Here is a 49,710-nt window from a genome sequence, read left to right as displayed (position 1 = left end):
CAACCTTATCAGGTTAAAGAAAAAAGCAAAGCGCCTACTACTCAGCGAAAAAGGAATTACCCATCGTAAGCGAAGGTGCTGGGATGTAGAGGCCGTTTTTGGGAATATTAAGCAAAATATGGGCTTCAAAAGGTTTATGCTTCGGGGAATGGATAAAATAACTACCGAAATGGGGCTTATAGCAATGGCCCATAACCTAAAGAAGTTTAGTATAGCCTAAGAGAAAAGATACTACTTCTATTTTTCATTCTTAAAAAAATAGGAAAAACTGACCAGAGCCTACAGATCAAATAACACAAAAGAAAAAAACCGCCCAAAAATTACTTTTTAGACGGCCTCTTTTGTTTTGAATATTATTGTTAAATCTACCTGCTATAGTTAGGAGATTCTTTAGTAATGGTCACATTATGAGGATGACTTTCGTGAATTCCTGAAGAAGTGATCTTTACAAACTTACCTTTTTCCTTGAGACTCTCGATATCTTTAGCGCCGCAATAGCCCATTCCGGCACGCAAGCCTCCAACGAATTGGTGAATGCTCTCTTCAAGGTCTCCCTTATAAGGTACTCTTCCTACAATCCCTTCTGGCACAAGTTTTTTAATATCATCTTCCACATCCTGGAAATACCTGTCTTTAGAGCCTTTGTTCATGGCCTCTACAGAGCCCATTCCGCGGTAAGATTTAAATTTTCTACCTTCAAAGATTATGGTCTCACCCGGAGATTCCTTTGTGCCCGCAAGCAATGAGCCAAGCATCACGCAATCGGCTCCGGCCGCAAGGGCTTTTGGGATATCACCGGTATAACGTATTCCCCCATCAGCAATAACAGGGACACCAGACCCCTTAAGGGCTGAGGACACCTCCAGTACGGCTGAGAATTGCGGAAAACCAACTCCTGCAACCACCCGGGTAGTACAAATAGAACCAGGCCCGATTCCAACTTTAACAGCATCGGCACCGGCATCGGCAAGATATTTAGCTGCTTCAGCAGTTGCTATATTTCCTACTATAACCTCCAGTTCAGGGAAATTTTTCTTCACTTCTTTTAAAACATGTACCACCCCCTTAGTGTGACCGTGAGCAGTATCTATCACCACCGCGTCAACCCCCGCTTTAACCAGTGCTCCGGCTCTTTCCACGGCATCACCGGTAACGCCAATAGCAGCTGCTACACGAAGTCTTCCATAGGAATCCTTATTGGCTGTTGGTTTCTGAGAAAGTTTAGTGATATCTCTAAAGGTGATTAATCCTACCAATTTCTTTTCAGAATTCACTACCGGCAATTTCTCGATTTTGAATTCCTGAAGGATATCTTCAGCTTCATCAAGGGAAGTCCCCTCTGCTACCGTCACAAGATTTTCTGAAGTCATCACTTCTGAAATCGGACGATTGTTATTTTTTTCAAATCTTAAATCCCTGTTGGTAACTATCCCCAGCAGTTTGCCCTCATCGTCTACAATTGGAATTCCTCCAATACTATGTTCTTTCATACTCGCCTTGGCATCGCTGACGTTGGCCGAAATAGAAAGGGTCACAGGGTCTATTATCATGCCGCTTTCGGCACGTTTTACTTTACGTACTTTTAGCGCCTGGGCTTCAATGCTCATGTTTTTGTGCAACACACCAATACCTCCCTCACGGGCAATAGCGATTGCCATACGGGATTCGGTTACAGTGTCCATAGCTGCAGAAACTATAGGAACATTTATGCGGATATTTTTTGTGAATTTTGAGCTTATATCAACTTCCCTGGGAAGGACATCTGAAAAGGCAGGTACTAAAAGAACATCGTCGTAAGTAAGGGCTTCTCCTAAAATTTTGGATTCGTGTGCGGTCATAGCAATTAAAGATTTAATTGCGTGCAAATATACATTTTTTATCGCAAAAAATACTTAAAACAGAATAAGTTACAAAAGCTTTCCTTTAGAAAGCCTTACCCGGCAAATTCCAGGAGATCGGTAGAGTTAAATCCTATTTTAATACGATCGGCTACTTCGCGCTCTTTGGTAACTACTGAAATTTTCTGACCGTTATCAAGCTTGAGTAATAATTGCGTTCCTGTCCCCAAAAAAGTCTTTTTCAATACCCTGGCGTGAGTAACATACTCGCATTCTTCATTTATGCTCAAATTCTCGTTGCGGATGGCGTGATCGCATTTTGGGTTTAGGGGACAGTCAAAGGCGGTTTGCATTTCTTTATTTAGCTGAATGGTATTTCCGAACAAAGAGGCTACATAAATGGAAGAAGGTTTGGTATATAAATTAGCCGCCTGATCTTTCTGAATTATTTTCCCATTCTGAAGAATAAGGATCTCATCGGCTACAGAGAGTGCATCCTGAGTATCGTGGGTTACAAAAATAGCGGTGACTCCGGTCTTTTTAATGATCTCAAAGACCTGGCTTCTCAGTTGCATCCTTAACATCGCATCGAGGTTGCTAAAGGGTTCATCCAGAATAAGCAAAGATGGATTGGGAGCTAAGGCCCGGGCCAGGGCGACCCTTTGTTGCTGCCCTCCCGAAAGTTGATGCGGATAACGATGTTCCATCCCGCTTAAACCAACAAGTTCGAGCATTTCCTTTGCACGCTCCTTTTTGTTTTTCAGCTTTGAGATTCCATACATCACATTTTTCAGCAAATCAAAATGCGGAAAAAGTGCATACTCCTGGAAAACCAGCCCAATATTTCTTTTCTCGGGAGGCACCAGTTTCTTTATCGAAGAAACCTCTTTGCCTTCCAGCTTTATCACACCTCCATCAGGCCTTTCCAAACCGGCGATAAGGCGCACCAGGGTTGTTTTTCCACTTCCGCTCTCTCCTACTATCGCACAAACATCACCTTGCTCCAGTTTAAAGGAGACATCTTTTAGGGCAAAACTCTTGCCTTTATCAAAGCTTTTGGAAAGGGAGTCAACAATAAGCATCTTCAATCTTTTATAAGTAACCTGTTGAGAAATATTACCGGAATTGCTGCCGTGAATATAATAAATAATGAAGGAATGGCAGCTTCCATAACCATTTCGTCGCTGGCATACTCAAAGGCTTTCACGGCCAGGGTGTTTATATGAAATGGTTTGAGAATAAGCGTTAGTGGCAACTCCTTCATAACATCGATAAAAACAAGGATTATAGCGCTGAGTATCCCGGTTTTTATAAGCGGAAATTCTACCCTGAAAAAGGTTCTGAAATTTCCAACACCTAACATTCTGGAAGAATCAGGTATGCTGCTACTCACTTTTAATCCGGTAGATTCAATAGGATTATAGGCAACAGCCAAAAACCTGACGGCATAGGCATAGACCAGTGCTACCAGGCTTCCGTTAATGAGCAAACCTGTGCTTATTCCGAAGTAATCATTCATTATTCCAATAATCCATTTATCTAAAGCCAGGGTTGGAATCATAATCCCAATGGCCACCACCGCCCCGGGAATCGCATAACCCAAAATCCCGAGTTTAGATACACTTTTCACAGTATTGATACTGCTCCATTTCGCGAAATAGATCAGTAATGTAGCCAATATTACAGTCACCACGGAAGTAACAAAGGCGATCCAGAAACTTTGCAGGGACAACATCAGGAAATCCAGATCAAAAACATTTCCTGCAGTAAGCACCGCCCAATAAATGAGCTGTGCTAATGGAACAAAAAACCCAAAGCTCACAGGAATTAAAACAATTAGGAATATAAGCCACTGCGCCGGCTTCTTGAATTCTTTCCGATGGGAAAATTTTGATGCTATTTGAGAAGCCACCTGCAGATTTTTTCTTTGCCATTTTTCAAATAAAATAAGCACGAAAACAATCGCTATCAATAAAGCTGAAAGATAAATCGCCGTTTCAGGTTCTTCTAAGGCAAACCAGGCCCTGAAAATTCCGGTAGTAAAGGTATTTACTCCAAAATACTGAGCTGCCCCATAATCGTTAAGCACTTCCATGAGCACCAGAATGAGTCCGGCGATAATTGCCGGACGGGCCAAGGGTAATATCAACTTAAAAAATGACCTGAATTCTCCGATTCCCAACATGGTAGAAGCCTCAAGCAAGTTTCCGGCCTGGTTCAGGAAAAATGCCCTGGAACTCACATAAACATAAGGAAATAACGAAATACTCAAAACGAAAGCGAGTCCGTATTTATTCATCATATCAATACGGATGAATTCCATATTGAAAAACCTTAGGAATAGCTCAAAACTTCCCCCGTAATCAAAGATTCCTGCATAGGCATAGGCAACGATATAAGAAGGGATGGCCAAGGGAAGTATTAAAAGCCATTCCATTTGTTTCCTAAATGGAAATTCGAACCGGGACACCAGCCAGGCACTGCTCACTCCAAATAAAAGCACCAGCACACTACAGAAAAACACCAGGAAAAAAGAATTCCCTATATAGTCTACCAGAAGATTATCAACAAGATGCCCCCAGGTCTCCCCCGGACCTGCAAAAAGCTTAACCCCGATCGAAATAATGGGTAGGGCTATAAAAGCAACAATGGCCAGCGTAAAAACCGACCATCTATTGGTATCCCTTTTAAGACGATTTAGCCTTGACTTTAAAGAAAATATGTTACTACTTCCAGCCTGCTTCATCGAATAGCATTACTGCCTTTTTGTTATTTTGCCCAAGTTGAGAAAGATTTAAGGTATCTTCTTTGAATTCTCCCCATTCCTGTAAAAGTGGCGCAGGCTCCACGGCGTCATTCACCGGGTATTCATAATTGGAGTGCGCAAAGATCTTCTGAGCTTCCTCAGAGACCAAAAATTCAATAAATTTTATAGCATTTGCTTTATTAGGAGCGTATTTTGCTACCCCGGCACCACTCACATTAATATGAGTACCACGCCCCTCTTGGTTAGGGAAGAACAATCCAACCTTTTCTCCAGCCTTAACTTCTTCCGGATCATCAGAATTAAGCATTTTCCCAATGTAATAGGTATTTACAATAGCCAAATCTCCTTCTCCGGCAACCACGGCTTTCACCTGGTCGCGGTCATTTCCTTTTGGTGAACGAGCCATATTCTTCACCACAGCTTCTGCCCATTTTTTAGCTTCTTCTTCTCCGTTATTAACGATCATAGAAGCCATTAAGCTCTGGTTATAGATATTTCCTGAACTACGGATAAGCAACTTCCCTTTCCATTTTTCTGAAGCCAGATCTTCGTATGTAGAAAGCTCTTCCGGATTTACACGGTCTTTAGCATAAGCTATCACCCGGGCGCGTTTGGTAAGGGAAAACCAATGATTTTCCGCATCTTTTAAGTGGGAAGCTATAGTGTTTTCCAACACTTCAGATTCTATGGGTTGCAGTAAATCTCTTGATTTTGCCCGCTCCAATCTTCCGGCATCAACGGTAATTAAAACATCGGCAGGAGACTGCTTCCCTTCCATACTCATTTTTTGGATAAGTTCATCGGCACTGGCATTAATCACATTTACCCTTATACCGGTTTCTTCTTCAAATTGTTTGAATAATTGCCGATCTGATTCGTAATGACGGTGGGTATAAACGTTTACCTCCTTAGAATCTGTTTCATCTGTTTGTTTTTCTTCTGAATTTTTACAGGAGAACATTAAAATAAGGCCAGTGAGCCCCAGAAGTATCTTCTTCATTTTTAAACTGATTTATTTCGGTCCAAATATAGCTATTTAGAATGGGTTTAAATAAACTCAAGCAGATTATTTTTGCCTCAACGGCCTGTAAACATTCCAATAATCGGTCAGAAATAAAAATTTAAAATTTTATTTCGCTAAAAAACTGATTCTGAAATCCTTCTGTTTCTCTATTTAAATTAAGTCTAAATAAAGTTGCGAAAATGATTTCCGGCTATTACTTTTGCGGCACTATTTAAACTTAATCTAAATAAAATGAAGAAGCTTTCTCTATTTTTTCTTAGCCTCCTCTTAACAGGTTCGCTTCAAGCACAGGAAAAGAACGACAGCCTTCAGGATCCTTCTAAATCTGTTGAGGATCTTAAGGAAGTAATAATTTCGGCAAAAGTATTGTTTGGAAGTAAATTTGAAGCCCGTAACCGCACAGGATCGGCTTATTTCTTGTCCCCACAGGACCTTAAAAAATTCAATTACACCGATATCAACCGGGTATTAAGGCAGGTGCCCGGGGTAAACATCTATGAAGAAGATGGTTTTGGACTACGTCCCAACATTAGTTTACGTGGAACTTCTCCCGAGAGAAGCTCCAAAATCACTTTGATGGAAGACGGAGTACTTATCGCTCCCGCACCCTATAGCGCCCCGGCAGCCTATTACTTTCCTTCAGTGGGAAGAATGCAGGCCGTAGAAGTACTTAAAGGTAGTAGCCAGGTACAATTCGGGCCTTTTACAACAGGAGGAGCTATTAACTTTATCTCTTCCCAGATCCCTCAGGAATTCTCCGGTTCAGTAGACGCTAATTATGGAAGTTTTAATACTTCAAACCTGCACGCCAAAGTTGGTAACTCCCATAAAAACATTGGTTACCTTGTAGAATATCAAAACAACAGATCTGATGGCTTCAAAAACCTGGATAGCGGTGGAGATACCGGTTTTAATAAAGATGATCTTGTTGCGAAATTCCGGGTAAATACAAATCCTGAAGCTGCTACCCAACAGGCTCTGGATTTTAAATTTCAGTATTCTGATGAAGTTTCAGATGAAACCTATTTAGGGCTCACCGCTTCAGACTTTGAAAAAGATCCCTTCAGAAGATATGCGGCTTCTCAAAAAGACCAGATGAACGCTGAACATATGCAATTTATGGCAACTCACACCCTGGATTTCCACAATTCTTTCAGGATCACTACAACCGGTTATCGCAACGAATTCAGCAGAAACTGGTATAAACTCAATGATGTTACCGCAAATGGCGAGAAACAGGGAATAGCTTCCATTTTGGATAATCCCGGAGCTTATCCCGATATTTTCAATATCATTACAGGAGGTGCTTCAGAAGCCGATGCTCTTGCTGTTAAAAATAACAACCGGGAATATACCTCTCAGGGAGTTCAGACTAAATTTGACTATCACTGGGCAGGGGAAAATACCTTCCACGATATTGAGATTGGCTTGAAATATCACGTAGATGAAGAAGATCGTTTTCAATGGGTAGACCGCTACCAGATGAACGAAGGGCAAATGGATCTTACTACCGAAGGTACGCCAGGAACAGATGCCAACCGTATTAGCGATGCAAAAGCATTTGCCGCCCACATAATGTATAAACTGAAGTTCAATAAATGGACCTTTACCCCCGGTATTCGTTACGAGAATATCACTCTGGGCCGCATCGATTACGGGAAAGAGGATATCAACCGTACAGGAAGTGATTTAAGCACCCGCGAAAACAAGGTGGATGTTTTTATTCCCGGGATAGGCTTCAACTACAAGATCAATGCAGATGCGGCGATCTTCGGTGGGGTACACAAAGGCTTTTCTCCTCCCGGAAGCTCGGTTGGCCAGGATCCGGAAGAAAGCGTCAATCTGGAACTTGGTTCCAGATTTAATTTCGCCGGATTACAGGGAGAAGCTGTTGTCTTTTATAATGATTACAGTAATTTACTGGGTAGTGACCTGGCCGCGTCAGGCGGAACCGGTTCTCTGGACCAGTTTAATGCCGGGGAAGTCCTGGTCCACGGGCTTGAACTTCTATTGAATTACGATTTGCTGAAAACAAATGCTGAATTTAAACTTCCTGTAAGTTTAGGTTATACCTATACCAATACCGAATTTCAGTCAGAATTTGAAAGCGCCGCTGATATTTGGGGTAAAGTCACTGAAGGCGATGAGATGCCATATATTCCAAACCACCAATTCAACGCTTCTCTTGGTCTGGAATACGAGAAATTTGAAACTTATTTAAGTGGTAGGTATATGGGTGAATTCAGAACCCTGGCAGGTACGGGAAGTATTCCTGAGAATGAAAAAATAGATGCCAATTTTGTTCTGGATTTTGCCGCAAAATACCATCTGAACAAGCACCTGAGCTTAACCGGGAATATGATTAATGTTTTGGATAATGAATATGCAGTTGCAAGAGTTCCTGCAGGACTTAGACCAGGACATCCTTTTGGGGTGTACGCCGGAATAAGTGCAAGCTTCTAAAGAACAAAAAGCTCTTAATAAATAAAACCGGGAGTTTTAAAACTTCCGGTTTTTTATGCTCACAACTGAATTATTTAGTGATAGGCTCCAAATATCTTCGAGGCTTCATTAAAAGCCGACTCAAAGCTGGTCATCTTAATATTGGTATCGGCCTTTTTGGAATTAAAATAAGAAAGCATCTTTTCTGATGGCATATTGCCTGTAAGTTCATCCTTGGCCATCGGGCAGCCCCCGAATCCCTGGATAGCACCATCAAACCTGGTACACCCGGCCTTGTAAGCTGCATCAATTTTTTCGTGCCATTTGGAAGGCGTAGTATGCAGGTGCGCTCCAAATTCTATTTGAGGATATTTGGGAATAAGGTTTGAAAATAAATATTCAATATTTTCGGGAGAAGAAGTTCCGATTGTATCAGAGAGCGAAAGAATTTTCACGCCCATTGCCGAAAGTTTTTCAGTCCAATTCCCTACTATTTCCAGATTCCACGGATCACCATAGGGATTCCCAAAGCCCATTGAAAGATAAGCCACAACTTCTTTATTGCTATTATTGGCAATTTCCAGGATTTCTTTTAAAATCTCTACCGATTCAGCAATGGTTTTGTGAGTATTCCGCATCTGGAAGTTTTCTGAAATTGAAAAGGGATAGCCCAGATAATCTATTTCTTCAAATTTAGAAGCATCTGATGCTCCCCTGGTATTGGCAACAATGGCCAGCAATTTACTTTGGGTAGTTGAAAGATCCAGTTTGGATAAAACCTCAGCGGTATCGGCCATTTGCGGGATCGCCTTAGGAGAAACAAAACTCCCGAAATCTATCGTGTCAAATCCACAGCGCAACAAAGCCTGGATGTACTGCACTTTTTTATCTGTAGGAATGAAGGTTTTGATACCCTGCATGGCATCTCGTGGACATTCGATGAGCTTGATTTTTCCCATATCCTCCAAAGATAGTATTTTAGGGATTATTTAAAAATATATCCCATTCAATAAAATTCACCTAAGGGAAAGAGGAAAAAGTAGATTTCAGATAATTTTTTGATAAAAAATGGAGGGGTAATTTTAGTTTAAAACAGGATAAAAAGAGCAATTCCCACAAAGACAACTATCTGTAACCACTTTAGAACCAATCCGGAATATTTATGTTGTCTAAGATAGGCTGAGATCTTCCCTGCCAGAACTGCCACCGAACCAAATATTAAGATCGTTTGAAGCATGAAAATCCCTCCAAGGATATAGAATTGCAAAACCGTATTTCCCTCGGGCTCCCAGAGAAAACCCGGGAAGAATGCCAGAAAAAAGATCGTTACCTTGGGATTTAAAACATTCATTATAAAGCCTTGTTTAAACAGGCTGAAAAGGGACTTTTGCTTAATACCTTCTGCAGAGTAAGCTATTTGAGGATTGCTCTTAAAGACCCGGTAAGCCAGGTATAGCAGGTACAATGCCCCGAACAACTTAATTATAAAAAATAAGGTTTCAGAACTTTTAATGATCGCCGAAACCCCAAACGCCACCAGGCTGGTATGAATAATGATCCCCGCAGCCAGGCCCAGGGCAGTTACAAGCCCATGCTTTTTACCATTGGCCATCCCCTGCACCATCACATAAATAATATCCGGTCCCGGGGAAAGAGTCAGGATCATGGAGGCCGTTAAAAAAGGGATGATTTGCTCTGGCAAAATTATTTTCTTTCAGATTTCTTTCTGGTCAGCAAAAAATAAATCACATAAAGCCAGCTAAAAATCCCGTGAATAATCATTAATAAAACCGATCGGTTGCGTTCCCAGGAAGTAACCGCAGCTACTACCGTACCTAAACCTAATCCATTGGTAATTACTGTTCGTCTCACTTCAGAAGTTTCTGAAAAACTATAGGCTTCCAGACTTATTAAACATAACAATAAAAAACTCAGGTAGAATTTCCTCATTTATTCGCTGTTTTTGCCTAAAATTGCCTTATTAATTTTCTTTATTAAACCCGGACCTTCATAGATAAATCCGGTATATAGCTGCACCAAGCTTGCCCCGGCATCCAGTTTCTCAAGGGCATCTTCAGGAGAATGTATCCCACCTACCCCAATAATAGGGAATGCTTTATTGCTTTTTTCAGAGAGAAAACGAATTACCTCGGTAGCACGGTCTTTTAAAGGTTTACCACTTAGTCCGCCGGTTTCATTTTTGTTTTCAGAGGTTAAACCTTCGCGGGAGATCGTGGTATTAGTAGCGATCACCCCGGCTATCTTTGTTTCCTTTACGATGTCTATGATATCGAGCAATTGCGAATCGGTAAGATCGGGGGCTATTTTTAGCAAAATTGGCTTTTGCTTGGATTTAGCTGAATTCAATTGCTGAAGGCTATTCAGCAGATTTGTGAGCGGTTCCTTATCCTGCAATTCCCTAAGGTTTGGAGTATTTGGCGAACTCACATTCACCACAAAGTAATCTACGTAATCAAAAAGAGCCTCAAAACAGATCTTGTAATCCTCAACGGCTTTCTCATTCGGCGTAATCTTGTTTTTCCCAATATTCCCACCAATAATTACATTTTTGTTAGCCCTGAGTCGCTTTACCGCAGCCTCCACCCCATCATTATTGAAACCCATCCTGTTAATGATCGCTTCATCTTTCTTTAATCTGAAAAGTCTTTTCTTTTCATTACCAGGCTGTGGTCTTGGAGTAACTGTCCCAATTTCGATAAAACCGAAACCCAGGTCATCAAGTTCCTTATAGAGTTTTGCATCCTTATCGAAACCGGCAGCAAGACCCACAGGATTTTTGAATTTTATCCCGAAGACCTCCCGTTCCAGGCGGGGGTCATTCAGCTGAAATTTATTCCGAAGAAAGGCTGAAAGGCCAGGAACTTTGCCGAAATTTCGTAAACTTTTAAAAGTGAAATGATGAACCCATTCCGGATCGAAGTGGAATAAAAGCGATCTCACAAGTGATTTATACATGGTAGTTGGTTTGTGCAAAAATAAAGGAAATCATAAAATAACTTAGGCTATTCTTAAAAGGTTTTGAAGCAATTTATCGAATGTCTATTTTTGGCAAAACTACTAACCAATGACCAATAAACAGCATATCATAGATCGTTTTGTGAGCTATGTGAAAATAGATACTCAGAGTGATCCCAACAGCAACGCCACTCCCAGCACTGAAAAACAATGGGTTCTCGCACGAAAATTAGCCGAAGAACTTCGCGAAATAGGAATGAGCGATGTTGAGCTAGACGAGAATGCCTATGTTATGGCGACACTCCCGGCAACTGTAGCTCACAAAGTGCCTGTTATAGGTTTCATTTCGCATTTTGACACTTCTCCCGATTTTAGCGGCACCAATGTGAATCCGCAGATCATTGAAGATTATGACGGGGAGGATATTGTTTTAGATGAGGAAAAAAACATAATTCTTTCCCCCGAATATTTTGAGGATCTGGCCCAATACAAAGGCCAGACCATAATCACAACCGATGGGACTACCTTGTTGGGGGCCGATGATAAAGCGGGAATCACAGAGATCATGACAGCAATGCAATACCTGCTGGACAATCCCGATATTCCCCACGGAAAAATAAGAATTTGTTTCACCCCGGATGAAGAGATAGGTAGAGGGGCACATAAATTTGATGTGGAGAAATTTGGTGCTGAATGGGCCTATACAATGGATGGTAGCCAAATTGGAGAACTCGAGTTTGAAAATTTCCACGCTGCTCAGGCTATAGTAAAAGTTCAAGGGAAGAGCGTTCATCCGGGCTATGCCAAAGACAAGATGGTGAACAGCATGTACATTGCTCAGGATTTCATCAATTCCCTCCCGCGTCTGGAAACACCCGAGCATACAAAAGGCCGTCAGGGTTTTTTTCATCTAAGTAGTATTAAAGGAGATGTTGAACAAACCCAACTGGAATACATTATTCGCGATCATGATAAGGACCATTTTGAGGCCAGAAAAGAAATGATGCTGGATCTAAAAAATGAGATCTGCGCACAGTACGGTAGTAAATGTATAGAAATAGAGCTGAAGGATCAATACGCCAATATGCGTGAAAAGATCGAACCGGTAATGCATATTGTTGAGATCGCTGAGGATGCGATGGAGGCCGTGAATATAGAGCCACTCATTAAACCGATCAGAGGAGGCACCGATGGTGCTCAACTTAGCTACATGGGCCTACCCTGCCCTAATATTTTTGCCGGAGGTCACAACTTCCACGGAAAATATGAATACATCCCGGTCGAGAGTATGCAAAAAGCTGCAGAAGTGATCGTAAAAATCGCTGAACTTACTTCCGAAAGATATCAGTAAAACTATCTGCTATTTGAGCATAAAAAAACCTCACAGGACGCTGTGAGGTTTTTTGTAGGTAAAGGATAGTTATTTTTTCTCCTTTTCAAGTTTGGCCGGCTCGTTAAGCTTTCTGCTCATTTCCATGGAAAGGGAAGAACGATCGAAAGTGATCTTTCCCGCACCGGTTTCAATAACTACCGAATTATTTTTTTCGCTAAAATCAACAATCTTACCGTGCATACCACTTTTGGTGACAATACGGTCCCCTTTTTTAAGTTCGGCAGCAAAGTTTTTTTCCTGTTTAGCACGTTTCATTTGCGGGCGTATCATAAAGAAATACACCACCACAAACATTAAGATTATTGGGGCAAACTGGGTTAATTGATCCATTTATTAGCTCGCATTTTCATCAGATTCTACAAAAGCTTTAATCCTGATGCGTTCCTTACCGGCTTCGGTATTGGCGTTTAAGGTAACTGTTTTGGTCACCTGGCCTTTTCCGGATCCGTCAAATTTCACAACCATATCTCTGGTTTCTCCAGGCTGAATAGATTCATTTTTAGGATAGGTTGGAACGGTACATCCACAAGAGCTGCTGGCATTGGTAATTACCAAAGGAGCTTTTCCTGTATTGGTGAATTTAAAGGTATGTTCTACCGCTTCACCCTTTGGGATATTACCAAAATCATGCTCTTCTTCTTCAAAAGAGATTTCGGGATAAACAGTAGCCTGAGCATCACGTTCAGCTGCGGTTTCAACATTTTCTGCTTTCACTTTTTCAGAGGCATTGGAGTTGTTATCCTTACAAGAAGTGAATAGCATCGCCCCTACTGCTGCTATCATTAAAATTCCTTTTTTCATTTTATTGTTTTTTAGGATTAAAGGTTAAAATTACTAAAAAATTCGGTGCTACATAAGGCCGCGGCCTATTTTATTTAATTTCCCGTTTTCCGCATATTCTTTAGAAAGTTTATCCAGAACCCCATTAATGAAGATACTGCTTTTTGGAGTGCTGTATTCCTTGGCTAATTCCAGATATTCGTTAATAGTTACTTTTACAGGAATCGAAGGGAATTTGAGAAATTCACAAATCGCCATTTTTATAAGCAACATATCTATTTCGGCGATACGGTCTTTATCCCAGTTGGGGGTTTTCCCAAGCATCTCATCGGCCAGCATCTCATCATTGAGATAGGTTTTTCTGAATAGTTCCTTAGCGAATTCTTTATCATCTTCGCTTTTAAACAATTTAGGTAGATTAAAAGAATGTCCGGGTTGGTCTTTTAATTTCTGAAGCATTTTAAGAATGGCAGTATTCACCAAAGGCAGATCATCCAGCCAGGTTAATTTCTTATCTTCAAGATATTCGTATAATTTTTCGTTAGGCGCAATAATATCTTTAAAAATCCTTATTATAAAATCCTTATCCTCTTTAAAACTGGACTCGCGGGTTTCCATGTACCTCTCATACATATCACTCTGTCTTAACTCATTCCAGATAATAGCTACATACTCATCATCCATCTTCCAGTGGTTGATTTTGCGATTTTCCAGAGCCTCTTGCAAGCCTTCGTGTTCATTAAGAAGTGTAAAAACCCGGTTATTTAAAAATTTACGGTTTGGGTCTTTATCCTCCGAGGTCGCAAGGTGTTTTTGCTGGGATTTTTCTAAAAAAGTTTCGGCATTTTGCCTTATTTCTGTAATAAGGCTAAGCTGAAGAAGAAACAGATCGTACATCTCCTCCATACTTTTAATCAGGAATTTTTCTTCTGTAGCCAGATTATCGTTTTGGCTTTGGTTGAAGGCGTAAAGCGATTGCATCACCTTAACCCGAATATGTCTTCTTGTCAACATAACTGTAAAAGAACTTTTTTAGAATTAGAAAGGGCGAAAGATTTTGTCTTCCGCCCTGCAAAAATATCAAACTTTTGAAATAGATTACTTCAAATTTTGTTTTTTTCTGTCATCAATTCTTTGCTGAGCAATTTTAAGCGCGGCAAAGTGAGTGGTCATATTATTCTTTTCAGCCGTCTGAAGGATCTCCAGAGTAGTGTTGTAGATATTTTCAGTCTTACGCATAATTTCCTCTTTCCCGTATTTTTCAAGCTCGGCGTAAACGTTTATGATTCCTCCGGCATTGATAAGAAAATCAGGTGCATAAACGATACCCTTTTCCTGAAGCAATTTTCCATGAACAAGTTCATCGGCAAGCTGATTGTTAGCTGCTCCCGCTATGATCTTAGCCTTAAGTCGGCCTATGGTTTGGTCGTTTACGGTTGCACCAAGCGCACAAGGAGCGTAAATATCAACTTCGGCACTATACACATCGGTATCATTAAATATAATAGCTCCGTATTTATTTTTCACCTCTTCCAGTCGCTCATCATTGATATCACTGATGTAAACCGTAGCACCTTCTTTAGTAAGATAGTCTACCAGGGTTTCGCCAACGTGACCAATACCTTGTACCATTACCGATTTACCTTCCAGATTATCGCTTCCGAATTTATATTTGGCAGCGGCTTTCATTCCCATATACACACCGTAAGCTGTAATTGGAGACGGGTTACCAGAACCACCTTTGGATTCTGAAATTCCGCTTACGTAAGGAGTTACCTCTCTTACTGTATCCATATCTGAAGTTTCCATTCCTACATCTTCCGCAGTGATATATCTTCCGCCTAGCGAATGAACATACTCTCCGAATTTTCTCATTAACTCAGGAGTCTTATCTTTTTTAGCATCACCAATAATTACCGCTTTCCCACCACCAAGATTAAGGCCTGTGATCGCACTCTTGAAGGTCATCCCCCGCGATAACCGAAGCACATCATTAAGGGCTTCCCATTCACTGCTGTAGTTCCACATTCTGGTACCACCAAGGGCAGGTCCTAAAACTGTATTGTGAATTCCAATTATTGCTTTTAATCCTGTATCTTTGTCGTTACAAAAAACCACCTGTTCATGGTTGTCAAAAGAAAGCTGTCCGAAGACCGGTGCGGCTTTTTCAAGCTCTTTAGCGTTTAGAACGTCAACTTGCATAACTTGTAAGGTTTTAAATTTATGATTTTCAATATTTCTGAAAATCGTTTAGCAAAAATAATCAATAATTTAATAAAGAGGATTTTAAGACCTGTTAAAATGGCATATTCTCAGAAATTTGGTTTATTCTGAATGAAACACCTTAAATCCCTCAATAAATTTTTTCTCAAATATAAATGGAGATTGGTAATTGGTTTTATCATTACGGTGGCAGCGCGAATCTTCGCGTTGTTCTATATACCGCTCGCGGGTAGGTCTACCAATATTATTGAAAATTACATCAATGGAGAGATTACCGATATTCAGATTGTAAGAGATGAACTCGCATGGAATATTCTACTCATTATCGGAGCAACACTTATCGCCGCTTTTTTCACATTCCTCATGCGCCAAACCTTTATTGTGGTTTCGCGGCATATCGAATTTGATCTAAAAAATGTGGTCTATAAACATTATCAGGAACTATCGCTTAATTTTTACAAGAAGAACCGAACCGGAGATCTTATGAACCGCATTAGCGAAGATGTAAGCAAAGTACGCATGTATCTTGGTCCCGCGCTAATGTATAGCGTTACTACCCTCACCTCCAGCGTGGTGGTGTTAATCTTTATGATTGAGGCTGCTCCTTTACTCACCATGTATACGGTGCTTCCTCTCCCGGTACTCTCCTTCGCCATTTATAAAATTAGTGTTGCCATCCATAAAAGAAGTACAGTAGTTCAACAGTACCTGTCTAAGTTAAACACTTTTACCCAGGAAAGTTTTAGCGGGATCGCAGTGATAAAGTCCTACGGCATAGAATCACAAACCAATGAGAATTTCACCGAACTTTCTAACGGAAGCCGCGACAAAAATATCGCCCTGGTAAAAGTGCAGGCCTTTTTCTTTCCCCTTATGGTTTTACTTATCGGGATTAGCAATGTGCTGGTAATTTATATTGGTGGCCGGCAATATATTAATGGTCTTATAGACCTGGGGGTGATTGTAGAATTCCTGCTGTATGTAAATATGTTAACCTGGCCAATAGCTTCTATTGGATGGGTAACCTCTTTAGTGCAGCAGGCAGAAGCTTCGCAGGAGCGTATAAATGAATTTCTTGATGAAGAACCAGAAATCACCAATCCAAAGCAAACCCCGGATGATATTCAGGGTGATATAGCTTTTAAAAATGTAAATTTCACCTATGATGACACCAACATCACTGCACTAAAAAATGTTTCTTTTGAAGTTAACAGTGGAGAAACCCTGGCCATAATCGGAAAAACCGGAGCGGGCAAATCTACCATCCTGGAACTTATAGGAAGACTTTACGATGTGGAAGACGGAGAAATCACTATCGATGGCCGCAACATTCAGGAGCTTAACCTGGAAAGTCTTAGAAAAAGTATAGGTTACGTGCCACAGGACGCTTTTCTCTTTAGCGATTCCATAAAAAGCAATATCAAATTCGGAAAAACCGATGCGACCGACAAGGAGATTATCGAAGCAGCTAAAAATGCCTCGGTACATAAAAACATCGTAGGCTTCAGTAAAGGTTATGATACCGTTTTAGGAGAACGCGGGATAACCCTTTCCGGAGGACAAAAACAACGGGTTTCCATTGCCCGGGCTATAATTCACGATCCGAAAATATTATTGTTTGATGACTGTCTATCAGCGGTAGACACAGAAACGGAGGAAGAGATCTTAAGTAATCTTTTTCGTATTTCCACTAACAAAACCACCATCATTGTAAGTCACAGGATCTCTTCAGCAAAAAATGCCGATAAAATTATAATCCTGGAAGGCGGCCAGATAGTTCAACAAGGCACTCATTCCCAATTATTAAATCAGGAAGGCTATTATAAAGAACTTTATGCAAAACAGTTAAATGAAAAAGAAATGTGAAATAATTTTGGGGAATGTTAAAAATTTTTAGATTTTTGAGCTACACAAAAACTAACTATTAAAGAATCTATTTATGAGTGATAATGGAATGATGGAGAAAGAAGAAATATTCTCTAAAGTGTTAAGGGCCGGAAGAAGAACTTATTTTTTTGATGTAAGAGCGACCCGTGCCGATGATTATTACCTCACCATTACTGAGAGCAAAAAGTTCACCAACGACGATGGTTCTTTTTTCTACAAAAAACACAAAATTTACCTTTACAAAGAAGATTTTGCCGGATTCCAGGAAATCCTTCAGGAAATGACCGATTTCATCGTTTCTGAAAAAGGAGAGGAAGTAATTAGTGAGCGACATCAAAAAGATTACAAGAAGGATTACGACAACGAGACTTCTGAAAACGGAGAAGAAACCCCGGCGGAAAAATTCACAAATGTGAGTTTTGACGACATCTAAAAAATTACTTCAGAAAAATTAAATCTTAGAGCCGTCCCGATCTTTCCGGACGGTTTTTTTTATCTTCAGGTTTTTAAAAACAATTTAATATGCGATACTTTATTACGGTCCTAAGTTTACTTTTTTGCCTACAGTTTCAGGCCCAGGAAAAAGACCTTAGTCTTTCCTATTATTTACCAGAAGATGTCACCTACAACCAGGAGATTCCTACACCACAGAAAATTCTTGGTTATATCCCCGGAGAATGGCATGTAAGTCATGATCTCCTTCTTAATTATATGAGGGAACTGGACAGGGTTTCTCCCCGCATCAGTATGGAAACACGAGGTCATACCTACGAAGGGCGACCATTAATCCTCCTTACCATAACTTCGGAAGAGAATCATGAAAATATAGAGGAAATCAGGAAGAACCATCTGGCCCTAACAGAAGAAAATGCTTCTACTATTAATACTGAGGATATGCCGGTAGTGGTGAATCAGGGTTTTTCTATTCATGGGAATGAGGCCAGCGGCTCCAACGCAGCACTAATTGCAGCCTATCACCTAGCCGCTGCTGAGGGCCCTGAAATTGAAGAGTTGCTTCAAAATACCATTATCCTCTTTGATCCCGCTTTTAATCCCGATGGACTTCAACGCTTTGCTTACTGGGCTAACACCAACAAAAGCAAAAATATAAACCCCGATCCCCAGGACCGCGAATACCGGGAAGTATGGCCGGGAGGACGTACCAACCACTACTGGTTCGATATGAACAGGGACTGGCTTCCCGTACAACTAGCCGAATCTCAGGTCAGACTAACTACCTTTCACAAGTGGTACCCCAATATTTTAACCGATCATCACGAAATGGGTTCTAATTCCACCTTTTTCTTTCAGCCCGGAATCCCTTCCAGGACGCATCCCTTAACTCCCGATATCAACCAGGATCTAACCCGGGAAATAGGCACCTACCATGCTGCAGCTTTTGATGAACTAGGTTCTTTCTATTACACCGAAGAGGATTACGATGATTTTTACTACGGAAAAGGCTCTACCTTCCCGGATGTTAACGGAAGTATCGGAATCCTTTTTGAACAGGCCAGCTCAAGAGGTCACGCCCAGGAAACCGACAACGGAATACTCACCTTCCCTTTCACTATTAGAAATCAATTAACCGCAGCACTTTCAACCCTGGAAGCCGCTAAAAATATGCGGGTTAAACTGCTGAACTACCAGCGTGAATTTTACACGAATGCAAGAAATTCAGCAGGGAAAGGAGCCTGGGTTTTTGGAAGTACTAAAGATGCCTCTTCGGCTTACGAACTTGCTAAAATTCTGAAAAAACATCAGGTGAAAGTTCACGAATTAAAAGAGAATTTTGAATCCGGTGGAAAGCAATTTAAAAAAGGTAGTACCTATGTAGTGCCAAAAGATCAGCGTCAACACCGTTTGGCGGAAGCTATGTTTGAAAAAAGGACCGAATTTCAGGATAGCCTTTTCTATGACATCTCGGCCTGGAATTTCCCCATGGCTTTCAATCTTGATTTTGCTGAAAATGTACGAATAGGAAATGCTGGAAATGAGATCCAGGAACTCCAAAAACCTGAAATCTCTGCTACCGAAAAGTCTGAATATGCCTACCTGATGGAATGGCATGACTTCTATGCCCCGAAGGCGCTGAATATGATTTTGGAAAAAGATCTTCGCGCCAAGGTTGGGATGAAACAGTTCAGCAACGGCGATAAAAAATATGATTACGGTACCATTTTAATCCCGGTTCAAAACCAGAAGCTTGATGCTTCAGAACTTCACGAATTCCTTCAAAAGGTTTCCGAAGAAAGCAATGTAGAGATAAGCGCTATCAATACAGGTCTTACCAATGGCATTAACCTTGGTAGCAGACAGTTCAGGGCGCTGGAACCCGCGAGTGTTGCTTTGATTGTTGGCGATGGGATAACTCCCTATGATGCCGGCGAAATCTGGCATTTGTTCGACCAGCGTTATGATATGAAGATCACAAAGCTGGATACCCGCAGTTTCTCCAATGCCGATCTTAGCCGCTATACCGATATCATTATTCCGAATACCTGGGGAAATAGCCTTGGCAAAAATGAAGCCGATAAATTAAAAACCTGGGTAAAAAACGGAGGAACTCTTATAGGTTACCGAAATATGGCTCGCTGGTTCAAACGTCACGGTTTCATGGAGATGGAAATCAAGAAGGATACTTTGGTAGCCGAGAATGTTTCTTTTGAAGATCGAAGGGATTTTACAGGGGCTCAAGGCATTGGCGGCGCTATCTTTGAAGCCAATACCGACCGTTCTCATCCGGTAAATTTCGGTTATAAAGATGATAAAATTGCGCTCTTCAGAAATACCACGATTTTCATTAAAGCTGATGAACAGAGTTATAAAAACCCTATAAAATACTCAGAAAAACCATTACTAAGTGGTTATATAAGCAAACCTAACCTTGATTCTATCGCGGGAACAGTGCCATTTAAGCACACCGGAATGAAACGGGGGAATGTTATATTGTTCACTGATAACACTAACTTCAGAGCATTTTGGTTTGGAACCAACAAACTCCTTATGAATGCGATATTCTTTGGAGATGAGATGTAAAAAATTGTAGTAAAAGTTTAAAGGCTGGAAGTTTTACTTCCGGCCTTTTTTTATGCCACATAAATCACAGAAGTTTCGTTTATTTTAACTTATTCGCAGGCCGTTTTCGACTTGTAACCCAGGGTGAAGCAATACGATATCATTGTTTTCGCCTACGGCTCCCAGGACAAGACATTCACTCATAAAATTAGCGATCTGTTTTCTTGGAAAATTAATCACGGCCACGATTTGCCGATTTAGTAATTCCTCCTTTTTATAGCGTTTGGTGATTTGTGCTGAAGTTTTTTTGATTCCCAACTCTTGTCCCAAATCTATCTTCATCTTATAGGCAGGAATCCGGGCTTCAGGAAAATCAAGAACTTCGATTATAGTCCCAATACGCATGTCTACTTTTTCAAAATCTTTCCAGGAAATCTCCATTGCACTAAATTTTCAGGAAAAATAAACAAATCGGAATAAACTCACGATAATTTGTAAATTTATAAGAAAAGAAAAAATGTCCCGTACCCAGTCCAATATGCTTGCTTTAGGCACTAAAGCTCCGCATTTCAGCCTTAGAGATGTGATAAGCGGAAATATCTATACCCTGGAAGAGATAAGAGGCAGCAAAGGCACTCTTATAATGTTTATCTGTAACCACTGTCCTTTTGTGAAACATGTGAATGAGGAAATTGTAAGACTGGAAGGAGATTACCGCGTGCAGGGCTTTGGTTTTGCCGCGATAATGAGCAATGATGTAGAAAATTACCCCGTCGATCACCCCGATAATATGCAGGAGATGGCTAGAAAACATCAGTTCTCGTTTCCTTATCTCTATGATGAAAGTCAGGAAGTAGCGCGTGCCTATAAGGCAGCCTGCACCCCTGATTTCTTTCTGTTTGATGAGGAGTTAAAACTCATCTACCGCGGGCAACTCGACGACTCCCGCCCGGGAAACGGGATTCCGGTAAATGGCCGGGACCTTAGAGAAGCTATGGATGCTGTACTGTCAAATAAAAAGGTATCTGATAAGCAAAAACCCAGTGTGGGATGTAACATAAAATGGAAAGATAATCCTCAGCTCTAATTTACCGTATAAATAAAATCGAGCTCCTACTTTACACGTTTCCCGCCTTTGATTAATTAGATTCATACACCCGTTAATCTTTTCTTAAACTCTGCTAAAGGCTGATATTTCGCAGTTTATATGAATAGCGATTTCTTAAATTTACAGGAAGTTTAATTATTAAAATTATAAAGATATGAGTTGTTTAAAATTAGGAGATAAAGCACCGGATTTCGATGCGGAAACTTCAGAAGGAAAAATAAATTTTTACGATTATCTTGGTGATGGCTGGGGAGTTTTGTTTTCTCACCCTGCCGATTTCACCCCGGTATGTACTACTGAATTAGGAGCTGTGGCAAAATACAAAGACGAGTTTGCCAAGCGCAACACTAAAGTTATGGCTTTAAGTGTAGACGATGCAGAATCTCATAAAAAGTGGATTAAAGATATAAATGAGACCCAGAATACCCAGGTAAACTTCCCTATAATCGCTGACGAAGATCGCAAGGTTTCTGAATTATATGATATGCTTCATCCAAAAGTAGATGATACTTTTACGGTGCGCTCGGTTTACGTAATAGGGCCAGACAAAACCATAAAACTGATGATTACCTATCCGGCAAGTACAGGCCGTAATTTTGAGGAGTTGCTTAGGGTAATTGACTCTCTTCAGCTTACCGCATACCAAAAGGTAGCTACCCCTGCCGATTGGAAGAAAGGGGAAGATGTAGTGATTAGCCCATCGGTTTCCAATGAAGAGGCGAAAAAAATGTTCCCAAAAGGTTTTAAAGAAATAAGGCCTTACTTAAGGATGACTCCGCAACCGGATTCAAAATAGATTTCCATAAACCTAGAAAAAGAGAAACCTCACAGCCTTAAAACTGTGAGGTTTTTATTATTTAAAACCTGCTGTTATTTTACAGCTACAAGTTCCACATCGAATACAAGACTCGCATTTGCCGGAATAACTCCTCCGGCGCCGCGATCTCCGTACCCAAGATGTGAAGGGATTACAAAACGTGCCTGATCTCCAACTTTCAATAACTGAATGCCTTCATCCCAACCAGCGATCACGTGCCCCACACCAAGTGGAAAATCTATCGGTTGGTTTCTTTTATAGGAAGAATCGAAAACAGTGCCGTCTGCCAACATACCTTTGTAATGCACCGATACGGTTTTTCCTTTTTCAGCTTTTGGCCCGTCACCTTCTTTTTCGATCTTATACCTTAGTCCGCTTTCGGTGGTTTTGAAACCCTGAGAGAGTTCTCCCATAAGCTCCTCTTCCCGCTTTTTAGCAGCGGCTTCACGTTCAGCTTTGGCACCATTAAATATTCTGAAAGATTCCACAGCATTGAATTGTTCTGCGTCCTCCCCAACTCTCATTATCTCCAGTTTTTTGATCTCATCTCCCTCCTCTATCGCATCAACCACATCCTGGCCGGCAATTACACTTCCAAAAACAGTGTGTTTTCCGTCTAACCAGGGCGTTTCTATGTGAGTGATAAAGAACTGACTCCCATTGGTTCCGGGACCGGCATTAGCCATAGATAATTTTCCGGGAGTATCGTGTTTAAGATCGGGGTGGATCTCATCTTCAAATTTATAACCCGGTCCACCAATTCCTGTCCCTTGAGGATCTCCCCCCTGAACCATGAAATTAGGGATCACCCGGTGAAACTTTAAGCCGTCGTAATAAGGTTTCCCTTGCGGAAAAGCCTGGTTTTCCAGGTTTCCTTCAGCAAGACCAACAAAATTTCCTACCGTTCCCGGCACTTTTTCATATTCCAGTTCAACAACGATCTCTCCTTTGCTGGTATGGAATTTTGCATATAATCCGTCGTTCATTTTTTATGATTTTTTGAGTTGTAAAGATAGTCAATTTGGCTAATTGGATTAGTTTACCTTTTCCCCGTTCACATAAGTTTCCAGTACTTTTACCTCTGGAATTTCCTGCTCATCGATTTCCATAATATTCTTATCCAGAATAATAAAATCGGCAAATTTCCCGGCCTCTATACTTCCTTTTTCTTCCTCTTCAAAATTAGCATAGGCAGCCCAGATGGTCATTCCCTTTAAGGTTTCTTCCCGGGAAAGCGCCTGGTCTTTCATAAACCCAGCTTCAGGATACTGATCGGTATCCTGCCTGGCTGTGGCAGCGTAAAAGGTTAGAAACGGACTCACCTGTTCTACAGGGAAATCGGTGCCTAAAGGCAGTACTCCTGCCTGGTCCAAAAGTTTTTTATAAGCATAAGCTCCTTTTATTCTCTCCTCACCCAATCTATCTTCTGCCCAGTACATATCACTAGTCGCGTGAGTTGGCTGTACCGAAGGAATGATATTTTTGCTGAAATATTTAAAATCTTCCTCATCGATCACCTGCGAATGTTCAATTCTCCAGCGTCGATCTTCCCCCTTCTGAAGTAACTTATCATAGGTTTCCAGTACCAGGTAATTAGCTGAGTCTCCAATTGCATGCGTATTTAGTTGAAATTTCGAATTCGCTACTCTTTCTGCTGTTTTTTTAAATTCCTCAGGAGAAGAGAGCAAAGCTCCAAAATGTCCCGGACGGTCGCTGTATTCTTCTTTTAATGCAGCACCTCTTGAACCCAATGCCCCATCACCATAAAACTTAACCGAACGAACATTAAGTCTTTCGGTTTTTATAGGATCTTTATCCAGATAATGATCCAGGTTTTCTGTGGTATTACTTAGCATGGCGTAAATTCTTATCTTCATGTCACCAGCTTGTTGTAAACTATCGATGAGTTCTACGGTGCTCTTATTAATCCCCGCATCATCTACAGTAGTGAGTCCGTAGCTAAAGCATATCTCCTGGGCTTCAAGGAGTGCAGTAATTTGTTCTTTACGAGAAGGAGCAGGTTGCGCGTTTCCTATCAACCCCATTGGATTATCTACGAGAATACCGGTTAATTCGCCGTTTTTCTGTTCAATATCTCCTCCTTCAAAAGGGGTTTCTGTGGTAATTCCGGCAAGATCCAGGGCGGCCTGGTTTGCCAGGAGCGCGTGCCCGTCAATTCGAGTGATGGCAATGGGAGTGTCTGGAAAAAGCTGGTCCAGGGTGTCTTTAACAGGAAATTCCTTCACCTTCCAATCATTCTGGTCCCAACCACGGCCGGTAATGAAATCGGCATCGCGTTCTTCCTGAAAATCCACGATTCGTTCCACGACCTCTTCAAAACTATTAGTGCCGGTTAGATCTACTTTTTGCTGCTGAAGACCAAGCCCGAAAAAGTGCGCGTGAGCATCAATGAAACCCGGAAAAACAGCCTTTCCACCTACATCCAGGCTTTCTTTTGCTTTATATTTCTCCTTAAGAACATCGGCGGTACCAGTTGCCAAGAATTTACCGTCTTTCACCACAAAGGCTTCAGATGTTTCGAAATCTGGATTCACCGTATAAACCTTAGCGTTGTATACCAGAAGATCTGCTTCCTGTTTCTCCTCAGAATTACAGGAAACCAGAAAAATGCCAAGCCCTAATACAAGTAATAACTTCTTCATTTTAAATAATTTTGTCTAAAAATAAAAAATGCGCCTAAGGTAAGGCGCATTTTTTCTCTTATTTATTAATTCAGCTTAAAATAGATTTGAAATTGTTCTACCGATTTCCTCTCTGATTCCGGGGTTTGCAGCCGCTGCAAGAGCAACCGAAATAAACAATCCGGTCATCGCATAGGCAAAATCCCTGAAAATCATCTTACCGGCTATCTTACGGTGTTTCTTGCCTTTCTTGGTTCGGGCAAGACTAATAGCAATCTCTCTACCTCCAATTATCCCCAGAAATACCCAGGTGGTACTCATTGGCACGGTACTAATAAAAAGCTTATAGATTAACAGGATTACATAAGTAAGGTCCACCAGGGTTGCCGCCCTAATGTCGGATATCCTCACTTTTTCACTAACAACCTTCTGGATCCTGTCCCCACGAAGGTAAAACAAGAGTCCAAGTCCAAAGAAGATCGTTAAGGCAAAAATTATAAATTCAAACAAACTTTGCTGCCGCGGAAGGAAAACGGCTATGTTTGCTCCATCCTGCATCACCCATACGGCCCACAGCGTCCCACTAACCGTCCATTGTACCGCTGTCCAGGCACCGTGTGCTTTCCGGCTTTTGAAGTATTTTTTGATCATGTTATATGAAAAATACCATACCAGGAAAGACAGGATAAAAGCCATTATGTAACCGCTCCAGCTCTTCCAAACTACCGAAGTGATTCCTGAAGTATCAGCACTAAAAACACTTAAAATAAGAAAGGTGGTAGAAACCGGCATTCTCATCCTTGTAAGGATAAGCAGTACCAGCGGGGCGATAATCTGCCAGAAACTAAAATGTTCAGGATGTGGATATTTTGAGGTACCATCGGGGCTTAATAGTCTTTGATAGGTTACGTCCCCATCAAAAACCACCCAACTAAAACCAACAGTTAATAGGAAAATACTACCTACAAAAAGCCATAAAACCCACCATCGCTTTGCTTTATTACTTTCAATAAAAGTACCTAAAGACTGTATACTATCGTTAGCAACTGTCGCGTAGGCTGCAAAAAAGAATCCCAGCCACATTCCGGCCTGGGCATAACCGGAAGCAATCCCGGCCATGATAATACCTATAATTACAATTGCCAGGAAAGTTCTCTCCTTTACCAGAACGTCCAGTATATTCAAATACGGTTTACTCCGGTCTTCTCTTTTAAATTTTTTTGCCTTCGCCATTTAAATTTGGGAATAGAAATAGGTTAAAATTTATGCGATGCAATATTATGTTATTTTTTAGTTATTAATGTTGCCTAAATGTTAAGTAATGTAACTGCGGAAAAACAATAAAATCCTGAATTCCAGAAAAATACCATATGAAATACAGAAATAATCCGGAATTCTTTAAAATTATATATGATTTAAAATAAAAAAGCATCCCAAAAACCGGAATGCTTTTAAATTTTAATGAAGAAATGCTTTATTGGAAATCGAATTTATAAGTTACCCCTGCCAGGACCTGAAGGCCCTGCACCTGGAAATTAGTCCAGCGCATATAATCATTATTCAATAGGTTACTCCCTTTTACAAAAGCTGAAAGCTGATCGTTAAATCGATACCCCAAATGCGCATTCAAATCAAGATAGGAATCCAGGTTGATGGTTTCCGGTGCGGTGTCCATTAGCTGCGGATCTCCAAAACTGCGCAAATCCTTTCTCTCACCAACGTAGAAAATATTAGTTCCAGCATACCATTTTTCGGTGATCTGGTAATCGGCGGTTAATGAAGCTTTTAAATCAGGCAGGTTCCAGGCCTCGGTTTCAGTATCGGTAGAATAATCAAAAGCTTCAGCGTTTATCGCAAGTCTGAAATCGCGATTCACATCCACGCTTAACTCCCCAAAAACCGAAAGAGTTCTCACATCATCATAACGCACATTAAATGAGTTTCCGTAGGTGTAGTCATTGTCATTATCAATACTCCCGTAAGGATTTCTTCGGAATAAACTCTTATCGAGTTCAGAGATATAACTACCTCTCAGGTTATAGCCTATACTATTGCTCAACTTACCTTTGGCTCCAACGTAGCCATTGTATTCCTTATTGGTAGGTCGTATCTCTGTATTTGGCGACACATATGGGTTTTGCTGAACAAAATTATAATAGGTGTTTTGCTCCAGATCTCCTTCTATCCCGGCATAGGCCGTAAAATATTCCCCCGCCAGGCGATAGCTCGCTGAAACTCTTGGGTAGATATAAAAATTATTGTCTGAATTCTCAGCATCCAAACTGTAAAAGAAGGCCAGGCCAAGATCCAGGGTAAGATCATCTCTCAACACCAACAAACTCGGATTTATACCGAAATTCATAAAGGTGTGATCCATGCCTGAAGCGCTGTTGAAATAGGTCTCCTCAAATTTCATATTTAAAATATCGGCATAGATATTTGTGGTGATAAGCTCATCGGCAATATTGAATTCAAAAGTACCTGTGGCATCCAGATGGTTCTCGGCTGTTTTATAGGAATCACCCGTATGCCTGAAAGTAGCTTCAGCATTATCGAAGAAAGAATCGTAAAGTTCAACTTCCCCGCCTGCATACACCGAATAGTAATTCTGCTTAGGATCTATGGCTGCAATCTGGTTATCGCTCAGGTTAGCCGATGGATCCAGCCCATACCAGTTAAACAACTGGTGTTCTCCTCCCACCTCAGTTTTCCAACCCATATCACGGTTGCGGGAGGTATAACTGAGGTTCATTTCGGTATCATAGAACTTATTCTCCAGAACAACCCCGTCTATTCCTCCCTGAGAAGAGTTGTGGCGAAGATAAATCCCGAAGTTATCGCTTCGGTTAACCTCCAGGTTACTGTAAAACTCAGCAAGGACATTGGTGTAATTTCCGAAGCCAAGGCTAGCGTAATTATCGTAAACTTTTACTGGCCTGGATCGTTCCACCGTTGTAGCACGTCCCTTGGAAGGGGTGAAAGTTGAAGCAACCGGCACAGAAAATATGCTGTACTTCACCGGCTTCTTTTCCAGATCAACTGAATCTGCACGAACCGGACTTTCTCTTATTTTATTGGCATCCCCCACCTCGGGAGTGTATGGCTTTATTACTGTAACGGTTTCACTTCCAATGGGGTCCTGGGCAAAAAGAACTCCGCTTAGCAAGAATAAACTTAAAAACAGACTTCCTTTTATCGAAACTTTATTCATATTCAGGTAGATTGAGTGACTTTTAATTATTTGTTTCTACTGAAGAGTTGGTTTTGGCCTCTTCAGCTTTTATACGTGATAGTTCGGTTCTGGCTTCCTGCACGATGTCCGGATAGTTCTCAAAATTATTGATCACATTCTCCAGGATATAGGTGGCCTGGTAGGCATCATCAAGCTGGTAAAAGTTTTTACCCATCAGCACGAGGCCTTTTGCGCCCCAACGCTTATAGCCTGAGAAATCCTTTGCAAGAATTTGTACTGCAGCATTAGAGGCTTCATAATTCCCGGCTTTATGTTTAAAGTAGGCATCATAATACAGCGCTTCGGCAGCTAGTTCTCCAGTTGCATTCTTTTGCACTTCAGCATATGCGGCTTTAGCACGGGCTTCATCCCCATTTTTAATAGCCGAACGGGCAACGATTAGTTGCGCATCAGTTTTTGCACGGGTATCGGCTTGTGAATTACCAAGCACTTTTTCGGCGTAGGAAGCCGCTAAATCGGGTCTATTCAGTTCATCGTAAGATTTCATCAAATTAGACTGGGCGTAGATCCTGTTCTCTTCGGAAGAGGCCTCTTTTTCAAGTCTTTCCAGTAAGGGCACAGCCTCGTTGTACTGACTTTTTCCCAGTTTGATCTCTGATAATCTCGCTAAAGACTGCTCGGTGAATTCGTTCTTAGGTTTGTTCACCACGAATTCATAATGCCTTTCAGACTTGTCTTTGCTGCCCTGGCGGTAATAAAGCTGGGCGAGATAGAAATTAGCATTAATCGAGTGAATCCCATTTGGGAAGCTCTGAAGGTATTTCTCAAAACCGCTGATGGCTCGTTCATTATTGTTGTTAAAATACTGATTCTCGGCAGCCTCATAGGTTGTATTGTCAAGATCGGCATCAGTCACCTCAACGAAATCTACATTTCTAACCCAGTTGGCATATTCATCGGTACGCCCAAGATCTACGTATACCATCCTTGCGGTAGAAACGGCCTGCATCGCTTCAGGAGTATTTGGATAATCGTTTACAATCCTCTTCAGGTCGGTAAGCGCCTTTTCACCCTGATCTGAATTATAATAGATCAAAGCTTTTCTCAGCATAGCTTTCGGTACGAAAGAACTTCCTGAAACATCCCTGATCAATCTATCATAAGCCTGAATAGCCTGGGAAGTATTGTTCATCGCCACATAAGTGTTCCCCAATTCGTACAAAGCATCATCGCGGTAAGATGAACGGGAGTACCGGTTTACAAAACTGTTTAATTCCTCGATCTTTGTCTCGTTTCTCCCTACAAATCCGTAGCTGATCGCTTTCTGAAAAGCTGCATAATCGCTGTTCGAGACATTATTATCTATTGCCTTATTGTAAGCTTCCATTGCCGGCCAGTATTGACTGGTCACAAAATAACTATCCCCAAGCCTTAACAAGGCGTCATTTCTCCTTGCGCTATCCTTGGAATTATCTGAAGAGTATTTCTTGAAGTAATCGGCAGCACGGGCATATTCATTTTTTTTGAAATAAGCGTAACCAAGATTATAGTCTAAATTTTCCATTTCAGGGGTGCCCTGGGCTGCGCTCATTCCACTAAATTCCCGGTACCCAATGATCGCATCGTCAATTCGGTTAATGCTGAATTCACTCTCAGCTTTCCAGTAGGTTGACTGCGCAGTGATCTTCGGATTGCGTGGTTCAGACAGAGCCTTTTCAAAGTTTTTGATAGCTTCCTGATAGTCTCCTTCTTCATAAAGCTCCAAACCGTAGTAGTAAGCTACTTTCTGGTAAGCCTGCTTATCGCTGAAGTTGCGGTTGTTCTCCAAAAGTCGCATCGCTTCCTCATAATTCTTTGAGGTGATAAAAGAATCTATGAGCAAGGTTTCAACTTCAGGCTTTGCTTCAGATTCAGGATAGGTTTCCAGGAAAGTAATAAGCACCTGCGAAGGACTCTCATAGGAATTTCCAATCTCATAGCTGAGTTTGGCGTAATTAAGATGCGCATCTTCTTTTATTTTAGCATCAAAGTCCATTTCACTGGCATTTTTGAAAGCGTTTAATGCCTCCTGCTTCTTGTCCAGATTCAGGTAACTCTGGGCCAGGTTATAGTAGGCATTTTGAGCCACGGCATTTTTACCATCAACGATTTTATTGAATTCTGAAACCGCCTTCTCATAATCGCCCTGCTTGTAATAGGCATATCCAAGTTGATAGTAATCGGTGTTATTCCACTTTCCACGCATTCCGCGATACTCCTTCAGATAAGGAATAGCCTCCTCATATTGCTGAAGGTTGAAATAACTTTCCCCAATTATTTTATTAAGTTCAGATTGTTCTATCCTTGTTGAATTTGGCAGTTGCTCTTTCCCTAATTTAATGGCTTCCTCAAAATTCCCCAGTTTGAAGTTCATATCGGCCTGGAAGTATGAAAGGTTTTCGCTGTAGCGATCGTTGTCTTTAACCTGTTCAAAATTTTCGTTGGCTTCTTCGTAATCATCACCTTCATAGGCCATATAACCTATGTAATATTTCGCCTGGGAACCATATTCCTGGGAATCGCGCACCCGCTCCAGGTAGGTTTTTGCCTGATCATACTGATTTGCTCTAAAATAAGCATATCCATTATTGAAATAATAGCGTTCGCGGTCTTTACGGCTCATGCTATTCTCATCTACCTTATCATACCATTTACGGGCAAGTGAATATTTTCCGGTTTCGAAATAATAATCGGCTACATCAATATAGGCTGTATTGGTTTTTGTGCTGGTTGGATAGCGGGTTACAAAGCGCTCCATTAGCCTGTCGGCACCGGGTTGATTGAGCCGAACCGCAGCATTGGCGATATAGTAAGCGCAATCGCCTTTTATCTTTTCGTCTTCGGTCTCATCCATTACCTCATCAAAAAGGTTTTGGGCAGCAAGATATTGTTGATTGTTATAAAGCTCGAGCGCACGGTTAAAATCGGCCAGCTCGTGAGTATAAGCTGCCGACTGCTGTGCGATTCCCGAAACAGAGAGAAAAAGGAAAGCAATAAGCAGGAATGCCTTGTTAAGTCTCATGAATATTTATTTAAGTTGATGTTCAAAGATATTTAAACGCTGCTTTATTAACGCAGGTTTAAAGTGATAATTATGTTAAGAGCAAAAAAATAGGATTTCCTCCTTTGCTTCCGGAAAGGATAATCCTGAATGAAGCAAGGAGTTAAAAGAAATAAACTTAATAAGAAAAATACAGCTATCTATCAGCCAGATATTTAAGCCTGATTAAAAATTGTAAACCACGTAACCCTCCTGCACTCTTTTGGAGATTGTAGTTAATGCTGAAAGTGCTATTTCTGTATGTTCGAATAATTGGTCTTTTTTAATATCTCTGGCTAAAAGAGATTGTCCGCACACCACAACCCTGACTCCGGCTTCGTGCAATGCATCCAGGATTGGCAGATTTGGATTATCGTATTTGGTTTCGAAAAATTCCTGATAGGATTTATCCTCGAAAAGAGACATTACTGCTGTCCCATGAACCACCACAATAACTTCCAGATTTTCCTTTGATACTCCCCCAACGCCGTGTAGGTTTAATAAACGAGCAGTATTTATAAGTCCCCAGATGGGTTTCGAGAAATCAGGTTCAGCAGCGGGGTTACCTCTGTTGGTTTCGGCCTTTATCAGATCAACCAGGATCTTCGTTTTTTTATTTTCAGGTATCTCAACTGCATCCTCGATCTCATAGACGCCTCCAAAACCTTTAACAATAGGGTGCAAGGCATCAGCTTTCTGGGCTGATGTAAAATTAATGGAAAAAATAAGAGTTACGATTACTAATAATACTGGTTTCATAGAGTTTGGTATTTACAGACTATAAAAATAAGCAATTGTTTTTCACAATTTCAATTTTATTATTCCCGTTATTCAGAAACAATCTTAGGCTTTAACCTGTTTGACTATGTAAAATTAGTTCTTACTTTTACCCTTAAATCATAAATCTATGTCAGAGACCATCCTGGACCTTAAAAATGCCGCAATTTATCAACGGGAAAGCCTTATTTTATCAGAGGTTGATGTAACCGTAAACAAAGGTGAGTTTGTGTACCTTATCGGTAAGACCGGAACGGGAAAAAGTAGTTTTATGAAAACCCTTTACGGGGACCTCCCCCTTACCGAAGGCGAAGGCACCATAGTAGACTATAACCTTAGAACCCTTAAGGAAAAGGATATTCCCTATTTACGCCGGAAACTGGGAGTAGTATTCCAGGATTTTAAACTACTCACCGACCGCAATATAAAAAATAACCTGCTTTTTGTACTTAAAGCCACTGGGTGGAAAGATCAGAAAGCGATAGAACATAAGATCGATGAGGTACTGGATAAAGTTGGAATGAAAAGCAAAGGATTTAAATATCCATATCAGCTTTCAGGAGGAGAACAACAACGAGTGGCTATTGCGAGAGCACTGCTTAATGACCCGGAACTCATTCTGGCCGACGAGCCAACGGGGAATCTCGACACTCAAACTTCAGTAGAAGTGATGGAAGTGCTTCAGGAGATAAGCAAGAACGGCAATACTATTTTAATGGCCACACACGATTATGCGCTCTTACTGAAATATCCTTCTAAAACCTTGAAATGTGACGGGCAAAGGGTATTTGAGGTGGTACAGAAATCGGTTTAGAAGCCCCCAGCCCAATTCCTTTAAAATCAAAGTGCTGCCAGCTAGCAGGATATAGGTAATAATTCTGAGAACAGTCTTCCACTCCCCTTCTGAAGTCGTAGGGCTATGGCTTTACTTCATCTGCCAGTACGCGAGTAGTCTTATGGATGAACAGGTAATAAATATTCACTCCAACAATTATGGCATTGGTGGCAATTACCGGCCACGAATCTATCAATACTCCGTAAATTATAAAAGCAATACAGCCAATGGAATTCACGATCCTAAGCGTGATGATGTTTTTCATAAAGAAAGATATCGCCACAAAAAAGGAGGCGATATAGCCAATCCAATCGGTAAGACTAATTCCTAATATTTCCATATTTCAGCAAAAATAAAAAAGACGCCGCAGCTGTTGCTATGGCGTCCTTTATTATTAATTATCTTAAACTATTTTATTTCTCTTCCGCTCGTTCTCTGTGAGGTAGATCTTTCTAAGTCTAATATGCTTTGGAGTTACCTCAACATACTCATCTTTCTGAATATATTCCAGTGCTTCTTCCAGCGAGAACTTAACTGCCGGTACGATCTTAGCCTTATCATCTGCACCTGATGAACGTACGTTAGAAAGTTTCTTGGTTTTGGTAATATTTACAGCCATATCATCCTGACGTGAATTTTCACCAATAACCTGACCTTCATAAATATCTTCACCCGGATCTACGAAAAATTTACCGCGATCCTGGAGCTTATCGATAGAATAAGGAATAGCCTTTCCTCTTTCCATAGAGATAAGAGAACCGTTTTGTCGCTGCGGAATTCCACCTTTTAATGGCTGATATTCCTTAAAACGATGCGCCATAATTGCCTCTCCGGCAGTTGCAGTAAGCAACTGGTTTCTCATCCCGATTATTCCCCTTGAAGGGATCATAAACTGAATGATCATACGGTCGCCACGGGTTTCCATACTAAGCATCTCCCCTTTTCTCATCGTCACCATTTCCACGGCTTTTCCTGAAACTTCTTCCGGAAGATCAATAGTAAGTTCCTCCACCGGCTCGCTTTTCACTCCGTCAATTTCCTTGATGATCACCTGCGGCTGACCAATCTGAAGTTCGTAACCTTCTCTTCTCATCGTTTCGATCAAAACAGAAAGGTGCATAACTCCACGTCCATAAACCAAAAATTTATCGGCACTATCGGTTTCTTCAACCCTAAGAGCAAGATTCTTTTCCAATTCCTTGGTCAAACGTTCCTTGATGTGTCTTGAGGTCACGAATTTTCCGTCTTTTCCGAAGAAAGGAGAATCATTGATCGTGAACAACATACTCATTGTAGGCTCATCGATAGCAATGGTTTTAAGACCTTCCGGGTTTTCAATATCGGCGATGGTATCACCAATCTCGAAACCTTCCAGCCCAACCAGGGCACAAATATCACCCGCCTGCACTTCCTGTACCTTTAAACGGCCAAGACCTTCAAAAGTAAAAAGTTCCTTTATTCTGGTTTTTTTAATGGATCCGTCTCGTTTTACAAGCGAAACCGGCATTCCTTCTTTCAGAGTTCCACGTTGAAGTCGTCCAATGGCTATTCTTCCGGTGAAGGAAGAAAAGTCTAAAGAAGTGATTAGCATTTGTGTGCTTCCTTCCTCAATCTTCGGAGAAGGAATATGTTCAAGAACCATATCTAAAAGTGGCTCTATATTTTCGGTTTTAACATTCGGATCGTCGCTCATCCAGTTATTCAGGGCAGAACCGTAAACAGTTGGAAAATCAAGCTGCCATTCTTCAGCTCCAAGTTCAAACATCAGGTCAAAAACCTTCTCATGAACTTCTTCGGGAGTACAGTTTGGCTTATCTACTTTATTCACCACAACACAAGGCTTAAGCCCCAGGTCGATAGCTTTTTGAAGTACAAAACGGGTTTGAGGCATAGGACCTTCAAAGGCATCTACCAAAAGCAATACCCCATCGGCCATATTCAATACCCTTTCTACTTCTCCACCAAAATCGGCGTGACCAGGAGTATCAATTATGTTAATCTTAGTGTCTTTATATACTACAGAAACGTTTTTAGAAGTAATAGTGATTCCGCGTTCCCGCTCCTGATCGTTACTGTCAAGGATAAGATCCCCGGTGTTTTGATTGTCGCGAAACAAGCGACAATGATACATTATTTTATCAACCAGGGTGGTTTTTCCGTGGTCAACGTGAGCAATAATTGCAATGTTTTTAATAGCTGTCATATAAGCGCCTCATTTTTAAAAGTCTGCAAAGGTACGCCTATTTTTAAAGAATCCCCTGCTAAATTCCTGAAAATGGGAAAATAATGCCAAAAGTCTGTCTATTTACTTTCTGGCCTGTTTTTCAGGTAAATAAATCCGAGTAAATACAATGCTCCAATTACACCAAAGCCTATAGGTAAAAGAAACTCCTCGGGTTTCTGGGTTAAGAAGAAGGCTACAGCGGCGAACATTATCCCGGCATTGATCAGGCATCTTTTAGGCGTATAAAATTTCCTGAATTGTTCCTTTAGTGCCTGCATATTTTGAAATTTGCTGCAAAGCTACAGCTTTTTTAAGGAACCTATTGCTCATCTGCCGATGGACCGTAAGTAGCAGGAACAGGAATATCCAGCAACCTGAAATAAACCCCTAACTGGGCCCGGTGATGCGGAATTTGGTTCAATACCATCATTCGCAGCACATTGAATTTAGGCATATCCATAAGTGTTTTTCCCTCCTGAACCATTTTCCAGTTCTCCTCAAAAGCAGAATCCGGTTTTTTCAGGGCCGCTTCCGCCTCTGCGGTATTATTACGAAGTACCTCCAGGATTTCCTCAATTTCTCCAAAATCCGGGGGTTTATAGCCCTCCATATCCATTTCATCCATTTCCATAGTGGCCGTGATCCAGCTGGGAATTTCTGCAAGATGATTGGCCAGTTGTCGTATGCTCATCGATTTTGGATGAGGCCTCCAGTCCATTTTATCCTGCGGAATACGTTTTAAGAATTTTTCGGTTAAAACCACTTCATGCTGAAGTTCGGAGATAAGACATTTTTGAAGTTCCATTAGGCTCAGGATTAATAGATTAAAATTACAACTAAATCCTATTGGTTGGAAATTATTTATTCGGAATAAATTAAGGGAAAACCCTTTTTTCCTGAGAATTGCACCTCCTGCAGAATTCAGTTATCTTTGCAGCTGAAATTCTTCTGATATGAAACTTGATAAAATTCCGCAGCTAAAACATATAGATTCCAATAACTTTTTTCTTCTGGCCGGCCCCTGTGCTATAGAAGGCGAAGATATGGCCCTGCGCATTGCTGAGAAAGTGGTAGAAATCACCGATAAGCTTGAAATACCTTACGTCTTTAAAGGCTCTTTTAAAAAGGCAAACCGTAGCCGGATAGATAGTTTTACGGGAATTGGTGATGAAAAGGCCCTTAAGATCCTGCGAAAGGTTTCAGAAACATTTAAAATCCCAACGATCACCGATATTCACGAAGTAAGCGATGCCGTACTGGCTGCCGAATACGTAGACATATTGCAGATTCCTGCTTTTCTGGTGCGACAAACAGACCTTGTGGTGGCCGCAGCGAAAACAGGAAAGACCATCAATCTAAAAAAGGGTCAGTTTATGAGTCCCGAAAGTATGGAACATGCCGTGACCAAGGTCACTGATTCTAACAACGAGCAGGTGATGGTTACCGATCGTGGAACTATGTTTGGTTACCAGGATATGATCGTAGATTTCCGCGGTATCCCTACAATGAGGGAATTTGCCCCCACAGTGCTGGATGTGACCCACTCCCTCCAGCAACCCAATCAAAGCAGTGGGGTAACCGGCGGTAGGCCCGATATGATTGAGACTATAGCCCGTGCCGGAATAGTTAATCACGTAGATGGCCTTTTTATAGAAACACACTTCGATCCCGCTAATGCAAAAAGCGACGGAGCAAATATGCTTGATCTGAAATATCTGGAAAAGCTGCTTACTAATTTGGTCGCTATAAGAAAAACTATCAATAGTTTATAGAACCACCTTTATCTGGAAATAGTCTTAAAGAGTATGACTTATCTATAATCTTGTATTTACAACATTATTATATATAGAACCAAAATTGTAACTAAGTCCCAAGGATAAGGAAATGCCATAATTTGTAGCAAGTTGTCTTTGCTGAAGTAAAACATCTTCCAGTGACACATCCCCTTTAGGTAAGGATAATTGATCCTGAAGATATTCAATTCTTGAAGAAATATCTACTGAAAATCCTTTAAAAACCCGGTATGCAAATCTTCCCTTAAAGGAAACGCGGTATTTACTCACATCGTGCAAAAAATTGGACCCTGCAACACTTGTTCTAACAGATCCCCAAGGTTCCAGCACACGAACTCCCAGCTCAAGGGATTGGTTATATAAAGCTTCCTCTATTTCATTATATATGGTTTCTTCAATATATTGGCGATTAATGTAACCAATGCTATAAGCAACAGTATATTCTTTTCGTAGAGCCTTTTCGTAAGGTAATAAACTGTATTCTATAGCCGGAGCTACTCTGTAGCCAAAATCTATATTTTCAAATGTGTTTACATCAACATTCGTAAATAAACCAAGGGACCAGTGATCACTAATACTTCTTACCACCCTTCCCTCAAAACCATCTCTGTTTAAAACACTTCTTATTTTCTCCTCATCCCTAACGTAATCTCTTTGATTGTAATTAAAAAAAGGTCGCAGCCTTATACGCCAGGTTTCTGTCACATAGTCAGCATATAGTCCATATCGAATATCCAAAGAGCTTTGGCTGGATTCTTCCGAAAAATTAAGCCCTCCGTAAATCTGAAAAATCCAGTTATTCCAGGGGTCTTCTTCTTCTTCAATCTCTTTCACCGGCTGCCTTGAAACTTCAATTTTAATATTTTGGGCAAGTGAAGTTTGTGCCAAATAAGGAAGTAGTCCTAATTCAATTATTGAGGTAAGCCCTATTCTTTCTTCCTGCTGCGTATTTACTTGACCAGACGTATAGGTAAGGGTATTTTCCTTGCCGTCAAATTCCTCCTTACCTATGAACGAAATTGTAAATTGCCTTCCACCACTGGCAGTAGAGATATCTGTTATAAAAAGATGAATTTGTGCTAAATGTGGATCACGGGCAAAATTCACATAATTCAATTCCTGTCGTATAAATGCTTTATCGCAATTATTGCAATCAATAAACAATGAAATGGGATTCTCTTGCTGCTGTGAATTTTCTACAATACTATCTTTAGATGTTTCCTCCTGTGCCTGAGCATTAAAAGTACCGGTCACAACTAGAAAATACATCGTAATCAGTAAGAGACTGGTATAAGACACGCCAAAAGAAATAACAGGCAGATTTTTAAAAAACATTCTAATATATTTTAAGGACCAAAAATACAGGTAAAAGCTGAGAATATAGTTAGAATTCTACTGTTACACAGAATTTTTGCTAAAGATTTAAAACTAATTAAACTGAAGTCTCTCTCCCAGGTAAGTTTAGCGATGTTCTTCCTTGCTTTTCCTCCCACGTGATCAAAATGCGTATCAAAAACCAGAATGTTTTTCCTGAATTTTTCACTTTAAATTTAGCTTACATGCAAACCATCGCGGTGTCCCAGCCTACTGAAATTTCATCAAGTGCTTCTGAAAGCCCGAATGTTCCTTCATCCAGAATATCTAATTTCTGAAAATTATATAAGATTGCGCTGAATTTCGCCGCTTCCTTACCATCATCCCGGCCAACACCAACGTATTTGTAATCATCCATCTCGTTCTCAAATTGACTCATCACAGCCTCCTGTAGGCCGAGAATTTGAGGTTCGTAGATCTTGATCTGGTTGGTAAAGATAAGGAAAACGATAAATGAATTTTAAAGTTTTCTTAAGAGTTACAGCCTGAAGAGCTGTTTTTTCAATTATTTCCTTAGTTTTAAGCAACTAACCAATTTATTGCCTAATGCGCAGTTTTCAAAACTCATCAAGATCCAGGTTTTTTTTATTTCTCTTCGCGCTTGTAATGCTTTACCCTGTTACCACCAGATCTCAGGATGAGCCTGAAATTGCTGTGGGCGGTGCACTTAGATACAATTACAATCTATCTTCCTGGAAAGAAGGTCAAAAAAACAGGGGTGGAGATTTTGGTTACGATATGTTTCGTGTAAACTTCAATGCGAAATATAAAGGTGTTTACCTGAACGCTGAATACAGGCTTTATTCAAATGCCTTTGGAGGGGGAGTGATGAAACAGGGCTGGATGGGTTACTGGTTTAATGAAACAGATGAAATTCAGGTGGGCTTAACCCAGGTTCCCTTCGGAATCCAGCAATATAATTCCCACAATTGGTTCTTTAACCTCACTTATTATATGGGCCTGGAAGACGATCACGATATGGGGATAAAATATGTTCATTACGGAGATACTTTTGAATATCATCTCGCATTTTTCAAGAATTCTGAAGAATTACGCTTTGGAAGCGAAACCGAATCTTCTCCAAGTCGATATTCCTATGACGTGGCCGGAAGAAATAAAGAGATCAATCAACTTAACGGAAAAATCATCTACAAATTTGGGGAACAGGCAGCCAGCAGGTTGGGATTCTCAGCGCAGTATGGCGCACTTTATAATCTGGACACCAAAGAAACCGGAGATCATTACGGGCTGGCTGCCCATTATGAGATCACCCATAACCGATGGAACCTAAAAGCCCAGGCCCTTACCGCTTCGCATAATCCCGTGAATGCTCCCGGGGAAAGCCGCGATGAAATTACAATGGCAGCTTACGGAGCTCCCTACCAGGTAGCAGCCGATTTTGAATTGTATTCACTTGCAATTTCCAGGAATATTCCCGTTAATTGGGGTCCGGTATCAAATCTGGAATTTTATAATGATTTTGGATTTATGAAAAAAAGGAAGAACTCTTTTACCGATTCCTTCATGAATGTTAGCGGAGTTTTGGTCACGGCCGGGCATATTTACACTTATATAGATTACGCCGCCGGGTATAACCATTCCTGGCTGGGCGGAAACTTTGTTGACGATTTTGCCCTGGGAAATCCCGACGCCAAATGGGAAGCAAGGTTCAATATTAACCTTGGATATTATTTCTAGACCATCTAATTAAGAAAACTAAAACTATGACAAAAAAAGTTGTAAGAAGCGACGAAAAGACAAGCATTTTTGGGCTGGAACTTAACGGTCCGGTTTTCTTTACCTCTACTTTCATTATAATCGCAAGTATTGTATTAACCCTGGTCTTTCAGGAACAGGCGGAATCTTATTTTGACAAAATTCAGACTTTTGTGGCCAATAAAGCAGGTTGGTTTTTTATCCTTTCGGTTAATGTGTATCTCATTTTTATGATTTACCTGGCCTTTAGCAGGTTTGGAAATTTGAGAATTGGAGGCCCCAAGGCTAAACCCGAGTTTAAAACCCTCTCCTGGTTTGCTATGCTTTTTAGCGCCGGAATGGGTATTGGCTTACTCTTCTGGAGTATTTCTGAACCTGTATTCCATTTCAACACTCCCCCAATGGCGGAAGGAGGAACACCCGAGGCTGCCCGACAGGCGATGAATTTCACCTTTCTACACTGGGGATTTCACGCCTGGGCCATTTATGCCCTGGTGGGACTTGCCCTGGCATATTTCGCATATTCCCGTGGGCTACCTCTTACCATACGCTCAGTTTTTTATCCTTTTCTGGGGGATCGCATCTATGGGAGAATAGGGAACATTATCGACATCTTCGCCGTTTTGGCAACCCTCTTTGGTTTAGCTACCTCCCTGGGATTGGGAGTAAAACAAATAGCCGCCGGCCTGGAGCATGTATTTGCTATAGACAAAGGAATTACCACCCAGGTAATTTTAATTGCCGGTATAACGCTTATCGCCACAATTTCTGTGATATTAGGCGTAGATAAGGGAGTGAAAGTATTGAGCGAATGGAACATGCGTATTGCTGTTTTATTATTATTACTGGTTTTAGTACTTGGCCCTACAATTTTCATCTTTAAGTCCTTCGTTCAAAATACAGGAAATTACTTCTACAGCTTTCTGCAAACCGCCACCTGGACCGAAAGCTATACCGGCAAAGACTGGCAAAACAGCTGGACGGTATTTTACTGGGGCTGGTGGATAGCCTGGTCGCCCTTTGTAGGGATGTTCATCGCAAGAATTTCCAAAGGTCGAACTATACAGGAATTCATTCTAGGAGTACTAATCGTGCCTTCACTGGTTACTTTTTTCTGGATCTCTGCTTTCGGAAGCTCAGCAATACAGGAAACTTTACTGGGAAATAACGCTATTGTTGATGCGGTAAATGAAGATGTGGCGATAGCACTTTTCGTCTTTCTGGAGGAATATCCTATATCCATAGTATTAAACCTTGTTGCGGTGCTTTTAATTGCAGGATTTTTTGTCACCTCTTCAGATTCAGGCTCCCTGGTGATCGATAGTTTAACTTCTGGTGGGAAAATTGACGCTCCGGTGGGACAAAGAATCTTTTGGGCCCTTACCGAAGGTGCCGTAGCCGCAGTACTGCTAGTAGGTGGAGGGCTGCAGGCCCTGCAAACCGCATCTATAGTTACGGGGCTGCCCTTTGCCTTTATTCTCCTCTTTATGTGTTACTCTCTTTACAAAGGGCTTGATGAAGATTTGAAAAAGATAAAGCAAAAAGAATCTCAAAAAGAGCTTGAGAATTATGAAGAAATAGTTGCGAACATCGTTAAGAAACGCAAGGACAATACAATTTCTAAAAAATAAAATATAAAGCCATGACAGAAGTTAAAAATATACTCGTTGCCTTGGATCTTACTAATATTGATGACACCCTAATTAATTACACCTCTTTTATTTCAGAATTACTCGGGGCAGAAAAGGTCTACTTTGTACATAATATTAAAAAATACGAAATTTCAGAACTTTTCAAGGAAGAGCTAAAAGACCTGAATCTTGACAAGATAATCGGGGATGAACTGGACGAGAAAATTACTTCCACTTTCAAAAGCAACACGCCCTGGGAAGTTTTAATTTCTGAAGATCCCTATACAGAATCCCTTATTAATTACATTTCCCATAAATACTCAATAGACCTTGCTATTTTAGGCAATAAACCATCGGGTAAAGGAAGCGGTGTGGTTAGCAGTAAACTATTGCGAATGCTAAAATGCGATTTGCTTAGCATTCCTCCAACGGCTCGACCTGAAATTAATAACATCTGGATCGGAACAGATTTTTCAAAGCCCTCCCAGGAGGCTTTTCAAAGAGGAGTGAAACTTAAAGAGCTCACCTCAGCCAACATAAATCTGGTTCACGTGTTTAATGTTCCGGTACAGTTCACTCCTTATTTGGTTAAAGAAGAAGTAGCCCCTAAAATTGAAACCCACGTCAGGGAAAAGGCTGCTAAATTTTTAAAAAAGCTCAATTATAAGAAGGAAAGTGACCTAAAGATCTATCCCGGAAGGGATGCCAGCGTAGGTGAAAAACTGCTTGTCGAGGCCAAAAGAGATAAAGCCGATATGATTATTTTAAGTGATAAAGGTAGCAATGCCGTTTCAGCATTAATGGTAGGAAGTGTAACAGACGAAGTTTTTAATCAGGAGTTACCTGCTCCTTTATGGATCACCAAGTAGCTGGTCCTGTATAAAAATTATTCCAATTCCAGCTTTACAAAAACAGGCAGATGGTCTGAAGGATATTTTAATTCCCGGGAATCACTTAAAACGGCATATTTCAGCACCTTTATATCATCACTGGTAAAGATATAATCAATCCTTCTTTTTACCGGTTTGCTGAAATCGTAGGCATTAAAAGTACCTTCAGGCCCAAAATCGAGGTCGGCCACCTTTTTTGAATCGTTCATTTTTTCAGAAAGGAATTTAATTCCCGGTGCATCGGGCTCCAGGTTGAGATCCCCCATAAGGATCACCGGTAAACCTTCAGTATTTAATTCTGAAATCTTTTCATAGATAAGTCTCGCGCTATTTTCCCGGGCCTCTTCACCGATATGGTCAAAATGAGTATTGAATACCCAGAATTTTTCATCTGAATCCTTCTCCTTAAATTTCCCGTAAGTACACACCCGTTCCATGGCGGCATCCCAGCCAACCGAAACTTCCCCGGGAGTCTCAGAAAGCCAGAATGTTCCTTCATCCAGGATATCCACTTTCCGCAGGTCATAAAAAATCGCGCTGAATTCCCCGGCCTCCTTACCATCGTCCCGGCCAACACCTATGTATTTGTAATTATCCAACTCGTTTTCGAAATGCTTCAGCTGGCTCACCAAAGCCTCCTGAACGCCGAGAATATGAGGTTCGTAGAACTTGATTTGGTTGGTAAGATGGTCTTTCCGTTTAGACCAGGAATTTTCTCCGTCATTTTCAGTTTGAAACCTGATATTATAGGACATTACTTCTAAGTCCTGCGCCTGAAAATTAAGCTGCAATAGCAGCAAAGCGAATAGGGAAAAAGCATATTTCATAGCATTTCAGTTTAATGTAAAGTTCGCAATAATTCACAGCATAAGGTAATGATCATTATTTTTTAAAAAAATGCTATTTAAATAAGTTTTTTACTTTACTTTGTATTTCAAAGTACTTTAAAATGGAAAACGAAAAGTATCTTCGGGACCTCAGCGAGATCAAACAAATGATGAACCGCTCTTCCCGTTTTATCTCCCTAAGCGGACTGGCAGGGGTATTTGCCGGAAGCTATGCCATCATTGGAGCAGTGATTGCAGGTTTACTCCTTTCCGAGCATGACACTAACGCAAGCTACGGGTCGGTGGCCGCAAATTTTAGTAATAATGATCTTATAGACCAATTATTCTTTCTGGCTATTGCGGTCCTAATCCTGGCCATAGGAACTGCCATAGCCCTCACCACGCGAAAAGCAAAGCAAAATAATCAAAAGATCTGGGATAGCACGAGTAAAAGACTGATGATCAATTTTTTTACCCCCCTGGCGGCCGGCGGATTGTTTTGCCTGGTATTGCTGCAATATGGACTGTTGGGACTTTTGGTGCCTTCTATGCTCATTTTTTACGGGCTGGCGTTAATTCACGCGAGCAAATACACCTTTAGCGACCTTAGATCTCTGGGATATACAAATGTGGTATTAGGACTAGTCTCAACCCAGTTCCTCGATTACGGATTATACTTCTGGGCAGTCGGTTTTGGCCTATTCCACATCCTTTACGGCATTTGGATGTATAACAGGTATGAGCGCAAACCCGAATAGATGAAAACCAGCATGATGCCGGACCCGAAAATGACAATACACAGGAGCATGATTATAAGCCTGTGCCTAATTTCCCAAATTGAGGTTAACATTATAAACAGATGAAAAATATCATCGGAAATATCAACAAGGCTTTTGATAATCGGGTAAGGCTGGGAATTATGAGTGTGCTTATGGTAAATGAGTATGCCGATTTCACCACACTAAAACAGGTTTTGGGCGTAACCGATGGGAATATCGCAAGCCATATGAAGGCGCTGGAGAAAAAAGGGTATGTTAAAGTAGAAAAATCATTTATAGACCGCAAACCTAACACCCGATACAGCACCACAAAAGCCGGACGGGAGGATTTTAAAAAACACATAGAAGCGATTGAGAAGCTTTTAAATCAAAATCATAAAAAAACATAGCAAAAAAAATTTACCAAGGCACTTTGAATTTCAAAGCACTTACGCAACAACAAGCTTTAATTCTAAATATTATGAAAAACAAGAGATTATTATTTATCGTATTTATTGTGGCTGTTCTTTTACTTATTCCTTTGATCGCTGTGCAGTTCAGCAAAGAGGTGGTTTGGACCGCTTCCGATTTTGTTATTGCCGCAGTATTGCTTTTAGGTACCGGGCTGGCAATCGAATTTGTATTAAGAAAAGTAAAAACCACCAGGAACCGGATCCTTTTATCAGGAATTATCCTGGCGGCACTCTTCTTAATTTGGGCGGAATTAGCCGTAGGCGTTTTTGGAACACCCTTCGCCGGGAGTTAAACATATTTCGGGATAATTCTTATTGCCTGATTAAATAAAGTGGCGCTTTGAAAGGAACCTTAAAATTCCAATAATGCGAGATAAAAAAATCTATAACTCCTAAAAACAAAATCTAATGACCGGCAAATTTTTTATTTCAGACTTCGTAAGCTGGATATTCACTCTGATTTTTTTAGTGTTGGGAATAATGAATCTTATTTTGGTACATCCGGTGCCGGGAATTTTCTATATTTTGTTTTCCTGTATTTTCCCCCCTCCTTTAAATAGCCTGCTTAAAAACAAAACAGGATTGGTTATTCCACTCTGGATCAAAATCCTCCTTGGCTTGATTATTCTTTGGGGAACTTTAGCCGTAGGAGACCTTGCGGAAATGTATGGTTTGTAAATCATAAAATTAATTAGACAGCAATGGAATATTTTGTAGATGAGGATTCGATAGTACGGGAAATCTGGGGAAAGGGGGATACCATTCTTTTTATCTTCGCCGGAGCTTCGGCGGAGTTTGCTCTCAACAAAGCGGTAGACTGGCTTTATTATACCGGCAGACTGCCAAATGATCCCCTGGGCAGACTCTTCTCTACGGTTTCTTATGCCCGGAAAATAGTTTTTTCTGAAAAGGATGCCGCCCTTAAGGCTATTGATTCTATCGCTGCAATCCATTCTGCCGTGGAATCCAAACGCGGAAAGTCGATTCCGGATTGGGCTTACAGGGATGTGCTCTTTATGCTTATCGATTATTCCATTAGGTCTTATGAGCTCCTCGAACATAAACTCAGCTTAGCCCAAAAACAGGAGGTTTTCAACGTCTTTTTCCGGGTTGGAAACAGGATGCAGTTGCAGGGCTTACCGGAAAACTTTGAAGCCTTTCAAAAGATGCGGCGATCACATCTGGAACAAAATCTGGAGGCCGGAGTGTATACCCGGGATCTCTATCGCCGGTACCGCAAACATCTCGGGCCGTTTCGTTACCGCTTATTGCTCGAAACTCAAATTTATATCACTCCGGAGAAAGTAAGAAAACTTTTATCACTTCGGAAATTCTCGCTCCTCACACTCTTGATCCCCCCATACAAACTAAGTCGAAGAATTAAACTTGATCGAGTGTTAAGATCAGTTATACTTCCCGCAGCCTATCGCGAAGAGATAAACTCCCTGGACCAGGTTCGGAAATAAACTTTTTCAAAAAGTAACTAATTGGTGCAGAAACTGATTAATCTTCCTGTTTAATTGGTTCCCCTTTTACATAATCTTCGAGGTAGTCAAACTTTACGGTCAATTTACCGGCGCTGGTCATTTTGGCCCTTTTTAGCACACCATCTATATCATCATTAAAAAATGCGGGGATCACGTGCTCAAGGAACATCTCCCCAAAACCTTCGCTGGCATCTTTTGGAAGTTCGCAAGGCAGGTTATCTACTGCCATTACCAATATCGAATCCTTTTCTCTGAAATCTACCTCCATCTCATTTTGGGCATCATACCCATAAAAGGGTTCGGCTATGGTTGAAGGCCTGATGGTACTGGCTACAGGTCCATGGATATCGCAGGAGATATCGGCGATATATTTTATTTTAAAATCAGGCGATTTTGCATCTTCAGCAGTAAAGAAAGCCGGAGCTCCATCTCCATAGAAATGCCCGGCGATAAACATATCGCTTTGCCTGGCAAATCGCATAAAATCAGACTCATATTCTTCTGGATGTTTATAAAAATCTTTGTTATCCAACACCTTCCCGTCCCTGCGTTTGTTATAATCTAAAACATCTATCCTGCAGTAAACCGGTTCGTCAAAATCCTCTTCAAGATATTCATTAACGTTTACCTCCTTGATCTTCATATGATCGAGGATCTCTTTGGCCCCGCGGGCCACTTTTCCGCTTCCGGTAAGCACGATCTTCATTCGTGGAATCCTGATCTTATCGAGCTCTGCGCACATCGCATTCAGGTCTGGCAAGTTCTCTGCTTTTGGAAGCTCAAAAAGCCCTTCCTTCAGTCCTATTCCGCGGAAACCATTATAAGCTCCTACCAGCCCGGCATAGCGACCAAAACCAATAAGCCTGGCTCCACTCCCTTTCACGATCACCTCATGATCATAGAGTTCGATATTTTTATTTAGGATTTCCCTTAAAAGGTCCCGGTTATAAGGCTGTTTCTTGATAGTATGCGAAAAGAAAAAATATTTTTTATTCGGAATAAGTGCAGGCAAGGGCACTTCTTTCACTCCCAGCATCACCTCGCAGTCTGACACATCGTCTGACACCTCAAACCCGGCCTGTCGATAAGCCTCATCAGAAAAAATACGAATGTCAGAACTCTCTACCTTAAAGTCGGCCTCAGGGAACTTTTGGCGTATTTCCTGAAGTTTTTCGGGAGAAAAAACCACTCTGCGATCGGGCGGAGTCTTGCGTTCTTTTATAAGGGCGAATTTTATCATTTCTGGTATGTATTTTGCGTAGTGATAAGTGAGTTCCAAAGATATAATTTTATTAGTATCTTTGCAGACTCAGATCAGTTAAGAATAACTGAAATGATGTTCTTTAAATAATGGGGTCGACTTGGTTTTGACAGCGAGTCTAATTGAGTTGTAAGCACGTCGAGCGCTGGGATATAGCTCGTAAATCTCATATTTCACACTTTTTTAAACGGCGAGAATAACTACGCCTTGGCTGCATAATCCGAATCACAGTAGGATTTGCTTAGTCCCTACAAGGTAGGGAGCCGAGATGCCTCGCGGAAGCCTTGATTTACGGCGTCCGCATTTGAGGCACCGAAAAAGTAAATATAGGAAGCACAGGGCCTTGATGTTCTTCCGAAATCTAAATGAGGATACGTGTAAGATTGGTGGTTTTCGGCCGGTCTTGCATCGACAACCAAGCGAAGACTAAACGTGTAGAAAGCTGCTGAATTGCTTGTTTGGACGAGGGTTCGAACCCCTCCGACTCCACTTTTTGAGTACCAAACTCGATCAAAAACCCGTAAATCCTAAGATTTACGGGGTTTTTTGTTTTTAATGATATCGTTTAATATCAAATAATAGCACATTTTTGGTTACCAATCTGGCTACCAATCTTTTCGCAGAAAATTGGTAACCAGAACCACCCAAAAACCCTTAATATCAATTCTTTATAAAATATTAAAGTTTCATTTCGTATATCATTTTTTGCTAATTTAAGTGCCAATTTTATGACCAAAAATATGAGCACTTCTTACCAACTTAGTTTTTACCTTAGAAAAAGCAGAAGTAACAAATCTGCTGAAAGCGATATTTATTTAAGAATATCTGTAAATAATAAGCGATCTGCCATAAGCATAAATCGCAAAGTCGATCCTAGGAAATGGCATCCTAAATCTGAAAAAATGTTGGGCAAAAGTCCCGAAGCGACAGAACTGAATAATTATATCAATGTTCTTAGGAATAAGATTAAGAATATACACCAGGACCTGATTGAAAAAAATAAAATTATTTCTTCCAAAAGTATTCTTGATGAATTTAAAGGGGTTAACAGAAAGAAGCCGAAAATGACCCTAGAGGTTTTTAAAGAGCATAATGAACAAATGAATCGCCTTTCAGGTAAAAGTATCTCCAAGAGCACCGCAAAACGTTACTGGACCTGTTATAATCATATTGAGCAATTCCTGAATGAAGAATTTAAGACAGATGATTATCCAATGAACGAAATTAATCATCATTTCATTTCCAAACTCGAATATTTCCTCAAAACTAAGCGGGAGTGTAACCATAACTCTGCCCTAAAGTATGTCAACAATTTTAAAAAGATCATTCGCATTGCTCTGGCTAACCAGTGGATGGATCAGGATCCTTTCTATAATTACAAGGTGCAGTTTGAAACGGTGGAACGTGAATTCTTAAATGAGGAGGAAGTTCAACAACTGATCGATAAAGACCTTCACTTGGATCGTCTGAAACTGGTGAGGGACATGTTTGTTTTTAGCTGTTATACCGGCCTGGCCTATTCTGATGTTAAAAAATTAAGCGGTGCAGATATAACAAAAGGTATAGACGGCGGGAAATGGATTCGTATAAAAAGAACCAAAACAAAATCCCTTAGTAGTATTCCATTGTTACCTGTTGCTGAAGAAATTTTAGATCGCTATCAAGACCACCCCGAGGTGAAGGATGGTAAATATGTTTTACCGGTACTAAGCAATCAGAAATCAAATGCATTTTTAAAGGAGATCGCTGCACTATGTGGAATTACCAAACCCCTTACCACTCACCTGGCCCGCCATACTTTTGCAACCACTATTACACTTACCAATGGGGTTCCTATAGAATCTGTAAGTAAAATGCTAGGTCATCAAGATTTGAGGACTACTCAGCATTACGCTAAAATTGTAGACCGAAAAATTAGTGATGATATGAATGCTTTAAAAAGTAAACTGGCAGAAAAACAAGCGAAAAAACCTACAGGTGATAAAAAGGAAAAGAGAGATTAAGAAAAGCTGATAACCAATGATTTTTATCAAATTTGAGAATGCACGTCAGTTATTTTGCTATCCTGAAATTACTCTTATTATTCGCGAATCTGGATCCAGTGTAAGAGTAGAAAGCAGGATTAGTAAAACGGGAAATCCAAACCTTAGAGACTTGCTATTTATGTGCAGCTTTACAGCTTGTAAAATAATAAGGCTTGTAGAGATATCTATGAAAGAATAAAAGCAAAAGGTAAAAGTAAGAAACTCGCAATTATCGACGTTTGCAATAAGCTTCCTAAACAGGGTTTTGCAGTAGCAAAATCAGGTTTGTCCTATGAAGAAAATTATGTATCCAAATTATGATAAAAGTTTTCAGAATTGTATTTTTACTTAGGATTCACAGGTGGGCCGTACAGCTAAGCTGGAAGGAACGGGTTGTGAATTGCTTTCAGAATTGTATTTTTGTTTAGGATTCACAGGTATGCGGCAGAAATA

At 40.8% G+C, this 49,710-nt stretch carries 46 protein-coding genes, 1 other RNA gene and 1 pseudogene; 21 read left to right on the top strand and 27 right to left on the bottom strand.

Going from position 1 to position 49,710, the window contains the following annotated elements:
- The coding region (locus tag BM266_RS13685; RefSeq protein WP_139220649.1) for a transposase at positions 1 to 220 on the top strand (220 nt) is incomplete at its 5' end.
- 145 nt (positions 221 to 365) lie between these two features.
- Here the strand turns inward: BM266_RS13685 and guaB are convergent.
- The 4 genes from guaB to BM266_RS13665 all read right to left on the bottom strand — a co-directional run bounded on the left by guaB (position 366) and on the right by BM266_RS13665 (position 5,605).
- Positions 366 to 1,838: an IMP dehydrogenase gene (gene guaB, locus BM266_RS13680; RefSeq protein ID WP_093410690.1), complete on the bottom strand. Its 1,473-nt coding sequence runs from the start codon at positions 1,836 to 1,838 to the stop codon at positions 366 to 368.
- Positions 1,839 to 1,933: 95 nt separating this feature from the next.
- Positions 1,934 to 2,920 carry an ABC transporter ATP-binding protein gene (locus tag BM266_RS13675; protein WP_093410689.1) on the bottom strand — a complete coding sequence of 329 codons (987 nt, stop codon included), beginning with the start codon at positions 2,918 to 2,920 and terminating at the stop codon, positions 1,934 to 1,936.
- 2 nt (positions 2,921 to 2,922) lie between these two features.
- Entirely contained in the window at positions 2,923 to 4,584 is a 1,662-nt protein-coding gene (locus BM266_RS13670) for an ABC transporter permease (RefSeq protein WP_093410687.1), read from the bottom strand.
- A complete protein-coding gene (locus tag BM266_RS13665) occupies positions 4,565 to 5,605 on the bottom strand; it encodes a Fe(3+) ABC transporter substrate-binding protein (RefSeq protein ID WP_093410685.1) in 1,041 nt (346 codons plus the stop codon). Before BM266_RS13665 ends, BM266_RS13670 begins: the two co-directional genes overlap by 20 nt.
- A gap of 255 nt (positions 5,606 to 5,860) precedes the next feature.
- Here BM266_RS13665 and BM266_RS13660 point away from each other — a divergent pair, with 255 nt between their 5' ends.
- A complete protein-coding gene (locus tag BM266_RS13660) occupies positions 5,861 to 8,092 on the top strand; it encodes a TonB-dependent receptor family protein (RefSeq protein WP_093410683.1) in 2,232 nt (743 codons plus the stop codon).
- 74 nt (positions 8,093 to 8,166) lie between these two features.
- Here BM266_RS13660 and BM266_RS13655 read toward each other — a convergent pair whose 3' ends face one another.
- From BM266_RS13655 to BM266_RS13640, 4 genes are all read right to left on the bottom strand, one after another.
- Positions 8,167 to 9,030: a hydroxymethylglutaryl-CoA lyase gene (locus tag BM266_RS13655; protein WP_093410681.1), complete on the bottom strand. Its 864-nt coding sequence runs from the start codon at positions 9,028 to 9,030 to the stop codon at positions 8,167 to 8,169.
- 128 nt (positions 9,031 to 9,158) lie between these two features.
- Positions 9,159 to 9,773 (bottom strand): LysE family translocator, encoded by a 615-nt coding sequence (locus tag BM266_RS13650; protein WP_093410680.1) that lies wholly within the window; start codon positions 9,771 to 9,773, stop codon positions 9,159 to 9,161.
- A gap of 2 nt (positions 9,774 to 9,775) precedes the next feature.
- A complete protein-coding gene (locus BM266_RS13645; protein ID WP_093410678.1) occupies positions 9,776 to 10,021 on the bottom strand; it encodes a hypothetical protein in 246 nt (81 codons plus the stop codon).
- A complete protein-coding gene (locus BM266_RS13640) occupies positions 10,022 to 11,047 on the bottom strand; it encodes a quinone-dependent dihydroorotate dehydrogenase (RefSeq protein ID WP_093410676.1) in 1,026 nt (341 codons plus the stop codon).
- A gap of 109 nt (positions 11,048 to 11,156) precedes the next feature.
- Between BM266_RS13640 and pepT the strand changes: the two genes are divergently transcribed.
- Entirely contained in the window at positions 11,157 to 12,398 is a 1,242-nt protein-coding gene (pepT, locus tag BM266_RS13635) for a peptidase T (protein WP_093410674.1), read from the top strand.
- 69 nt (positions 12,399 to 12,467) lie between these two features.
- On the opposite strand, the gene yajC is transcribed toward pepT, so the two are convergent.
- The 4 genes from yajC to BM266_RS13615 form a co-directional block, all read right to left on the bottom strand.
- A complete protein-coding gene (yajC, locus tag BM266_RS13630) occupies positions 12,468 to 12,770 on the bottom strand; it encodes a preprotein translocase subunit YajC (RefSeq protein ID WP_093410672.1) in 303 nt (100 codons plus the stop codon).
- Positions 12,771 to 12,773: 3 nt separating this feature from the next.
- Entirely contained in the window at positions 12,774 to 13,241 is a 468-nt protein-coding gene (locus tag BM266_RS13625) for a DUF1573 domain-containing protein (protein ID WP_093410670.1), read from the bottom strand.
- Positions 13,242 to 13,289: 48 nt separating this feature from the next.
- Positions 13,290 to 14,234: a transcription antitermination protein NusB gene (locus tag BM266_RS13620; RefSeq protein WP_093410668.1), complete on the bottom strand. Its 945-nt coding sequence runs from the start codon at positions 14,232 to 14,234 to the stop codon at positions 13,290 to 13,292.
- Positions 14,235 to 14,318: 84 nt separating this feature from the next.
- Entirely contained in the window at positions 14,319 to 15,422 is a 1,104-nt protein-coding gene (locus BM266_RS13615) for a Glu/Leu/Phe/Val family dehydrogenase (RefSeq protein ID WP_093410666.1), read from the bottom strand.
- A 132-nt stretch (positions 15,423 to 15,554) separates the two neighbouring features.
- Here BM266_RS13615 and BM266_RS13610 point away from each other — a divergent pair, with 132 nt between their 5' ends.
- The 3 genes from BM266_RS13610 to BM266_RS13600 all read left to right on the top strand — a co-directional run bounded on the left by BM266_RS13610 (position 15,555) and on the right by BM266_RS13600 (position 20,369).
- Complete coding sequence (locus tag BM266_RS13610; protein ID WP_093410664.1) at positions 15,555 to 17,309, top strand: ABC transporter ATP-binding protein; 1,755 nt, start codon at positions 15,555 to 15,557, stop codon at positions 17,307 to 17,309.
- A gap of 73 nt (positions 17,310 to 17,382) precedes the next feature.
- Complete coding sequence (locus BM266_RS13605) at positions 17,383 to 17,763, top strand: PUR family DNA/RNA-binding protein (protein ID WP_093410662.1); 381 nt, start codon at positions 17,383 to 17,385, stop codon at positions 17,761 to 17,763.
- Positions 17,764 to 17,852: 89 nt separating this feature from the next.
- A complete protein-coding gene (locus BM266_RS13600; RefSeq protein ID WP_093410660.1) occupies positions 17,853 to 20,369 on the top strand; it encodes a M14 family metallopeptidase in 2,517 nt (838 codons plus the stop codon).
- An 84-nt stretch (positions 20,370 to 20,453) separates the two neighbouring features.
- On the opposite strand, the gene BM266_RS13595 is transcribed toward BM266_RS13600, so the two are convergent.
- Positions 20,454 to 20,789 (bottom strand): tRNA-binding protein, encoded by a 336-nt coding sequence (locus tag BM266_RS13595; RefSeq protein ID WP_093410658.1) that lies wholly within the window; start codon positions 20,787 to 20,789, stop codon positions 20,454 to 20,456.
- Between the two features lie 76 nt (positions 20,790 to 20,865).
- On the opposite strand from BM266_RS13595, the gene BM266_RS13590 reads away from it, so the two are divergent.
- Complete coding sequence (locus BM266_RS13590) at positions 20,866 to 21,435, top strand: thioredoxin family protein (protein ID WP_093410656.1); 570 nt, start codon at positions 20,866 to 20,868, stop codon at positions 21,433 to 21,435.
- A 175-nt stretch (positions 21,436 to 21,610) separates the two neighbouring features.
- A complete protein-coding gene (locus tag BM266_RS13585; RefSeq protein WP_093410655.1) occupies positions 21,611 to 22,252 on the top strand; it encodes a peroxiredoxin in 642 nt (213 codons plus the stop codon).
- 74 nt (positions 22,253 to 22,326) lie between these two features.
- Here the strand turns inward: BM266_RS13585 and BM266_RS13580 are convergent, their stop codons facing one another.
- From BM266_RS13580 to BM266_RS13555, 6 genes are all read right to left on the bottom strand, one after another.
- On the bottom strand, positions 22,327 to 23,259 hold the full coding sequence (locus BM266_RS13580; RefSeq protein WP_093410653.1) for a peptidylprolyl isomerase: 933 nt from the start codon (positions 23,257 to 23,259) through the stop codon (positions 22,327 to 22,329).
- 48 nt (positions 23,260 to 23,307) lie between these two features.
- Positions 23,308 to 24,936, bottom strand: a complete 1,629-nt coding sequence (locus tag BM266_RS13575; RefSeq protein WP_093410651.1) for an amidohydrolase — start codon at positions 24,934 to 24,936, stop codon at positions 23,308 to 23,310.
- A 75-nt stretch (positions 24,937 to 25,011) separates the two neighbouring features.
- The gene (locus tag BM266_RS13570; RefSeq protein ID WP_093410648.1) at positions 25,012 to 26,148 is read right to left on the bottom strand and encodes a hypothetical protein; all 1,137 of its coding nucleotides are present in this window, start codon (positions 26,146 to 26,148) and stop codon (positions 25,012 to 25,014) included.
- A 241-nt stretch (positions 26,149 to 26,389) separates the two neighbouring features.
- Positions 26,390 to 28,126 (bottom strand): porin family protein, encoded by a 1,737-nt coding sequence (locus BM266_RS13565; protein WP_093410646.1) that lies wholly within the window; start codon positions 28,124 to 28,126, stop codon positions 26,390 to 26,392.
- Between the two features lie 22 nt (positions 28,127 to 28,148).
- Entirely contained in the window at positions 28,149 to 31,169 is a 3,021-nt protein-coding gene (locus tag BM266_RS13560; RefSeq protein ID WP_093410645.1) for a tetratricopeptide repeat protein, read from the bottom strand.
- Between the two features lie 204 nt (positions 31,170 to 31,373).
- Complete coding sequence (locus BM266_RS13555; protein ID WP_093410643.1) at positions 31,374 to 31,946, bottom strand: DsrE family protein; 573 nt, start codon at positions 31,944 to 31,946, stop codon at positions 31,374 to 31,376.
- A gap of 148 nt (positions 31,947 to 32,094) precedes the next feature.
- Between BM266_RS13555 and BM266_RS13550 the strand changes: the two genes are divergently transcribed.
- A complete protein-coding gene (locus tag BM266_RS13550; protein WP_093410642.1) occupies positions 32,095 to 32,778 on the top strand; it encodes a cell division ATP-binding protein FtsE in 684 nt (227 codons plus the stop codon).
- A gap of 103 nt (positions 32,779 to 32,881) precedes the next feature.
- Here the strand turns inward: BM266_RS13550 and BM266_RS13545 are convergent, their stop codons facing one another.
- From BM266_RS13545 to BM266_RS13530, 4 genes are all read right to left on the bottom strand, one after another.
- Positions 32,882 to 33,139 (bottom strand): YgjV family protein, encoded by a 258-nt coding sequence (locus tag BM266_RS13545; protein ID WP_093410641.1) that lies wholly within the window; start codon positions 33,137 to 33,139, stop codon positions 32,882 to 32,884.
- A gap of 63 nt (positions 33,140 to 33,202) precedes the next feature.
- Positions 33,203 to 35,002 (bottom strand): translational GTPase TypA, encoded by a 1,800-nt coding sequence (gene typA, locus BM266_RS13540; protein WP_093410639.1) that lies wholly within the window; start codon positions 35,000 to 35,002, stop codon positions 33,203 to 33,205.
- 98 nt (positions 35,003 to 35,100) lie between these two features.
- Complete coding sequence (locus BM266_RS13535; RefSeq protein ID WP_093410637.1) at positions 35,101 to 35,301, bottom strand: hypothetical protein; 201 nt, start codon at positions 35,299 to 35,301, stop codon at positions 35,101 to 35,103.
- Between the two features lie 41 nt (positions 35,302 to 35,342).
- Positions 35,343 to 35,828, bottom strand: a complete 486-nt coding sequence (locus BM266_RS13530) for a DinB family protein (RefSeq protein ID WP_093410635.1) — start codon at positions 35,826 to 35,828, stop codon at positions 35,343 to 35,345.
- A gap of 148 nt (positions 35,829 to 35,976) precedes the next feature.
- Here BM266_RS13530 and kdsA point away from each other — a divergent pair, with 148 nt between their 5' ends.
- Entirely contained in the window at positions 35,977 to 36,795 is an 819-nt protein-coding gene (gene kdsA, locus BM266_RS13525) for a 3-deoxy-8-phosphooctulonate synthase (RefSeq protein ID WP_093410634.1), read from the top strand.
- Between the two features lie 42 nt (positions 36,796 to 36,837).
- On the opposite strand, the gene BM266_RS13520 is transcribed toward kdsA, so the two are convergent.
- Positions 36,838 to 38,151, bottom strand: a complete 1,314-nt coding sequence (locus tag BM266_RS13520; RefSeq protein ID WP_093410632.1) for a hypothetical protein — start codon at positions 38,149 to 38,151, stop codon at positions 36,838 to 36,840.
- A gap of 220 nt (positions 38,152 to 38,371) precedes the next feature.
- Positions 38,372 to 38,569, bottom strand: coding sequence for an exonuclease/endonuclease/phosphatase family protein (locus BM266_RS13515; RefSeq protein WP_093410631.1), 198 nt, complete (start codon positions 38,567 to 38,569; stop codon positions 38,372 to 38,374).
- A 167-nt stretch (positions 38,570 to 38,736) separates the two neighbouring features.
- Between BM266_RS13515 and BM266_RS13510 the strand changes: the two genes are divergently transcribed.
- Genes BM266_RS13510 through BM266_RS13500 form a run of 3 tightly spaced genes read left to right on the top strand, consistent with a single transcriptional unit; the run spans position 38,737 to position 42,406 of the window.
- The gene (locus BM266_RS13510) at positions 38,737 to 39,888 is read left to right on the top strand and encodes a hypothetical protein (RefSeq protein ID WP_394333128.1); all 1,152 of its coding nucleotides are present in this window, start codon (positions 38,737 to 38,739) and stop codon (positions 39,886 to 39,888) included.
- A gap of 26 nt (positions 39,889 to 39,914) precedes the next feature.
- On the top strand, positions 39,915 to 41,537 hold the full coding sequence (locus BM266_RS13505; RefSeq protein WP_093410628.1) for a BCCT family transporter: 1,623 nt from the start codon (positions 39,915 to 39,917) through the stop codon (positions 41,535 to 41,537).
- 11 nt (positions 41,538 to 41,548) lie between these two features.
- Complete coding sequence (locus BM266_RS13500) at positions 41,549 to 42,406, top strand: universal stress protein (RefSeq protein WP_093410626.1); 858 nt, start codon at positions 41,549 to 41,551, stop codon at positions 42,404 to 42,406.
- 17 nt (positions 42,407 to 42,423) lie between these two features.
- Here BM266_RS13500 and BM266_RS13495 read toward each other — a convergent pair whose 3' ends face one another.
- Entirely contained in the window at positions 42,424 to 43,254 is an 831-nt protein-coding gene (locus BM266_RS13495; RefSeq protein ID WP_093410625.1) for an endonuclease/exonuclease/phosphatase family protein, read from the bottom strand.
- 122 nt (positions 43,255 to 43,376) lie between these two features.
- Here BM266_RS13495 and BM266_RS13490 point away from each other — a divergent pair, with 122 nt between their 5' ends.
- From BM266_RS13490 to BM266_RS13470, 5 genes are all read left to right on the top strand, one after another.
- A complete protein-coding gene (locus BM266_RS13490; RefSeq protein ID WP_093410623.1) occupies positions 43,377 to 44,012 on the top strand; it encodes a hypothetical protein in 636 nt (211 codons plus the stop codon).
- 101 nt (positions 44,013 to 44,113) lie between these two features.
- Complete coding sequence (locus tag BM266_RS13485; protein WP_093410622.1) at positions 44,114 to 44,422, top strand: winged helix-turn-helix domain-containing protein; 309 nt, start codon at positions 44,114 to 44,116, stop codon at positions 44,420 to 44,422.
- A gap of 71 nt (positions 44,423 to 44,493) precedes the next feature.
- On the top strand, positions 44,494 to 44,778 hold the full coding sequence (locus tag BM266_RS13480; RefSeq protein ID WP_093410620.1) for a hypothetical protein: 285 nt from the start codon (positions 44,494 to 44,496) through the stop codon (positions 44,776 to 44,778).
- A 115-nt stretch (positions 44,779 to 44,893) separates the two neighbouring features.
- Positions 44,894 to 45,163, top strand: a complete 270-nt coding sequence (locus tag BM266_RS13475) for a hypothetical protein (RefSeq protein WP_093410618.1) — start codon at positions 44,894 to 44,896, stop codon at positions 45,161 to 45,163.
- Positions 45,164 to 45,186: 23 nt separating this feature from the next.
- Entirely contained in the window at positions 45,187 to 45,951 is a 765-nt protein-coding gene (locus BM266_RS13470; RefSeq protein ID WP_093410616.1) for an oxygenase MpaB family protein, read from the top strand.
- 37 nt (positions 45,952 to 45,988) lie between these two features.
- On the opposite strand, the gene BM266_RS13465 is transcribed toward BM266_RS13470, so the two are convergent.
- Positions 45,989 to 47,212, bottom strand: a complete 1,224-nt coding sequence (locus tag BM266_RS13465; protein ID WP_093410614.1) for an NAD(P)-dependent oxidoreductase — start codon at positions 47,210 to 47,212, stop codon at positions 45,989 to 45,991.
- A 112-nt stretch (positions 47,213 to 47,324) separates the two neighbouring features.
- Between BM266_RS13465 and ssrA the strand changes: the two genes are divergently transcribed.
- The 3 genes and pseudogenes from ssrA to BM266_RS13450 form a co-directional block, all read left to right on the top strand.
- Positions 47,325 to 47,725: a transfer-messenger RNA gene (gene ssrA / locus BM266_RS13460) on the top strand.
- Between the two features lie 248 nt (positions 47,726 to 47,973).
- A complete protein-coding gene (locus BM266_RS13455) occupies positions 47,974 to 49,236 on the top strand; it encodes a site-specific integrase (RefSeq protein WP_093410691.1) in 1,263 nt (420 codons plus the stop codon).
- Between the two features lie 22 nt (positions 49,237 to 49,258).
- A pseudogene (locus tag BM266_RS13450) lies at positions 49,259 to 49,578 on the top strand (transposase); the annotation flags it as partial.
- Between the last annotated feature and the right edge of the window lie 132 nt (positions 49,579 to 49,710).

This window comes from Salegentibacter flavus, assembly GCF_900115145.1.
In the GTDB taxonomy this organism is placed as follows: Bacteria; Bacteroidota; Bacteroidia; order Flavobacteriales; family Flavobacteriaceae; genus Salegentibacter; species Salegentibacter flavus.
Note: the sequence above shows the minus strand (reverse complement) of the source record. Positions and strands in the feature narration are given on the sequence as shown.

What these genes read in the sequence shown, in the direction of transcription:
- BM266_RS13620 (WP_093410668.1), bottom strand. Translation starts at nt 14,234, where the DNA reads ATGTTGACAAGAAGACATATTCGGGTTAAGGTGATGCAATCGCTTTAC.
- BM266_RS13465 (WP_093410614.1), bottom strand. Translation starts at nt 47,212, where the DNA reads ATGATAAAATTCGCCCTTATAAAAGAACGCAAGACTCCGCCCGATCGC.
- typA (WP_093410639.1), bottom strand. Translation starts at nt 35,002, where the DNA reads ATGACAGCTATTAAAAACATTGCAATTATTGCTCACGTTGACCACGGA.
- BM266_RS13500 (WP_093410626.1), top strand. Translation starts at nt 41,549, where the DNA reads ATGACAGAAGTTAAAAATATACTCGTTGCCTTGGATCTTACTAATATT.
- BM266_RS13470 (WP_093410616.1), top strand. Translation starts at nt 45,187, where the DNA reads ATGGAATATTTTGTAGATGAGGATTCGATAGTACGGGAAATCTGGGGA.
- BM266_RS13580 (WP_093410653.1), bottom strand. Translation starts at nt 23,259, where the DNA reads ATGAACGACGGATTATATGCAAAATTCCATACCAGCAAAGGAGAGATC.
- BM266_RS13610 (WP_093410664.1), top strand. Translation starts at nt 15,555, where the DNA reads ATGAAACACCTTAAATCCCTCAATAAATTTTTTCTCAAATATAAATGG.
- BM266_RS13675 (WP_093410689.1), bottom strand. Translation starts at nt 2,920, where the DNA reads ATGCTTATTGTTGACTCCCTTTCCAAAAGCTTTGATAAAGGCAAGAGT.
- guaB (WP_093410690.1), bottom strand. Translation starts at nt 1,838, where the DNA reads ATGACCGCACACGAATCCAAAATTTTAGGAGAAGCCCTTACTTACGAC.
- BM266_RS13655 (WP_093410681.1), bottom strand. Translation starts at nt 9,030, where the DNA reads ATGGGAAAAATCAAGCTCATCGAATGTCCACGAGATGCCATGCAGGGT.
- BM266_RS13640 (WP_093410676.1), bottom strand. Translation starts at nt 11,047, where the DNA reads ATGTATAAATCACTTGTGAGATCGCTTTTATTCCACTTCGATCCGGAA.
- BM266_RS13570 (WP_093410648.1), bottom strand. Translation starts at nt 26,148, where the DNA reads ATGGCGAAGGCAAAAAAATTTAAAAGAGAAGACCGGAGTAAACCGTAT.
- BM266_RS13455 (WP_093410691.1), top strand. Translation starts at nt 47,974, where the DNA reads ATGAGCACTTCTTACCAACTTAGTTTTTACCTTAGAAAAAGCAGAAGT.
- BM266_RS13505 (WP_093410628.1), top strand. Translation starts at nt 39,915, where the DNA reads ATGACAAAAAAAGTTGTAAGAAGCGACGAAAAGACAAGCATTTTTGGG.
- BM266_RS13625 (WP_093410670.1), bottom strand. Translation starts at nt 13,241, where the DNA reads ATGAAAAAAGGAATTTTAATGATAGCAGCAGTAGGGGCGATGCTATTC.
- BM266_RS13585 (WP_093410655.1), top strand. Translation starts at nt 21,611, where the DNA reads ATGAGTTGTTTAAAATTAGGAGATAAAGCACCGGATTTCGATGCGGAA.
- BM266_RS13530 (WP_093410635.1), bottom strand. Translation starts at nt 35,828, where the DNA reads ATGGAACTTCAAAAATGTCTTATCTCCGAACTTCAGCATGAAGTGGTT.
- BM266_RS13545 (WP_093410641.1), bottom strand. Translation starts at nt 33,139, where the DNA reads ATGGAAATATTAGGAATTAGTCTTACCGATTGGATTGGCTATATCGCC.
- BM266_RS13475 (WP_093410618.1), top strand. Translation starts at nt 44,894, where the DNA reads ATGACCGGCAAATTTTTTATTTCAGACTTCGTAAGCTGGATATTCACT.
- BM266_RS13645 (WP_093410678.1), bottom strand. Translation starts at nt 10,021, where the DNA reads ATGAGGAAATTCTACCTGAGTTTTTTATTGTTATGTTTAATAAGTCTG.
- BM266_RS13560 (WP_093410645.1), bottom strand. Translation starts at nt 31,169, where the DNA reads ATGAGACTTAACAAGGCATTCCTGCTTATTGCTTTCCTTTTTCTCTCT.
- BM266_RS13520 (WP_093410632.1), bottom strand. Translation starts at nt 38,151, where the DNA reads ATGTTTTTTAAAAATCTGCCTGTTATTTCTTTTGGCGTGTCTTATACC.
- kdsA (WP_093410634.1), top strand. Translation starts at nt 35,977, where the DNA reads ATGAAACTTGATAAAATTCCGCAGCTAAAACATATAGATTCCAATAAC.
- BM266_RS13515 (WP_093410631.1), bottom strand. Translation starts at nt 38,569, where the DNA reads ATGAGTCAATTTGAGAACGAGATGGATGATTACAAATACGTTGGTGTT.
- BM266_RS13490 (WP_093410623.1), top strand. Translation starts at nt 43,377, where the DNA reads ATGGAAAACGAAAAGTATCTTCGGGACCTCAGCGAGATCAAACAAATG.
- BM266_RS13590 (WP_093410656.1), top strand. Translation starts at nt 20,866, where the DNA reads ATGTCCCGTACCCAGTCCAATATGCTTGCTTTAGGCACTAAAGCTCCG.
- BM266_RS13480 (WP_093410620.1), top strand. Translation starts at nt 44,494, where the DNA reads ATGAAAAACAAGAGATTATTATTTATCGTATTTATTGTGGCTGTTCTT.
- BM266_RS13575 (WP_093410651.1), bottom strand. Translation starts at nt 24,936, where the DNA reads ATGAAGAAGTTATTACTTGTATTAGGGCTTGGCATTTTTCTGGTTTCC.
- BM266_RS13510 (WP_394333128.1), top strand. Translation starts at nt 38,737, where the DNA reads ATGCGCAGTTTTCAAAACTCATCAAGATCCAGGTTTTTTTTATTTCTC.
- BM266_RS13600 (WP_093410660.1), top strand. Translation starts at nt 17,853, where the DNA reads ATGCGATACTTTATTACGGTCCTAAGTTTACTTTTTTGCCTACAGTTT.
- BM266_RS13605 (WP_093410662.1), top strand. Translation starts at nt 17,383, where the DNA reads ATGAGTGATAATGGAATGATGGAGAAAGAAGAAATATTCTCTAAAGTG.
- BM266_RS13495 (WP_093410625.1), bottom strand. Translation starts at nt 43,254, where the DNA reads ATGAAATATGCTTTTTCCCTATTCGCTTTGCTGCTATTGCAGCTTAAT.
- yajC (WP_093410672.1), bottom strand. Translation starts at nt 12,770, where the DNA reads ATGGATCAATTAACCCAGTTTGCCCCAATAATCTTAATGTTTGTGGTG.
- pepT (WP_093410674.1), top strand. Translation starts at nt 11,157, where the DNA reads ATGACCAATAAACAGCATATCATAGATCGTTTTGTGAGCTATGTGAAA.
- BM266_RS13665 (WP_093410685.1), bottom strand. Translation starts at nt 5,605, where the DNA reads ATGAAGAAGATACTTCTGGGGCTCACTGGCCTTATTTTAATGTTCTCC.
- BM266_RS13670 (WP_093410687.1), bottom strand. Translation starts at nt 4,584, where the DNA reads ATGAAGCAGGCTGGAAGTAGTAACATATTTTCTTTAAAGTCAAGGCTA.
- BM266_RS13595 (WP_093410658.1), bottom strand. Translation starts at nt 20,789, where the DNA reads ATGGAGATTTCCTGGAAAGATTTTGAAAAAGTAGACATGCGTATTGGG.
- BM266_RS13550 (WP_093410642.1), top strand. Translation starts at nt 32,095, where the DNA reads ATGTCAGAGACCATCCTGGACCTTAAAAATGCCGCAATTTATCAACGG.
- BM266_RS13535 (WP_093410637.1), bottom strand. Translation starts at nt 35,301, where the DNA reads ATGCAGGCACTAAAGGAACAATTCAGGAAATTTTATACGCCTAAAAGA.
- BM266_RS13660 (WP_093410683.1), top strand. Translation starts at nt 5,861, where the DNA reads ATGAAGAAGCTTTCTCTATTTTTTCTTAGCCTCCTCTTAACAGGTTCG.
- BM266_RS13615 (WP_093410666.1), bottom strand. Translation starts at nt 15,422, where the DNA reads ATGCAAGTTGACGTTCTAAACGCTAAAGAGCTTGAAAAAGCCGCACCG.
- BM266_RS13555 (WP_093410643.1), bottom strand. Translation starts at nt 31,946, where the DNA reads ATGAAACCAGTATTATTAGTAATCGTAACTCTTATTTTTTCCATTAAT.
- BM266_RS13485 (WP_093410622.1), top strand. Translation starts at nt 44,114, where the DNA reads ATGAAAAATATCATCGGAAATATCAACAAGGCTTTTGATAATCGGGTA.
- BM266_RS13565 (WP_093410646.1), bottom strand. Translation starts at nt 28,126, where the DNA reads ATGAATAAAGTTTCGATAAAAGGAAGTCTGTTTTTAAGTTTATTCTTG.